Annotated in this window: 40 protein-coding genes (1 of these 40 cut by a window edge); 27 read left to right on the top strand and 13 right to left on the bottom strand. The window is 47.4% G+C overall.

What is annotated here, in order from left to right; all coding sequences use genetic code 11:
* The 5 genes in view from R3D00_08520 to nosZ are tightly spaced (at most 20 nt apart) and all read right to left on the bottom strand, a layout consistent with a single transcriptional unit that may run on beyond the window.
* Positions 1-15, bottom strand: partial view of an ABC transporter ATP-binding protein gene (locus R3D00_08520; protein MEZ4773213.1) — the 5' portion only. The gene continues 732 nt to the left of window position 1, outside the view; 15 of the gene's 747 nt are visible here — the first part of the coding sequence; its start codon is at positions 13-15; its stop codon lies beyond the left edge, outside the window.
* A gap of 20 nt (positions 16-35) precedes the next feature.
* Entirely contained in the window at positions 36-1,274 is a 1,239-nt protein-coding gene (locus R3D00_08525) for a nitrous oxide reductase family maturation protein NosD (GenBank protein MEZ4773214.1), read from the bottom strand.
* An 8-nt stretch (positions 1,275-1,282) separates the two neighbouring features.
* Complete coding sequence (locus R3D00_08530) at positions 1,283-1,714, bottom strand: nitrous oxide reductase accessory protein NosL (protein ID MEZ4773215.1); 432 nt, start codon at positions 1,712-1,714, stop codon at positions 1,283-1,285.
* Entirely contained in the window at positions 1,711-2,289 is a 579-nt protein-coding gene (locus tag R3D00_08535) for a hypothetical protein (protein MEZ4773216.1), read from the bottom strand. Before R3D00_08535 ends, R3D00_08530 begins: the two co-directional genes overlap by 4 nt.
* Positions 2,290-2,295: 6 nt before the next feature.
* The gene (nosZ, locus tag R3D00_08540; GenBank protein ID MEZ4773217.1) at positions 2,296-4,209 is read right to left on the bottom strand and encodes a Sec-dependent nitrous-oxide reductase; all 1,914 of its coding nucleotides are present in this window, start codon (positions 4,207-4,209) and stop codon (positions 2,296-2,298) included.
* Between the two features lie 358 nt (positions 4,210-4,567).
* Between nosZ and R3D00_08545 the strand changes: the two genes are divergently transcribed.
* The 6 genes from R3D00_08545 (at position 4,568) to R3D00_08570 (ending at position 8,761) form a co-directional block, all read left to right on the top strand.
* Positions 4,568-4,993: an Rrf2 family transcriptional regulator gene (locus R3D00_08545; GenBank protein MEZ4773218.1), complete on the top strand. Its 426-nt coding sequence runs from the start codon at positions 4,568-4,570 to the stop codon at positions 4,991-4,993.
* Between the two features lie 41 nt (positions 4,994-5,034).
* Positions 5,035-5,508, top strand: coding sequence for a c-type cytochrome (locus R3D00_08550; protein ID MEZ4773219.1), 474 nt, complete (start codon positions 5,035-5,037; stop codon positions 5,506-5,508).
* Between the two features lie 137 nt (positions 5,509-5,645).
* On the top strand, positions 5,646-6,617 hold the full coding sequence (locus R3D00_08555; protein ID MEZ4773220.1) for a right-handed parallel beta-helix repeat-containing protein: 972 nt from the start codon (positions 5,646-5,648) through the stop codon (positions 6,615-6,617).
* Between the two features lie 8 nt (positions 6,618-6,625).
* Positions 6,626-7,444: an endonuclease/exonuclease/phosphatase family protein gene (locus tag R3D00_08560; GenBank protein ID MEZ4773221.1), complete on the top strand. Its 819-nt coding sequence runs from the start codon at positions 6,626-6,628 to the stop codon at positions 7,442-7,444.
* Positions 7,445-7,477: 33 nt separating this feature from the next.
* A complete protein-coding gene (locus R3D00_08565) occupies positions 7,478-8,065 on the top strand; it encodes a hypothetical protein (protein MEZ4773222.1) in 588 nt (195 codons plus the stop codon).
* 225 nt (positions 8,066-8,290) lie between these two features.
* Positions 8,291-8,761, top strand: coding sequence for a hypothetical protein (locus R3D00_08570; protein ID MEZ4773223.1), 471 nt, complete (start codon positions 8,291-8,293; stop codon positions 8,759-8,761).
* Between the two features lie 52 nt (positions 8,762-8,813).
* Here R3D00_08570 and R3D00_08575 read toward each other — a convergent pair whose 3' ends face one another.
* Positions 8,814-9,629: a maleylpyruvate isomerase N-terminal domain-containing protein gene (locus R3D00_08575; GenBank protein MEZ4773224.1), complete on the bottom strand. Its 816-nt coding sequence runs from the start codon at positions 9,627-9,629 to the stop codon at positions 8,814-8,816.
* A 682-nt stretch (positions 9,630-10,311) separates the two neighbouring features.
* On the opposite strand from R3D00_08575, the gene R3D00_08580 reads away from it, so the two are divergent.
* From R3D00_08580 to R3D00_08590, 3 genes are all read left to right on the top strand, one after another.
* A complete protein-coding gene (locus R3D00_08580) occupies positions 10,312-10,533 on the top strand; it encodes a hypothetical protein (protein ID MEZ4773225.1) in 222 nt (73 codons plus the stop codon).
* Between the two features lies 1 nt (position 10,534).
* On the top strand, positions 10,535-10,750 hold the full coding sequence (locus tag R3D00_08585; GenBank protein MEZ4773226.1) for a Txe/YoeB family addiction module toxin: 216 nt from the start codon (positions 10,535-10,537) through the stop codon (positions 10,748-10,750).
* 195 nt (positions 10,751-10,945) lie between these two features.
* Positions 10,946-11,920, top strand: coding sequence for a glycosylase (locus R3D00_08590; protein MEZ4773227.1), 975 nt, complete (start codon positions 10,946-10,948; stop codon positions 11,918-11,920).
* Here the strand turns inward: R3D00_08590 and dgoD are convergent.
* From dgoD to R3D00_08605, 3 genes are all read right to left on the bottom strand, one after another.
* Positions 11,884-13,143 carry a galactonate dehydratase gene (gene dgoD, locus R3D00_08595; GenBank protein ID MEZ4773228.1) on the bottom strand — a complete coding sequence of 420 codons (1,260 nt, stop codon included), beginning with the start codon at positions 13,141-13,143 and terminating at the stop codon, positions 11,884-11,886. The genes R3D00_08590 and dgoD overlap by 37 nt on opposite strands.
* A 61-nt stretch (positions 13,144-13,204) precedes the next feature.
* Positions 13,205-14,833: a sodium:solute symporter family protein gene (locus tag R3D00_08600; GenBank protein MEZ4773229.1), complete on the bottom strand. Its 1,629-nt coding sequence runs from the start codon at positions 14,831-14,833 to the stop codon at positions 13,205-13,207.
* 9 nt (positions 14,834-14,842) lie between these two features.
* On the bottom strand, positions 14,843-17,152 hold the full coding sequence (locus R3D00_08605) for an FAD-dependent oxidoreductase (protein MEZ4773230.1): 2,310 nt from the start codon (positions 17,150-17,152) through the stop codon (positions 14,843-14,845).
* A 166-nt stretch (positions 17,153-17,318) separates the two neighbouring features.
* Between R3D00_08605 and R3D00_08610 the strand changes: the two genes are divergently transcribed.
* The 11 genes from R3D00_08610 to R3D00_08660 all read left to right on the top strand — a co-directional run bounded on the left by R3D00_08610 (position 17,319) and on the right by R3D00_08660 (position 39,624).
* On the top strand, positions 17,319-19,766 hold the full coding sequence (locus tag R3D00_08610; protein ID MEZ4773231.1) for a hypothetical protein: 2,448 nt from the start codon (positions 17,319-17,321) through the stop codon (positions 19,764-19,766).
* Positions 19,767-19,778: 12 nt separating this feature from the next.
* A complete protein-coding gene (locus tag R3D00_08615; GenBank protein ID MEZ4773232.1) occupies positions 19,779-21,377 on the top strand; it encodes an arylsulfatase in 1,599 nt (532 codons plus the stop codon).
* A 31-nt stretch (positions 21,378-21,408) separates the two neighbouring features.
* Positions 21,409-23,163 carry a sodium:solute symporter family protein gene (locus tag R3D00_08620; protein MEZ4773233.1) on the top strand — a complete coding sequence of 585 codons (1,755 nt, stop codon included), beginning with the start codon at positions 21,409-21,411 and terminating at the stop codon, positions 23,161-23,163.
* Positions 23,147-25,459, top strand: a complete 2,313-nt coding sequence (locus R3D00_08625; protein ID MEZ4773234.1) for an FAD-dependent oxidoreductase — start codon at positions 23,147-23,149, stop codon at positions 25,457-25,459. Before R3D00_08620 ends, R3D00_08625 begins: the two co-directional genes overlap by 17 nt.
* A 96-nt stretch (positions 25,460-25,555) precedes the next feature.
* On the top strand, positions 25,556-26,287 hold the full coding sequence (locus R3D00_08630; GenBank protein ID MEZ4773235.1) for a helix-turn-helix domain-containing protein: 732 nt from the start codon (positions 25,556-25,558) through the stop codon (positions 26,285-26,287).
* Between the two features lie 201 nt (positions 26,288-26,488).
* Positions 26,489-29,497: a TonB-dependent receptor gene (locus R3D00_08635; protein ID MEZ4773236.1), complete on the top strand. Its 3,009-nt coding sequence runs from the start codon at positions 26,489-26,491 to the stop codon at positions 29,495-29,497.
* Between the two features lie 11 nt (positions 29,498-29,508).
* On the top strand, positions 29,509-31,191 hold the full coding sequence (locus R3D00_08640; GenBank protein MEZ4773237.1) for a RagB/SusD family nutrient uptake outer membrane protein: 1,683 nt from the start codon (positions 29,509-29,511) through the stop codon (positions 31,189-31,191).
* A gap of 113 nt (positions 31,192-31,304) precedes the next feature.
* Positions 31,305-34,703 carry a VCBS repeat-containing protein gene (locus R3D00_08645; protein MEZ4773238.1) on the top strand — a complete coding sequence of 1,133 codons (3,399 nt, stop codon included), beginning with the start codon at positions 31,305-31,307 and terminating at the stop codon, positions 34,701-34,703.
* Positions 34,704-34,737: 34 nt separating this feature from the next.
* Positions 34,738-36,663 (top strand): hypothetical protein, encoded by a 1,926-nt coding sequence (locus R3D00_08650; protein MEZ4773239.1) that lies wholly within the window; start codon positions 34,738-34,740, stop codon positions 36,661-36,663.
* A gap of 68 nt (positions 36,664-36,731) precedes the next feature.
* Positions 36,732-38,516 carry an FAD-dependent oxidoreductase gene (locus tag R3D00_08655; protein MEZ4773240.1) on the top strand — a complete coding sequence of 595 codons (1,785 nt, stop codon included), beginning with the start codon at positions 36,732-36,734 and terminating at the stop codon, positions 38,514-38,516.
* A 10-nt stretch (positions 38,517-38,526) separates the two neighbouring features.
* Positions 38,527-39,624 (top strand): hypothetical protein, encoded by a 1,098-nt coding sequence (locus R3D00_08660; GenBank protein MEZ4773241.1) that lies wholly within the window; start codon positions 38,527-38,529, stop codon positions 39,622-39,624.
* 15 nt (positions 39,625-39,639) lie between these two features.
* On the opposite strand, the gene R3D00_08665 is transcribed toward R3D00_08660, so the two are convergent.
* Both R3D00_08665 and R3D00_08670 read right to left on the bottom strand, forming a co-directional pair.
* The gene (locus R3D00_08665) at positions 39,640-40,569 is read right to left on the bottom strand and encodes an oxidoreductase (protein ID MEZ4773242.1); all 930 of its coding nucleotides are present in this window, start codon (positions 40,567-40,569) and stop codon (positions 39,640-39,642) included.
* A gap of 86 nt (positions 40,570-40,655) precedes the next feature.
* The gene (locus tag R3D00_08670) at positions 40,656-42,077 is read right to left on the bottom strand and encodes a sulfatase-like hydrolase/transferase (protein ID MEZ4773243.1); all 1,422 of its coding nucleotides are present in this window, start codon (positions 42,075-42,077) and stop codon (positions 40,656-40,658) included.
* 88 nt (positions 42,078-42,165) lie between these two features.
* Between R3D00_08670 and R3D00_08675 the strand changes: the two genes are divergently transcribed.
* The 5 genes from R3D00_08675 (at position 42,166) to R3D00_08695 (ending at position 50,310) form a co-directional block, all read left to right on the top strand.
* A complete protein-coding gene (locus R3D00_08675) occupies positions 42,166-44,109 on the top strand; it encodes a hypothetical protein (GenBank protein ID MEZ4773244.1) in 1,944 nt (647 codons plus the stop codon).
* An 89-nt stretch (positions 44,110-44,198) separates the two neighbouring features.
* Positions 44,199-44,630 (top strand): MarR family transcriptional regulator, encoded by a 432-nt coding sequence (locus tag R3D00_08680; protein ID MEZ4773245.1) that lies wholly within the window; start codon positions 44,199-44,201, stop codon positions 44,628-44,630.
* 84 nt (positions 44,631-44,714) lie between these two features.
* Positions 44,715-46,061: a TolC family protein gene (locus R3D00_08685; protein ID MEZ4773246.1), complete on the top strand. Its 1,347-nt coding sequence runs from the start codon at positions 44,715-44,717 to the stop codon at positions 46,059-46,061.
* A 30-nt stretch (positions 46,062-46,091) separates the two neighbouring features.
* Positions 46,092-47,150 carry an efflux RND transporter periplasmic adaptor subunit gene (locus R3D00_08690; GenBank protein MEZ4773247.1) on the top strand — a complete coding sequence of 353 codons (1,059 nt, stop codon included), beginning with the start codon at positions 46,092-46,094 and terminating at the stop codon, positions 47,148-47,150.
* 31 nt (positions 47,151-47,181) lie between these two features.
* Positions 47,182-50,310 (top strand): efflux RND transporter permease subunit, encoded by a 3,129-nt coding sequence (locus tag R3D00_08695; GenBank protein MEZ4773248.1) that lies wholly within the window; start codon positions 47,182-47,184, stop codon positions 50,308-50,310.
* A 74-nt stretch (positions 50,311-50,384) separates the two neighbouring features.
* Here R3D00_08695 and R3D00_08700 read toward each other — a convergent pair whose 3' ends face one another.
* Both R3D00_08700 and R3D00_08705 read right to left on the bottom strand, forming a co-directional pair.
* On the bottom strand, positions 50,385-51,041 hold the full coding sequence (locus tag R3D00_08700) for a hypothetical protein (GenBank protein MEZ4773249.1): 657 nt from the start codon (positions 51,039-51,041) through the stop codon (positions 50,385-50,387).
* A gap of 129 nt (positions 51,042-51,170) precedes the next feature.
* Positions 51,171-51,821 carry a hypothetical protein gene (locus R3D00_08705; protein MEZ4773250.1) on the bottom strand — a complete coding sequence of 217 codons (651 nt, stop codon included), beginning with the start codon at positions 51,819-51,821 and terminating at the stop codon, positions 51,171-51,173.
* A 127-nt stretch (positions 51,822-51,948) separates the two neighbouring features.
* Between R3D00_08705 and R3D00_08710 the strand changes: the two genes are divergently transcribed.
* Together R3D00_08710 and R3D00_08715 are read left to right on the top strand one after the other, a co-directional pair.
* Complete coding sequence (locus tag R3D00_08710) at positions 51,949-56,880, top strand: amino acid permease (GenBank protein MEZ4773251.1); 4,932 nt, start codon at positions 51,949-51,951, stop codon at positions 56,878-56,880.
* 40 nt (positions 56,881-56,920) lie between these two features.
* Entirely contained in the window at positions 56,921-57,667 is a 747-nt protein-coding gene (locus R3D00_08715) for a mechanosensitive ion channel (protein MEZ4773252.1), read from the top strand.
* Positions 57,668-57,671: the final 4 nt, after the last annotated feature.

The following is a 57,671-nucleotide window of genomic DNA, read 5'->3' on the forward strand; positions in this document are numbered from 1 at the left end:
CTGTACTGAAATCATAATGTTGGGGTAAAAGCGGTTCAGGATAAAATGACAGGTGCCATGAGCGGGCGATGATCCATTACATCAGTAGGCGTAAACACGGGACTGATTTTTTCTGCAAAATTGAGAAGGTCCACAAACAGGCTTCTGAGCAAAACAATGGACTCCGGGGTTTGGTGAATAATAAAACTGAATAGTTTCACAGGCCGAAAAGGGACATCTCCTATGCCGTCGCGATCAAGATCGTAGCCATTGTATTCACTCCAGTAATTGCCGTCAAAATGGTTGTCCCTCATAGATGTCTGAATCGAAAGGTCAAAAGTATTACCCTGAAAATTGTTGGCGGTGATGTTGTTATCCAGACAGCCACCACTGACCTTCATTGCCCAGCCATTGTAGAGGAAATTATTTTCATGATAATCAAGACGGCTGGAGCCTTCAACATAAATGCCCAGTGTGTTTTCCTGAAAAGTATTGCAGGCGATCTCCGCATCGTATATTTCCTTCAGTAAAAGGCCATAAGAGGCTGCCCCCCAATTGTTTCGAAAGATATTCTCGCGCATGACGATTCTCCGGGAATACATGACAGCCACGCCTGCCCCATTTTGGGCAAATTCGTTCCCCTCATATACATCATCATTGGAAAACATAAAATGAAGGCCATATCGGAGATTTCCTTCACTGATATTGGCGCCTATTGTACTTTGGTCGACAAACTCAAGATAAATGCCATCCCGGTGCCCGCTTACCTGATTGTGAAAAACGTCCACCCGCTTACAATACCAGAGGTGAATACCATTTCCGGATGACATTTCCTCCTTTGCATTTCCGGTAATAATGTTATGGCCAATTTCGCCATCCCCGGCATGTTCCAGGTAGATGCCAAAAAAAGTATTCTCCAGCTGGTTGTTCATAATATGGAAGTTTCTGGCCTTTTGAACCCGTATTCCTGCCCGGTCTTCCACATAACTGGTCCCTACATTTCTCAGAATAAGCCCATCAATCGTGACATCATTGGCTGTGATGGTGAGAATTTCTGTTTCGTTGTTACCATCCAATACAGGCAAATTTTCTCCTCTGATTGTCAGCGGTTTGTCTATGATAATATTTCCTTCGATGTATGTTCCTGAAAGAATCAGCAGGACATCTCCTGATTGGGATGCATGAACAGCCGCTTTGATGGTTTTGTATTGACAATCAGAACAAACGCTCAGGGTTGCTCCAAAAGTCGCGCAGCCGTTGAGAAAAAATACGATATTCAGAAGTATCCGGTACATATGGAAAATCACTGGTTGGCGAGTTTTTTTTGAATTTCGGTCCAGGTGAATAATTCTCCGCTGCGTTCATCCACCAGCTTCATGGCAGCTGATCTGCTTTCAAATGCAGAAAGGTTTGCTCCCATAGGACTTGGTATATCCGGTGTAATAAGGAATGTACTGATTTCGGCTGGAATCAGGATACCGGGCTGTGTGTAGTCGGAGACGAGGGTAAATAAAAAGGTTTCGGGAGAGCTGATTTGCCGATAGTGGATCATACATTCCACCGAATCAAACACATAGGCTTTCCCTTTACTGGTCACCAACTGTGAGGCATGTTGTTTGTCAACGATGGTCATTTTACAAAAATGACAGGCGTCAGAGCCATAATTGATCTCCTGTGCCTTTGGCTGGCAGGCACAGAAAATGACAATCACCGATATAGTCAGGAAGTATTTCATTGTTTAGGTTTTTGAGGTTTCAGCCACCATGCGAGGCCTGCAAAAATCACCGATAAGCCTGCAATCCAGCCGCTGGTATGGGGATAAGACAAGGCAGTGAAATTGATGATCTTTTTAGTACCAAACAGTGGCGGCTGAAATGATGCACCGGGAATTTTGATCGGAGCGGTGGTACTCAGGCTATGACCGTAGTCGAATTCCCACAGATAAAAATCATAGATACCGGCGATGGCAAGAAGGATAAACAAAACCGCCCATGTCAAAAATGCCCATCTGCGGTTCACCGCAGCAGCAGCCAGTGCCAGCGTGATCAGTCCGGCAACCACCCATGGAAAATATTTTAGTTCCGGGATGGAGTCAGGCTCGATTTTTTTCATCCCCACATAGTGGTTCAAAATGTTGACATTCTGCAACGTTCCGGGGCTGTCTCCCCCCAGTTTGTTGATCCATATATACATGGTAATACCATCGGGATATTGCGGGGCAATAAGTGTGATCCGCCACATAGGGAAGGCAAACAGTGTCAAAAGACTGAGTGCCGCCAGGATCATGAGTATTCTCGGTAAATTTTTCATTGAATCTTAAATCTCAGCGTCTTCTCCCAGTCCCCATTTGAGCTCCGGGCTGGAACCTGCTGGTGAAATTCGAATGTATCCCTGCATTTCCTGATGGAGGGCAGAGCAAAAGTCGGAACAATAGAATGGATATACCCCTTCCTGTTTGGGTTCCCAAAGCAGGGTTTCGGTTTGTCCGGGCATAATCAGCAATTCGGCATTATTGGCTCCCATTACTGCAAACCCGTGCGGTACATCAAAATCCTGTTCGAGGTTGGTCACATGGAAAAAAACTTTATCTCCCACTTTTACGCCTTCAATATTGTCAGGAGCAAAGTGCGACCGGATCGTTGTCATATAGACGTGCACGTTGTTTCCTTCCCGTACGACTTTGGTTTGTTTTTCACTCGTGGCCCGGAAAGGATGCTGATTCTCTTCCAGCCGGTAGATTTTCCTTGATTTTGGGACAATTCTGTCCGCTGATATTCCCTGCGCGTAATGCGGCTCTCCCATGGTGGGGAAGTCGAGCAGCAGCTTGATTTTGTCTCCGGAAATATCATAAAGCTGTGCCGCCTGGCAAAGTTCGGGGCCGGTAGGCAGGTAACGATCTTTGGTAATTTTATTGAGCGCTACCATATATTTTCCCTGTGGCTTGCGTGAATCGCCCCCGGGAATCATCAGGTGGCCAACTGAATAGTAGCAGGGTGCGCGGTCGAGCACTTCCCATGTACCGACTTTCCATTTGACAATTTCTGACGAAATAAAGAAAGTCGTATAGGCATTGCCATTGTTGTCAAACTCTGTGTGAAGCGGGCCGAGTCCGGGTTCTTTTACGATTCCCCCTACGACATCCTCAAACTTCAATACGGGAATTCCATCGATTTCTTTTTCGAAAGATTTATTTTCGATAGCTGCCTGCATTTTGGTAAAAGAGTGTACCGTCAGGTCGGCGGAGAGTTTTCCATTTCCTACGATATATTCACCGGTGGGGTCAACGTCCACCCCATGCGGTGATTTGGGGGTCGGGAGAAAATAGACGAGACCCGGGCATTCGGATGGAATCAGCACTTTGACCGATTTTTCCATGACGGAGGTTGCCATGTGGGTATTTTCGTCATAGGTGTTGTGGGCGTAGTTGGCCGGAATTTCGTGCGCTTTGCCCTGGGCTACATATTCCTCTGCTTTTTTCCAGTTGATGGCGGCAATGAAGTCTTTGTCATTTTGAGAAGCAGCAACTTCCAGCAGGGTGTTTTTCTGCTCTGTATTGTAGGAGGTAAAGAATGTCCAGCCATGAGATTTTCCTTTACCGGAATGGGCAAGGTCGTAGTCAAATGCGGGAAGCAGTACCTGGAAGGCAATGTTCATTCTCCCGTCTTCCGCCACCTTGATAAAAGTGAGGGTGCCTTTGAAATTTTCGGCATAACTGTTGATCGCTACGTCTTTTTGGGGGTAAGGGACACTGAACCGGGTACCTGCGACTACGTATTCGGTGTTTTCCGTCGTGAAAGGCGAACTGTGGTTACCACCACTGTTGGGAATTTCGATGATCTCGGCAGTTTCAAATACGCTGAGATCTACCCGGGCAACTCTTGGGGTATTGTTGCCATTGATGAAAATCCACCGGCCGTCTGTCTCTCCGTTGGTTTGGGAAAGTTCGGGGTGGTGACTGTCATCCCATGGGATAAAACCATGCGAAGTATTGAGCATGGGCTTCGTTTCTTCGTTAAAGCCATAGGCCTTTTCCGCGTCAACCGAAAATACCGGAATGACTTTCAAAAGCCTGCCGGATGGCAGACCGTGAACAGATATCTGCCCGCTGAATCCCCCCGACATAAATGCGTAAAACTCGTCATACTGGCCGGGTGGTACATAAACCGCTGATGCGACATCACCGGCCAAAACGCCGGAAGGGCTCGAACCGCCCTGGTTTCCGCAGCCCATGATCAATGATATACTGACAAATGCCAGTAGCAGAGCTGCAAAATGTGAATAATCAGATTTAACTTTCATAGTAGGGATTGTTGATTGGATCGTTTTGTGAATTTGTTTACCCGTGTTATAAAGAATAAAAAACCTTTTTATCTTTTATTCAAAACAAATAGTATATATTTAAAAGGGAAATGACAAAAATCATTCTGGTAGATATTTTGTATTTTTAAGCCTTTTGGGTGATTTTATCCACTGTTTTACGAAAAGCTTCCTTGTATTTTTAAAGAATTTTTTACAAAATGCTCTTTACATAAAAGATTTTTTTGTCTTTTTATAGATTGTTTTTTTTATTGCCGGTCAAATAGAAAATATGTTTTCCAAATCCTGTAAATATGCGATTCGTGCCGTGCTCTATCTTGCAACCAAGTTGGGAGAGGGAGAGCGGATTGGGGCCAAACAATTGGGGGATACGCTAAAAGTTCCTACGCCATTTTTAGCCAAGATTTTACAAGATTTGTCGAGAAAAGGGCTTATTTCTTCTATAAAAGGCCCGGGTGGTGGCTTTTTTCTCAGTGAGGAGAACCAAAATGTGACTCTCGAACAGATTATTGAATGTGTCGATGGGGCGGATGTAATGAATGGTTGTGTGCTGGGATTTCCTACCTGTTCTGCTTCGAACCCGTGTCCACTCCACGTACAGGCTTTTGCTTACCGGGAGGGACTTCGTTATCAATTGGCGCACCAGACTATCCGTGAACTTGCGTTAAGAATTAATCGGGAAAATATCAAACTATAAACTTTTGTCAGGGAACTCATTCCCCTTTAAATATTAAATGTATGGAAAAGCTAATAGGATTATGTATCGTAGCAATAATGGCCGTCAGCTGTGGCGGAAGCAGCCAATCTTCTTCTGAAGAACAAAAACCCGACCTACTCAAAAAAACAGAAGTACCTGTCGATGACGGCCTGGGAATAGGTGAAGTCAAACATGTTGACCTCAATAATCCGCTTGATGAAGCCATGGTCAAACGCGGTGCGGCTATCTATGAGATGAAATGTTCTGCCTGCCATAAACTCACCAACCAACGGGTAGTCGGGCCAGGATGGGCAGGTGTAACCCAACGCCGCAAACCCGAATGGATCATGAACATGACGACAAACGTCGAAGTTATGCTCGAAAAAGATTCCACCGCCCGCGCTTTGTTTAAGGAAGCGCTGGTACCCATGCCCAACCAAAATATTACAATGGAAGAAGCACGAGATGTACTGGAGTTTATGTATGCAAATGATGCAGGCAACACGGGGAAATAAGCGCTTTTTTCAGTATTTGGGTTTGAAACGCTATTCATAACAACTATTGGCAATAGCCTGATTATCCTGTGCAATTTTTTTGCATATTTACGGGACGGTTCTGGCACTACCATACAGAGTCGGAAATTTACAGGCTGATGCGAAGTTTTTTAATATGTTTTATTTGTTTTTGGAGTCTTGGTCTATTTGGGCAGGTTCCTGAGAAAGAACCACAACCGGGGGAGGCCGTCATCATTCGCCCCGGTAAGTATGACAAAAAACTCGAACTCAATTATCAGGGCACACCCGAAAAATGGATCACCGTCGTCGGAGAGGATGTGGAATTGCCCGGCATGGAAATCAGTGGAGGCAGTTATCTGAAAATCATCGGGTTCACGCTTCGCAACTCCAATTCCAACGGCCTTCAGATTTATAACTATGCCCACCACATAATCATAGATGGTATGCGGGTAGATAGTGCTGATAACAATGGAATTAAAATTACAGGGTTTGCTCACGATATTGTTGTCAAAAATACGGATGTCTCTGCCTCAGGAATCGATAATATTACCTGTCACAATTCCGTATTCGGCCCTGCAGGAAGCAATATTGCCTTTATCAACTGCCGGTCTGTATATTCCCGTGGAGAGCAGGGATTTGATATCACCTCAGGTAGTGAAATTTTACTGGTGAACTGTAGTTCCCGCCATAACGGTGAAGGCCCTATTAATATCGGTCACGGTGTACAAAATGTCGTCATACGAAACTTTACTGCTGAAGATGAATGGAATGGTCCCAAGATTAAGTTTGCCGAAGGAATACGATTTGAGGGAGGATCTTTCAACCAAAAACTTCGTCTGGTCTCTCAGGCCGCAAACGAAGGGGAAGGAAAAGGAATTTCCAAAATCACAGTTGTGGGAACCCCCTTTCCTGAAATTAAAAATAAGGTGGATGCTGATATTATTCTGCTGGATACCCCTCCCCGGACTGCTCAATGGGAAAATGACCTGTTGGATCTGGCCGGTGGTACATTTACAGGTTTGCCCGATATTAAGTATTCCATTCCCCTCAAAAACCAGTTTTGGGATGCGATGATGGAGCTGTATGATTATTTTTCTGAGTTTTGGTGATAATGTTTATGAAAAAGAGTATCCTCGTTACGTACTTTTTCCTGCTTCACTGTCTGCTTTTTTCCCAGCAAGTCTCTCTCCTTACCTGGAACATCCGCGACCTGGGCCGCACCAAGGACGACACAGAAATCTCCGCCATCGTCTCTATTCTCCGCAATCACGACCTGGTAGCCATTCAGGAAGTGGTGGCCAAAGATCCCGCCGGTGCGCAGGCTGTAGCCAAAATTGCCGATCTCCTCAACCGCACCGGAGCCAAATGGGACTATAAAATCAGTGATCCCACCCGCAGCCCTTCGCCTCAGATGAGCGAGCGGTATGCTTTCCTCTGGAAAACCTCCAAAGTAACGCTCCTCAACGATCCCTTTCTCGACAAGGCACTGGAGGACTATTGCTACCGCGAGCCGTATATCGCCAAATTTCAGATCGCAAAGTCCACAAAACACTTTTTTCTTGTCAATGTCCACGCCCGCCGCTTCGATCAGAAGCCGGAGGAAGAAATTCAGTATTTCTCCCAGTACCCTTCGCGCCTCAAAACTTCCGCCGTCATCATCACCGGAGATTTCAACCTCGATGAAAAACACGCAGTGTGGAAACCCCTCTACGATCAGGGATACCAGTCTGCCCTGTCAGGAAGTCCTACGACCCTCAAACAGTCCTGCCCGGGCGATGGCAACTATCTAAGCCATTCGATCGACAATATCTATTATCCGGCAGCAGTATTTCGCCTCATCCGTGCCGGAAGAGAAGACTTCGTCACCACCTGTGACAACCTCGAAACCGCCCGCGGCATTTCAGATCACCTGCCGGTGTTTTTGGTGGTGGAGTAGGGGGATATTTAAGTTTCATTCAATCAACTCATCATGACAGAAAAACAAATCGCCCGTGTTAGGGAAAAAATCAAAAAAATCCGGGCGGCACTTGCCGCTGAAAAAAGGATGTATGGTGGCTATGACGACAGCCGGGGACTTCGATATGCACCTCCGGAATTGTATCTGAAAATCGGTGATTATTCCGGTGCGTTGACTTATTTCAGGTGGTTTCATAAAAATTTCCCCGATGATGTCTGCTATCCTGAATTTTTATTTATCTGGACAATCATTCTTTTTAAAACAGGTAAAATAAAGGATGCTGAGAAAAAAGCGATTAAAACGTATTTTGGCAATACCTATGTGTTTGATAAGTTTTTTGGCAACCCCATTGTCCCTATTGACAAATATGAGTATTCCAATCTGGATCAACCGTCGTACACAGAATATTTTCATTTATCTTCCACTCAGCCTGAACTGGCCGGGTTTTCAGAATGGCTTGCCGTTTTTATCCGGTCAGAAAGATTTCAGCAATTGAGTTCAAAATTTATAGCACTCAACATACAGCTCAAAACTGTACAAGAGTATGAGAAGCGCCGCCAACTTCTGACGGAAATTCGTATGCTGGAAAATGGGGGATGATATTCGCTGCTTTTAGGGGTTTCACTATCGTCAGTATCCAGAAATAAAATACCTCCTTCTGCCTGTTTTCAACTTCGTCCTGTATCAACTTCGCCAACCATGCTGACAAAGCAATTTGCTCTAAAATGGGAAGTGATTGAATATAGGTTTTCAACTGATCCATACCTAAATATACAAAATTTCCATAAAATCTATTTAATTGGGGAAGTTTGTATATTTCCCCGTATGAAAACGACGTTTACCTCTCTTCAATTCAAAAAGCTGATCCTCGGGTTCTGGGGATTGTATTTTATTCTGGTTTTTGCCAGTAACCTTACCGATGGCCTTCGGGCGACCGGTTTTCTCGAAAAGTCCATTTCTTTTGCCTCCGGCAACTATGACCTTGTGGCGCGGGTAACAGCTATTTACAGCACCCCTGCCTGGATGGTGGCACTTATGTTTGTAGGCTTACTCTTATGGGAATTGCTGGCCGGACTACTGTTTTTTCGTGCCTGGCACTGGTTAAAAGATCCCACCCGGGCGAGATCAGGCAGTATCACTGCTTTTACTTTCAGTATTGCCTTGTGGTGCGCATTTATTTTGGCCGATGAGTTTTTTGTCGCCTTTGAAGTCGGCAATCTCGAAAGTACCCATATGCGGATATTGGTTGCTGAAGTGGTGTGTTTGCTGGCTGTGGAGGGAGTGAGGAGTGAGTGATTTTTGGCATTCCGATTTGTGTTTATTCGTGTGATTCGTGGTTAAACCGATCTCACGCCATCACCGCCAACATGCCCGTGAAGTGTTCTCCCAATGCGGTTTCTCCGCTAATCCTAAGTTGTGCCCGTGCCGAATCTTTCGAAATACCTTTCGTCATGATCCGCCAGGCGATTTCATCGGGAATGATAACTTCACAGTCGGGTTTGATTTCTGATGTATCGGTCAGCGACCATTTTCCGCTTATCCGCACCAGATCGCAACGAAAGCTTACTCCCGGCACGACAAAACGGATCACTGTATGATTGTCGGCCTGTATTTCGCGGTAATGGTGGGGAAGTGCCTGGAAAGAGGTTTCCAGAAAAGGCAGGTAATATTCCGGCTCAAGCAATAGCTTTTCTTTTCCCACAGCCAGCCTGATCTGCTGCTGGTGATGCCATTTTTCGGTGTATTCACGGGCGATATGAAACCTGTTTGTGGAAATTTCTTCCCCTGCCCAGGCTACGGAGAAAATGGCATCTGCTTCCATGTCAAGGATTTTCAGGTGCTCATAATACATTTTTCCGGTAATCTCCAGCAAATCGGTCAGCACCTGCGGGCTGATACGGCGTGTCGCCTGCACCCAGTCTGCATTCAGGCGGTTGAGAAAGGATACCAGTTCTGCATAGGAGCCCATTTCCCCGGGCGATTCACCAAAATAGCCGTCGCGTGAGGTGGAAATTCCCCGGATATTCCCGTCAAGCAGGTGTGCGGCCACATCTTTTACCTTCCATTGGGGTGCGAGGGTTTGTTTTTCCCAGTCTTCGGGTGTGAGGGAACGAAGAAGGTCTGTGAGTAAATGGTCGATTTTGGGAAAGAGGGAAAGTGTCATTGGGAAAAATCTGGTGTCATGCATTTTTATGAACAATCCTTCTTACGCACACGTCCTTTTAGTGTTGGGGGAAATGCGTACTTCCGTGCAGGGTAAACTACCTCGGGTTTTTTAAACCACAAAGTGTGATTTCTTAATGTGACTTATGCGCTCATCTGGTATCTGAGAATGGGTTTAATTCGGTCAATTCCCTGATGGGCGCGGTGATGATAGCGTTTGATCCAGCGATCGATTCCCCGGAAGAGTTCCTGTCCGTTGGCGGCGGGTTAAGTACTCCCAATTTTTTAGACCACTTTTGGTGAGTTTAAAATGATTATTCAGGAGAATTTCCTAAATTCTGAAACACTTATCTTCTTTTTTTTTACCGGATTTGACAATTTTCACCATCCGGTTGCCCATCGGGTCGTACCGGAATGCGAGGTCGGGTTTGCCCGCTGAGGGATCAAAAGTAATTGTACGAATTTTATTCGAATGATTCCAGGTGATATTTGAGAGGCCTTACTGGGTGATTGGGTGGGACACTTTCCATTTCCGCTAATCATTGCTTATTATCTGCTTTATTGCTATTTTGCATTAGAATAATCGGAAAATCCCGAATAGCAGGAAGGTGTTTTCAATATTATAATCCCAATGGTTACCCGTAAGAAGCCAGAGAGATTTTCTATTAAAATATAGCCACTTTATGAAAACGCAGAATATACTCATTGCTTACCCCCAAACTGCTGAAGAAATAAATGCATTAAAAGCTTTTATGCAAGCGCTTGCAATCAAATTTGAGGTTTCTACGGCAGAAAACTACAACCCCGATTTTGTACAGAAAGTGGTGGAAAGCAGACAGCAAGCCCGGAATGGTAAAGTTACCCGGGTAAAAAAAGAAAACTTGAAAGAGTTTCTGGGCTTGTAAGATGAGCTACCATTTGGATTTTACCGATCGCGCGAAGGAAGATATTGCCGCACATAAAAAATCTGGTAACAAAACCACTCTCAATAAACTGCTAACACTTCTGGAAGAGTTGGCGGAGCATCCGTTTACGGGGACAGGAAAGCCTGAGGCCCTGAAGTATCGCCTGTCTGGAATGTGGTCCCGAAGAATAAATAAGGAACACCGGCTGATTTATTAGGTGGACGAAGATACCGTTTATATTCTTTCTGCGAAAGGTCATTACGACTAGTATCGGTCTCCAATGTTATGATAGGCTTGGTTTTCCTGTGTTTTAGGATGGTTGAATTTTCTGAGAGATTTTAAAATTATCAAGGATAATTTCTACTTTTAATCTGTGGCAGCCTACAGGAAGAAGATAATAACAACAGGTTTTATGGACAATCATTCTTACTTACCCCCCCTTTTTGTGTTGGGGCTGTTGCTGGCAAACTGCACACCCCAACCTTCCGCCACTACAGATACACCGGAAACCAACGAACCCTTCCCCGCCGAACTGGTAAACTTCACGCCGTATGCCGGCAATCCGGTATTTTCCGGAACAGGCACAGATACCTGGGACGAAAATATCCGCGAACGTGGCTGGATCATGCGCGAAGACGACGGCTGGCATATGTGGTACACCGGTTACCGCAATGGCCCCGATGAAAAAATGGCGCTCGGTTATGCGACATCTTCCGACGGGCTCAACTGGACGCGGTTTTCCGATTCGCCCATTTTTGATACCAACTGGACCGAAGATATGATGATTGTCAAATGGGAGGATACTTACTATATGTTTGCCGAAGGCCAGAATGACATCGCTCACCTCCTCACTTCCGCAGATAAAATCCACTGGGAAGACCACGGTTCGCTGGATGTACGTCAGACCAACGGCGAACCCATCAGCCCCGGCCCTTATGGCACGCCTACGGCTTTACGGGTGGACAGCCTCTGGTATCTCCTCTACGAGCGCGGCGATCTCGGCATCTGGCTGGCAACCTCCCCGGACCTCGTCGAATGGACCAATGTCCAGGACGAGCCCGTCATCGAAATGGGGCCCGAACCCTACGACAAATACGGCCTTGCCGTCAACCAGGTGATTGCGTACAAAGGGCGCTATTACGCTTATTTTCACGGCACTTCCAAAGAAGACTGGAGCCTTTGGTCCACCAATGTGGCTATGTCCGAAGACCTGATCCACTGGCAGAAATACCCCGGCAACCCGATTGCTGAGGACAATAAGTCCAGCGGCATTCTGGTTCACGACGGTACGCAGTACCTGCTTTACACCATGCACGAAAAAGTGCAGGTTCACTATCCGGTGGATTCGGCTTACCAGTCGGCCACAGAGCCGTCGGACTCGAGATAGGTCTCCTGGTTTTTCCACTCATGGCCGAGCTTGTCGGCCATGGCTTCCTCGTCGAGTTCGATTCCCAGTCCGGGGCCTGTGGGTAGCGGAATGTGGCCATTTTCCACCTGGAAAGGTTTTTTGATATACCCTTCGCCCAGCGTAACCTGCTCCTGGCATAAGAAGTTGGGAATACTCGCCGCCAGTTGGAGTCCGGCAGCCAATGATATCGGTCCCAGCGGATTGTGTGGCGCAACCGCGGCGTAATAGGCCTCCGCCATTCCGGCTATCAGGCGTCCTTCAAAAATACCGCCTGCATGGCAAAGATCGGGCTGAAGGATACTCGCCGCGCCTTTTTCGAGGATTTCGCGAAATCCCCATTTGGTGAAAATGCGCTCTCCTGTGGCGATGGGGATATGAGTCTCTTTTGCCAGCGCAGCCATGACATCGACGTTCTGGCAGTTGACGGGTTCTTCAATAAAAAACGGCTGGTAAGGCTCCAGCGCATGGATGAGGAGGGCCGCATTTTGCTGGCTGATGGCACCGTGAAAATCGATGCCGATATCGCCGTCTTTGCCCGCCGCTTCGCGCAATTCTGCAAAAGCCTGGGTTGCTTCTTCGACAAACTTCTGCGAGGCGATAATCCCCGACTGTGTAGCATTTTTGACACCGGTTTTGAAGGCGGTAAATCCTTTGGCTTTGGCTTCTTTGATGGTTTCAGGTGTGCGGGCATGGGCATATACGCGAATACGCTGTCGCGTGGGGCCACCCAGAAGTTCGTAGATGGGTACACCGAGCGCTTTGCCTTTGATATCCCAGAGCGCCTGTTCGACCCCGCTCAGTGCACTGGTGAGAATCGGCCCGCCGCGGTAGAAAGCATGGCGGTAAATGGCCTGCCAGTGGTGCATGACCATGCGGGGATCTTTGCCTACAAGATAGGGCGCAATTTCCTGAACAGCCGCAGCGCAGGTATCCGCACGGCCTTCGGTAATGGGCTCGCCAAGCCCGGTGATACCCTGGTCGGTATGGATTTTCAGGAAGAGGAAGCGGGGTTTTACCTTAAAGGTTTCGAGTTTGGTGATTTTGATTTCCACCTTTTTCTGGTCGTGCCAGGCCCAGGTTTCGGATGGGTCGGTATCCGCGGCGCGAAGGCCGTAAAGTCCGGCGGTGGTAGCAGCCGCAGAGGCAAAGGCTTTTTTGAAAAAGTTGCGGCGTGAGCGTGCAGAGTTTTCGTTGACAGTCATGTTCAGGGATGTTGAGTTAGTAGTAGAAAAATGTCTGGAAAGAATTTTGTAAAAAATACAGTTATTTCCGGTAAATCAATAACCCCGCCACCAGAACAATTGCTCCTACCGGTACAACTATCCATTTTCCCGACTCTGCTACCATTCCCAATATACCGATCATAAGCCCGGTAAGGATCAGGGTAATACCCATCACCCGCAGGGCAAATTGGTTTTGTTCGCCTGATGTTTCTTCTGATTGGCTTTCTTCTTCCAACCTGGGCTGAACAAATGGAACGCCAGTCTGGTTTTTTATTCTCTGATAGATTTCAAATCCTGCGAGTAACACAAGGGGGGTGATCGTCCCCACAAGCATTTCTTCTGCGCGGTTGAGCGAAAATCCCCAAAAGGCAGGGGAGAGGAATTTGAAAAATAAACCGACGGCAATACTGATAAGTGTGGTAGCAGCAATGGAAAACATCGTTTGCCTTTGCGAAAATAAAGCCCAGATGGCCGGGCCGTAAAGTGGAACTCCGGTGATTGCCCCGAAACTGATGACAACTTCGACAATTCCGCCTGCGGCAGGAACGAGTAAGGCAATGCCAATGGTAATCAGCCCAAATACAACCGTAGAGATTCTCGCCATTTGCATCAATTGACGGTTGGTGATGCCTTTTCGGAGGTTTTTGTAAATATCGTTGGTGAAAACCGCTGCGGCCATATTGAGTGTCGTATTCACAGAACTTGCAGTAGCGAAAATCATCCCGCCCAGCATCATGCCGAGCATCCCGACAGGTAGTACTTCTTTACACATGAGGAGATATGCGCCTTCATTTTCAAGACCTGACAGATCGGGATGGAGGGTGCGGTAGATCATCGGCGGAATCATCCACAAGATGGGGCTGAAAATGTATAAACCGGCAAATAGAAGCCCCGCTTTTTTTGCAGCGCGTGGGTCTTTTACGCTGGTAAACCGCTGCACGTAAGCCCAGTTGCCTCCGATATACACAGCATTGTAAAGGGTGAATGCGAAAAGAAAGCCGATAGAATATTCTTCATTAAAAAGATCAAAAAAACCTTCGGGCGTCCGGTTCACCCAGTTTTCTATTCCCCCTGCCTGCCCAAAAGCAAGCGGAACGACAATAATGATGGCTGCAAACAGTATGACAAACTGCAAAACGTCTGTTATGATGACTGCCCATAATCCTCCTGCCGCTGTATAAAGCAGAATAATGATTCCCAATACAATCACGGAAATCTCTATGGAAAAGCCGGTTGAGACATTAAACAGCTTGGCTACCGGGTATAAAAACGCTCCGGTAGTCACAAAACTCAGAACCAAAAATATGTAGCTGTAAAAGTTTTTTAGCGAAGGCCCATAACGATCTCCAATATATTGCCCTACCGTAAGCACTCCTGTTTTTCGCCATCGGGGCGCGATAAAAAAAGCAATCACAAATCCGCCCAGACTCATCATCCACTGAATGGTTACGGCTACCCATCCATATTTATAGGCAATCGAACCCCAGACTACAAAAGTTCCCGCAGAAAAAAAGCTCATAAACAAACTCAGTCCGCTCAGCCACCAGGGCACATTGCCGCCCGCTGCAAAGAAGGACTTCATATTGTTTCCTGAGCGGGAAAATGATAACCCTGCAATCAGAATCATCAGCGAAAACACGAGGATGACGAGGTAGTCCGTAGTTGACATATCAAAAATTTATTCCGGCCCGTAACAACGCAGCCCAAATACCGCTACCGGTACATCTGGGCCAGGTCTTTTAAACCGGATGTTTAGCGTGCGGGTTTTGACCGGCTGGTCAAACCGGATGCGATTCAGTGTTTGATGGTTTGACTCGCAGGTGTACAACAACTGATGATTTTCATCAAAAATGCGGTATTCCTGAACGGTAAAGGGCATAATTCGCTCCGGGTGTCCCCATATTGCCGATTCCATCGGATGGTCAAAGTCTGTGTCAAAAGCGAAATCTACCTGTTGTATGGTCTGGGTTTCTGGCCAGGAGAGGGTAAGTTCCGGTTCCGGATCATCAGGGGAGGCGACCCAGGCGTTGGGCCCAAGGAATGGACGGTTTACACCATTGGTGATATTTTCTGCACCAAAACCAGACAGGCCGGGGGTAATTTTCATGGCAAAATTGGCGCCATCGGGTCTGCGGCCCGGAACCCAGAATTCGAATGATTCGAAGCCAATGGCAGGATCTGGTTCCTGCTTTCCAAAGTTTGACACTGCCCGGTTGTGTTTGTTGAATACGCTGAGAATACCCGTGATCCGCGCCTGGCTCGTGCGAATGGATACATCTTTATTTTCGTGGAAACAGACAAAGCCGTAATCATTTCGGGGAAATTCGGCTTCAAAGTCTATGATAAGTTCGTGCCTGCCGGGGGAAAGATCAAAATCACGGGTTGCCAGCACAATATCGGGGGTGAAATTGCCCGCTTTGCTGCTGATTCGCAGCGATACGGTAAGTGTTGTTGAGCTTTCTGATTGCACTTCTGTTTCAAAACGGGGGGCTGCTCCTTGTGTCAACGGGAGCATTTGTGCGGAGCCGTAAATCAGCGTATGCCACTCTCCGTTGAAGGGAATTTCATGGAGAGTAAGTGTACTTCCTGGATTTTCGTGCAGGCTGTGTTTTGTCCGGAGCTGAGCTTTGGATGCCAGATCCTTTTCGTCTTTGAGGGAGAGGAACGGAATATGTTGCCCGGATTTTAGCAGTGCCTGTTGCAGTTGTTGCATTCTCTGGGTCTCAAGCAGGTCTGCGGGAAGCCAATTGTTTTGGGTAGCAAGCGCCGCCGCCATTCCCACAGCCTGTGCATTGTGTGCGCAGGTGGCCATCACACGCGACGAACCCATCGCCACATGGCTGGCGCTGATAATTCTGCCGGCAAGGAAAAGATTGTCAATATTTCGGCTGTACATGGTGCGGTAGGGGATCGAATAAACCCCTTTGCTGTGGTACTGATTGCAGCCGGGTTTTTCGGAGAATACGCCGTCGGCGGGGTGAAGGTCAACCGCCCATCCGCCAAATGACACGGCATCTTCAAAGGGTTGCTGTTGCACAAAGTCGGATTGTTTCAGGATATAGGGTCCTTCAAACCGGCGGCTTTCGCGTTTTCCAGGGATATGCCCTACCCATTCGAGGGTCATGGTTTCGGCCTCGGGGAAAGTGCCGGAGTTTTTCATATAGTCCCATACGCCATAAACCACTTTCCACAATTCCCATTTGATCAGCTCTGTGTCGTGTACGGTGTCCAGCCTGCCGCCATATTCAATCCACCAAAAATGCGCGCCCTGGTCTTTGATGCTGAATTTACGGTAGCGGGGAATTTTCGTGATGTCTTTCAGTGCATAGTCAGGTGCAACGTATTTGACGGGTTTACCCACGTCTTTGGTCATAAAGTAAATAGAATGGCCAAGGAGATTGCCATATTCTTCCGAAGGGGCAAACGGCTCGTCAAACTCGTCGGCAGACTCCGCGCCCATCCGGAAGGCAGCCCCTGACAAAAATCCCAGAATGCCGTCACCCGATGCGTCACAAAACAGTGGTGCCGTCAATTCGTAACGGGTAGAGTTCTGACTGCAAAACCCGATCGCTTTGCTGATCAGGTTATCAGAAGATTTTTCGGCTTCATATACAGCCGTGTTGAGCAAAAGCCTGATATTAGGCTCTGCGAGTACTTTTTCCAGCAGTATGGTGTCGTAGATAATTCCGTTTCCTTCCGGATTGCGGTAGGTGTTTTCTACCAGAATTTCATCCACCACTCCGCCTTCTCTGGCCCAGCGGTTGTTGTTGCCCATATGAGAGGTTGCGCCCAATACCCAAAGGCGCACTTCACTGGAAGAATTGCCCCCCAGTACCGGGCGGTCCTGTGCAAGTACCACCCTGATACCTGCCCGGGCTGCCGTAATCGCACAACAAGTTCCTGCCAGACCACCGCCAACGATGACAAGATCGGACTGGATAATTTCTGTTTTGGGGGCGCGCAAGTGCGCTGCGGATGCTTTTAACATCGTGGATTTTTTTTAAAGATAATTACCGGAAAAACTTTGTGTGGGCAATTTAGCTACTTAATGGTGGATGGATGAGAAGAATATTTGCACTTGATGCCGAAATTATTTCAGGATCATTCCAAATCTAAGATAATATTGCTATTATAGCAACATTATTTATTGAGCTATGCAAAAACTACAGACACTACTCGTTTCAATTATCGTGCTTCTGCTCGTTTCGGGATGTAAAATCTCCTCCGAAGACCATCATTCTCCGGGCATAAGCTATCTGAACATCAGTGGTATCTATCCTCATCTGGCTGCTTTTAATCAGCCGGAGGATACCGCCCTGCGCAAAAATCACGTCGAAGGCGGTATTGGGGTAGTCGTACCCTGGGCGGGCAAACTTTGGTATCTCACGTATCCGCCGCATCAGCGTACCGGCTCCAACGACAAATTGTATATGGTCGATGAAGAGATGAACCTCACCATCCGGCCTGAAAGCAATGGCGGTACGCATGCCAATCGTCTCATTCACCGGGAAAGTAACCAACTGTTGATGGGTTATTATGCCATTGATTATGAGGGAAATGTGCGTACCATTGATCCTCACCAGCTCGAAGGGCGAATGACCGCAACCACCCGTCACCTGACCGATCCTGCAAACAAAGTCTATTACTACGATATGGAGGGAATGGTCTATGAAATGGACGTCCATACGCTCGCTGTCAATCGACTGTTTGAAAAACCTGTACCCGGCTGGCACGGAAAAGGTGCATACGTAGGGCAGGGGCGTCTGATCGTGGCAAACAATGGCGAACATCAGGGGCACTCGATGGCTTATTCAAAATTGCTGGTGGGGGGAGAAGCCCAAACACAGGAAGAAGCCGGTGTACTGGCAGAGTGGGATGGAAAAGAATGGCGGATCATCGAGCGGAAGCAGTTTACGGATGTAACAGGCCCGGGAGGAATATACGGCAATAATGCTGATACCGACCCAGTCTGGAGTATGGGCTGGGACAAAAGATCGGTGATTCTCAAATTGCTGGACAATGGCGAATGGTACACCTACCGTCTGCCCAAGGCCAGCCATACGTTTGACCCGCGCCACGGCTGGTTTACGGAGTGGCCACGTATCCGCGAAATTGCCCCCGACCAGTTGATGATGGTTATGCACGGTACCATGTTTCATTTTCCGAAGACCTTTTCCCGGGCAAACAGTAGCGGTATCTTTCCCATCACCACACATTTGCGGTATATTCCCGATTTCTGTCACTGGAACGGAAAGGTGATCCTCTCTGCAGATGACGCTTCAAGCATGCAAAATCCCATTGTGGGACAGGCGCAGTCGAATCTTTGGTGGGGAACTGTCGATGAATTGAATACATTTGGACCTAAATCTGGCTGGGGGGGAATATGGGTAAAGGATCAGGTAAAAGCCGGGGTGCCTTCAGACCCTTATCTGGCAGGTGGTTATACGCAACGAGCGCTTCACCTTACGCACAATGCTTCAAAAGCAGTCAGTTTTCTCCTAGAAACAGACGAAAAAGGCGATGGAAACTGGAAGTTATATCGCACCATCGAAGTCCCTGCAATGGGGTATGTTTTCGAATCGCTACCCGAAGAACTTTCTGCTGCCTGGCTGCGCATTACTGCGGAGGCGGATTGTGAGGCAACAGCCTACTTTCACTACTTTACCCCCCGGATTTTCACCAATGAGGAGAAACAAATATTCGCTGGTTTGGCAGATGTCGGAGAACCTGGACCATCAATTTTGATTCGCCCGGCAGGGCATAACCGCAGTTTGCAGGTGCTGACGGGCGGCGAAGCTGGAAAATATATTGAATTGGCTTTGAATGAAAGCGGAACGGATCTCGTATTTGAGGAGCCGGCAGAAAACCGTTCTGCTGAAGTATTACGACTGGCTGCAAAAACGAAAACCGCTTTCGCAACAGATGCCGCATCTGTGATTGTCACCGATGATAGCGGAAATAAATACCGCCTTCCCAAAGGGCCGGAAGTGTTTGACCTTCTTGGGGCGACGGGCTATTTGCGGGCTATCCGCGAAGTGCAGTCAGAGCGTTACCTGGCCAATATTCACGGTATGTTTTATGAAGTACCGCGTGCCGAAGGTGCGGGCAATCATACGCCCGATTACCAAAAGATAAAACCCGTAAGCCGGCACGACAAAATGATTCCGGACTACTGCTCGTGGCGGGGGTTGCTGGTGCTTGCGGGGGTAAAATCCGATGCCCCGAAAGACGGGCATACATTTACCGGTGCCGGAACGGGATTGTGGTTTGGGGCAGTGGACGACCTGTGGAAATTGGGAAAACCTACAGGCGTGGGAGGGCCGTGGAAAGACACTGAGGTAGTAAAAGGCAAAGCTTCAGATCCGTATCTGATGACGGGATTTGACAGGAAGCGCGTATCACTTTCGCACAATTTGGATCAGACCGTTCATATGACACTGGAAGTAGCGATTACCCCTGAAACATGGCAGGTGTATAAAGTACTGGATGTGCCGGCTGGTTCTGCGCTGAATTATACCTTTCCGGAAGGATTCCACGCATACTGGGTAAGGGTGAGGTCAGACCATAACTGTAGGGCTTCGGCGATATTTACTTACGAATAATCGGATGGTTATATGCGAAAACTACTACTGGCCCTGTCACTATTTACCGGCATAATATGGTTGCCCTGGCTGACATCCTGTAACCGGGAGCCTTCCCGGGCAAAACCTACCCGTCCGGATATTATCCTGATTATGGCTGATGATATGGGGTTTTCTGATTTGGGCTGTTTTGGAGGTGAAATTCATACGCCGAATATTGATAACCTGGCCCGAAACGGCCTTTCGTTCACACAATTTTATAACACAGGCCGTTGCTGTCCTTCCCGTGCCAGCCTGATGACAGGCATGTATCCTCACACGGTGGATATGGGGTGGATGAATAGCGCGAATCTGGGGCGTGCCGGTTACCTCGGGCGGCTGAGCGATGCCGCGGTAACCCTTCCCGAAGCCCTGAAAACGGGAGGATACCGCACCTATATGGTCGGCAAATGGCACCTTACTCCTACCGATTCTATCAAGGCACAGCGCGGTACAAGCTGGCCTACTGATCGCGGATTTGACGAATTCTATGGTACGATGGAAGGGGCTAAAGATTACTTTAAGCCCACCTGGCTGTTTCGCAATAAAGCGCCTGTGACCGTAGATGATCCGCATTATTTTTATACAGATGCAATCACCGATACAGCAGTGGCCTTTATCGGGAGAAACCCCTCAGAATCGCCGATGTTTCTTTACCTCGCTTTTTATGCGCCACATTTTCCGCTGCATGCCCCTGATTCCACTGTTGCCAGATACCGCAATAGTTATCGCTCGGGTTGGAAAAATATCAGGGCCAATCGATTTGAGCGGCAGCACCAGTTGGGGCTCATTCCTGTGGGAGTCAGACTCTCCGACCCGGAGGCAGACATTCCCGGCTGGACTGATCTTGGCATGGAAAAACGCGATGAAATGGACTTAAGAATGGCGATTTACGCCGCACAGGTGGAGGAGATGGACCGAGGGGTAGGCAAGGTCATTGCAGCTTTGAAAGCCAGGGGACGACTGGATAATGCGATCATTGTTTTTCTTTCAGACAATGGTGCTTTGGCTACGCAGCCTTTGGGGCGGGGCAACCGCGAACAACTCAACGCCTCCGGACCATATACAGACTATGGTGCCGCCTGGAGTCATGTGTCCAATACGCCTTATCGCCTGTATAAGGGTTTTAATCATGAAGGCGGGATCATTGCGCCGCTCATTATACAATGGTTGAAACCGGTAGCCGCACGTGGCGAATTTTGCCGGCAACCCATTCACATCATGGATTTGATGCCCACCCTTGCCAGCCTCGCAGGGGTAGAAGTGCCTCCGGTACGACAGGGCCTGGCCGCACTAAAGCCCGAAGGCCGCAGTTTTCGCAATCTGCTGCTCGATCCGGAGATGGAAATGGAATCCCGCCCCTTATTCTGGGAACACGAAGGAAAACGTGCCGTGCGGCAGGGCGGCTGGAAACTGGTTTCGCCTGGTCTGAAGAAAGCGTGGGAACTCTACTCCCTGACCGACGACCCTACCGAAACCCGCGACCTTGCCAGCCAGAATCCGGATCGCGTACGTGAACTGACCCAATTGTGGGATACATGGGCCAGGGAACATCATGTGTTGCCTTTGGATGGACAAGGATGGGATGACTGATAGCCTGAATGACGCTTCACAAAATCACGTTATGAGCTTACTGGATTTCTGGATATTTGGACTCTATGTGGCAGGTACACTTGCGATCAGTGTGGTATTGTCGCGAACGATAAAAAATGCTGATGATTATTTTGCGGCAGGACGTCAATCCAACTGGTGGCTTTCCGGCCTTTCGGGATTTATGACCATGTTTTCTGCGGGTACTTTTGTGGTCTGGGGAGGAATTGCTTTTAAGTGGGGAATGGTAGCCGTAAGTATTGCCATGTGTCTGGGAATCAGTGCACTGCTGGTGGGCTACCAACTGGCCGGCTTATGGCGACGAAGTGGTGTGTCAACGGCCGCCGAATTTATCCACCTGCGGTTTGGTCTGAAGGCTTTGAAGTTTTACACCTGGTTTAATATCGTTTACCGCCTGCTGGGAATGGCCGTCGCATTGTACTCACTGGCAATTATGCTGGCTGCGCTTTTGCCTCAGGGCCTGCGTGGAATCAGCATCAGCGAGATAATTATTTTTTGCGGGGTCGTCGTCGTCGTTTACACGTTGATCGGAGGGTTGTGGGCCGTTTTGCTTACGGATGTTCTCCAGTTTATCGTCCTGCTGGTGGCTGTGAGCATCGTTATTCCTCTTGCACTTGGCAAAATGGGAGGTGTTGAGGTTTTTATTTCTGAAACCCCGGAGGGTTTTTTTCGTCCGGTTTCCGGCGAGTTTAGCTGGCTTTTTTTGGTAGGATGGGTAGTAATTCATTATTTCAAAATTGGCGGTGAGTGGGCGTTTGTTCAGCGGTATATCTGTGTGCCTAAAGCTTCGGATGCAAGAAAAGCCGCATGGCTTTTTGGGCTGATGTATCTCATCAGCCCGATCATCTGGATGTTGCCACCTATGATGTATCGGGTAATTGATCCTTCCGCCAATCCGGAGCAGGCCTATATTCTCACCTGTCAGTACGCATTGCCCGAAGGATTAATGGGACTGCTCATCGCGTCTATGTTTGCCGCAACCGGTAGTATGATCGATTCAGAATTGAATGTATTTTCAGGCGTTCTTACCCGCGATTTTTACAAACGTATATTTCCTGACAGCACAGAAAAACGCCAGATTCTGGTCGGCCAGCTGTTAACACTTGCCCTTGGGGTGTTGGTAATTATCCTTGCCATACTCGTTCCGCTCATGGGAGGGGCGCAGGAGATTATTCTATCTATCACCGCACTGCTTGCAGGTCCTATGGTGTTGCCGGTGATCTGGGGTTTGTATTCTGAAAAGATAAATGAGCAAAGTGTATTTATCACAATTTTTGTCAGTGGATTTGCCGCGTTGGTACTTAAATTTGGCTGGTTGAATCAGTCGGGCTGGTTTGTGTCGGATTCCCCCGCTGGCTGGGAGCTTTGGCTACAGCAGCACGCCAGAACACTGGAAACGGTTTTGGGAACCCTTGTTCCATTTTTTGTTCTTTTTTTGATTGAAAATACCCAAAGACACACCGCCGGATGGAACCGTACTCTCTACAATACGGATGAGAATTCTGAAAATATAGTCCCGCCAGCAGCATCACTGTTTCCGGGTAAGGTTGTGGCTATCGTGTTGGCTGCGCTGGCTACCTTGTTTTGTTTTCTGGCATTTAGCGGTGACTCCCACCAGGTACTGTTGACAGCCTATAGTGTTGTTTTGGGTGGAATGGCTGGTTTAATATTTTACTTTATCAGGATGGCAGAGCGAAAAGCAGCTTTCGGCGTTGTTTCTGAAAAAACGTTGGTTGAGAAAAATAAGGATCATGAAGCAAGTAAGTGAGCAATATGACATTGTGGTTTGCGGGGGCGGACTGGCTGGCTTTTGCGCAGCGGTTGCGGCTGCCCGCCAGGGAAGGAAAACGTGTATTATCCAAAACCGTCCGGTTTTTGGTGGAAACTCCTCTTCGGAGATTGGCGTTACCCCGCACGGTGCGGCGGCTTTTCACGCGTATGCGCGGGAAACAGGGATTCTCTCCGAATTACTGATTGAAGAGCGTGCCGCCAACCATGCCGAAATTTACGAAAATGGCTGGACCAACAGCGTCTGGGATATGGTTTTGTACGATATGGCTGTTCGCACAGAAAACCTGAATTTCTATTTGAATACAGATTTCAAAGCGGTAAGGATGAAAGACAATCGGCATATTCAGGCCATTGTCGCGCATGTGCAAAATGCCGAACTGGAGCTCACCCTTGAAGCAGAATTATTTATCGACTGTACCGGCGATGGCCTGGTCGCTCATGAGGCCGGCTGCGAATGGCGCATGGGTTCTGAGTCCAGAAGTGAATTTAATGAGCCGCATGCCCCAGAGGTCGCCAGTGGCGATGTAATGGGGAGTTCTATTCATTTTAAAGCCCAGGATATGGGGCGTCCGGTGCCCTTCTCCGCACCTGAATGGGCCATTCGTTATGATGACGCAAGCTATTTTTACGATCAGGGGCGTTTGCCTAAAGAGGAAAGAGGGGGATTCTGGTGGCTCGAAATCGGCGTTCCCTATCACACCATTCACGACAATGAAACCATTCGCCACGAACTTACCCGTCATGCCTTAGGGGTATGGCACTGGATGAAAAACCAGGATCCGGTAATGAAAGAAAGAACCCGCAACTATGCACTTGATTGGATTGGACAGGTGCCGGGAAAAAGAGAAAGCCGGCGGATCATGGGCGAGTATTTTATCACAGAGCATGATATCCAGAACAAAACTGTATTCGAAGATGAAATCGCCTTTGGCGGATGGTTTATTGATTTGCATACCCCCGGAGGCCTGCTTGCTGCTATGAGCGAACCCACCAATGCAGACAATTACAATACCTTCAATGAGTACTCGGTAAAATCGTACTGCGGGCCTTATGGCGTACCTCTCCGTTCGTTGATTGCCCGTGATGTGGACAATCTCATGATGGCCGGCAGGAATATCAGTACAACTCATGCGGCTTTGGGTACGCTTAGAGTTATGGCAACAACCGCACTGATGGGGCAGGCTGCCGGTACAGCAGCGGCTATTGCTCAAAATAATCAGCTTGCCATCAAGGAGACACCGGAGAAAGTAGTACATCTTATCAAACAAAAACTCCTGCGTGATGGCTGTTTTCTGATCAACAACCGAAATGAAGACCCGGCTGACCTTGCCCGCTTTGCTTCTGTTACAGCCAGTAGTGAGTCTGGTCTTACTGGAGCCGGACCAGATACCGAGGGTTTTCATGAAGGACTGAGTATCTGGCGCGACCAGCCCCAATATGATCAGGAGCGGCTGGATGTAAAAAAAGGCCAGATGATCGCGCTGGGAAACGAGGGAATAACAACGCTTTCTGTTTTCTTGAAAAACCTCACAGCAGATGACCAAAACGTCTCCGCTGCGCTTTTTTCTGTTTCAGATATATGGGATTACCGTACGAACCCGGGTACGCCCCTGAAAACTGCCAGCCTTCGGGTACCTGCCAACTACGAGGGCTGGGTTGAGTGGCCGGTGAATTTTGAGCCGGGAGGGGAGCTAAAGCCCTATTCTTATGTAAGAATTGACCTTGAGGCAAATGCTTCGATTGCCTGGAAAGTAGCGGGATGTGTTTTGCCCGGGCAATTGGCCGTATATCAAATCGGTAAGGATAAAATGCGGCGGTTTTCCAATGGCGCTACCCTAAGCTTTCGAATAGAACCGGCACAATACTGTTTTCCTCCTGAAAATGTAATCAATGGGGTTACACGCCCTCACCGGTATACCAACCTGTGGCGCTCAGATGAAGCGGAAGTGAATGCATCGTGGATACAACTCTCCTGGGATCAGGTACATTCAATCGGACAGGTTGAGATCACCTTTCCCGGGCATTTACTTCGGGAGTATCATGCTTATGCCCCTTTTTATCGCGACCAGCAATGTGCCAAAGACTATCGCATAGAGATATCCACAGATGGCAGATGGGAAGAAGTAATGGCAATCAGAGACAATTACCAGCGGCACAGAATTCACCGGCTAAAAATGCCCGTTGAGACGAATGCGATTCGTATCGTGATTGATTCAACACATGGTGACCCTTGTGCAGGCATATATGAAGTAAGGTGTTACAGAGATATATAGAGATATATAGAGATATATTCATCAGAGCTTTGAAAAATATTTACCAAATGTTGCTATTATAGCAATCATTAATTATCTTTCGTTAAATTAGTTAATATGGGACTACCCTCGCAACCACTGAGTGGACTAATTGATGGCCTGGCTGTTTTGCAGCATCTCGCTTCCTCACATGGCGAGAAGGCGAGTATTGATATCTCCCGGGAATTGGGAATGGAAAAGACGCGGATAAACCGTATTCTGAAAACGCTGGCATTTTTGGGACTGGTTTATCAGACGCCGAGGCGAAAGTATATTTTGGGCCCGGGCATCCATGTTCTTTCTGCACAGATGATGTATGGGTCAGGTTTGATCAATCATTCACTGAAACATCTGATAAAGTTGACAGAGCTCGATCTGGTAGTTGCTTTGGGGGTATTGTGGCGGGATAAAGTATCTTATCTCTACCATTGGGAACCGGGACTTCCACCTACCGACGGGTTAGGGCGAATCGATCTGTTTCCTGCAACTCAGTCGAGTATCGGTTTGGCCTTATTGTCTCAGAAAACCGAAGAAGAGGTGAATCAGATAATTCCGGAGAAAGATATCCCCGGGTATTCGTCACGGGAAAAGCTATTTGAGGATTTGGCTCTGTTTCGCCAGCAAAACTACGTAACAGCCATTTATGATGGCCGGAAAAGTATTGCAGTCAGGCTGGGTAGCCCTTCCTATGCTGCGATTGCTCTGGCCTGGATCGATAAAAATGCACCAGATGAGCCGTATGTTATGTATTTACGGGAAACGGCTCAGCAAATTGAAAAATTCCAAACGCAATTAACTACTCATTCTTAACCCTAAAAGCAAACTACTATTTCTATCAGAGATAATTTCATAACCACAAACTGACGCTTACATAAAGTTTACGCTTTTACTTATAGTCTCCCTGATATACCTCAGCCGGAGATAGGGATTCTATTTCATCTGGTTTTACCACTTTTTTGCATAAATGCTTGATTGTCAATTTTTTAAACTACTAACTAAAACTTACAATTTATGAATCAATTAGTACGACATGTATTTGTGTTGTTAGTCGCTATGACGCCTTTGTGGATGTGGGCACAGCAGACCGTAAAGGGGGTTGTGAATGCCAGTGAAACAGGGGAGCCATTAGTGGGCGCAACCGTACTGGTCCAGGGTACACAAAATGGTGTACTTACGGACAACGCAGGCGCATTTTCTATCGCCGTACCAGATGCTAATTCTACACTGATTGTCAGCTATCTGGGATATGCAAGGCAGGAAATTGTACTCAATGGCCAGTCCAATATTACCATTTCCATGGTATCAGACCAGTCTACCCTTGACGAGGTCGTTGTGGTTGGTTATGCAACCCAAAAGAAGGTAAATCTGACTGGCGCAGTATCCGTCGTAAATGGCGGCGAAATTTCGAAGCGGCCGGTGCTTCAAACCTCCAATGCACTCCAGGGCATGTCTCCCGGTGTTACGGTGCGTACCTTTGGCGGCGGCCCGGGCGATGATGGTGGTGAAGTAAGGATTCGTGGTTTGGGTACGCTCAACAACAATGATCCGCTGGTATTGATCGATGGGGTAGTGGGTAGTTTTACAGATGTTGATCCTTCCAATATCGAATCGATTTCTATTTTGAAAGACGCCGCCTCCGCAGCTATTTATGGCTCCCGCGCCTCGGGCGGGGTAGTGCTGATCACCACCAAACGCGGTTCTGACGGTTTTAGCGTAACCTACAATGGCTACGCCGGCATTCAGGTGCCAGTAGATCAGCCTGAATATCTGGGGCCGGTAGAATTTTTGCGTCTGTTCAACAAAGCAAGTATCAATTCCACAGGTGCACCCGCATACGAAGACGCCTTTATCAATAGCTACCTCGCCAATAATGCTGCTGACCCTGATCATTTTCCCATTACTGACTGGCAGAAGCTCGCCATGCGGGAAAACCCTCTTCAGCAGCAACATAGTGTAAGCTTTAATGCTGGTTCTGACCGCTCCAAAATCCTGGGAACACTGCTGTATATGAATCAGCAAGGATTGCTGGAAAATTCAGAGTTTCAGCGCTATGGATTTCGCCTGAATTCAGATGTGAAAGCTACTGATCAAATCAGCTTTTTTGCAGATCTCAACCTGAAGTTTTCCGATGATTATGAACCCAACGGCGGAGAAGGGTCGCTGTTTCAATCAATTGCCCGTATCTATCCTACCGCTCCCTCGATCTACTCTGATGGAAGCTGGGGACAGGGGTGGAATGGCGATAATCCTGTTGCCCGTGCCAGAGACGGCGGGGTGAATAATACCAAAACCAACCTGGCCATTATCAACCTTGGGGTGAATATTGAACCTGTCAAAGGGTTGGTATTTACCGGTTCGTTTGCTCCGCGTATGCAGACTGACTTTCAGAAAAACTTCCGTCAAAGAATCGCTTTTCTGGATGTGGATTCCAAAGATCTGATCACCGCTGCTCCGGCAACTTCTTATATGTACGAAGCCTATAACCGCGCTTTAGACATTTACCTCAAAGGACTCGTTTCTTATGAAAATCATATTGGCGGGCTCAATTATCAGGCCATGCTGGGGTATGACCAAACCTTGCTCCGCACCGATAATTTCTTTGCTTCCAGAGACGGGTTTGATTTTCCCGATTTTCAGGAACTCAATGCAGGTAGTGAAGAACTTCGCGACAATGGCGGTTCTGCCGGCGAATTGGCTCTCCGCTCATACTTTGGTCGTGTCAACTTCAACCTGAAAGAACGTTACCTCCTGGAGGCCAACTTCCGCTATGACGGTACCTCCCGGTTTATAGGTGAAAACCAATGGGGCTTTTTCCCCTCACTGTCTGCCGGCTGGCGCATATCAGAAGAAAGTTTCCTGAAATCAGTAACCTGGGTAAATAACCTGAAACTCAGAGCTTCCTGGGGACAATTGGGCAACCAGAATACCAGCAGCCGTTACCCGACTGTTTCTTCGATTAACCTCAACCAGAATGTCGTCCTGGCCAATAATGCTTTCTTCGGGGCAGCTTCAATTGCTGCATTATCCAACCCAAATCTTCGTTGGGAAACCACTACTCAAACAGATATTGGCATTGACATCGGGCTGTTTAACTCAAAACTGGATATCGTATTTGACTATTATATCCGCGATACGAGAGACATTCTGATTGACCTCCCCGTACCCGAAACTTCAGGCTTTAGCTCGGTCGTCGAAAACGCTGCAAGGGTTGAGAATAAAGGCTGGGACTTTGGTATCATATACAACAATAAGATCGGAGACTTCCGCTATTCGATCGGGGGTAATATTTCAGACGTGAGAAACCGCGTGCTTGACCTTTTTAACACCGGCCCTTATATCAACGGATTACAGATCATACAGGAAGGGGAAGAGATGAATTCCATCTTTGGGTATGAAGCCGCAGGATTTTTCCAGACCGCTGAAGAAATTACCAATCACGCTACCCAGTTTGGCGCGCTTGTCCCGGGTGATATAAAGTATGTGGATCAGAATTCCGACGGTATTATCAATGCCGCAGACCGTGTCATCATCGGAAGCCGTATTCCCCGATATACTTACAGCAGTACGATTGAACTGGGTTACAAGGGGTTTGATCTTTCTATTTTCCTTCAGGGAATCGGTAAATACAATGGGTACCAAAACAGCCACGCTGCCTGGCCATTTCAAAACTCAGGAAGTGCCAAAGCGCAGGTTCGCCATACCGATACCTGGAGCCCCGACAATCCAGATGCCCGTTACCCAAACTGGTATCTCAACACCACCACCAACAATTATAACACTTCCAGCTTCTGGATGACGGATGCTTCTTACCTGAAAGTCAAAAACGTTGTATTGGGATACAACTTCCCGCAGGCCATGCTGGAAAACACTCCCATCAATCGCGCCAGAATCTATATGAGCGGACAGAATGTGTTTAGTTTCGATAAAATGGAGGGCTTTGATCCTGAGTCTCCGCTGGGAGACGCTAATTTTTACCCACAAGTTGCTGTGTATGCGGTAGGTGTAAATCTCACTTTCTAGTTAACCAAAAAATGAAAAACAGATTAATACTCTCTATGTTTGCCCTCCTGTTTATATGGGGGTGTAGTGATGAGTTTCTGGACAGAAATCCACTCGATTCGCCAAGTTCATCCACCTTTTATTCTTCAGAAGCAGATCTCATACTGGCCGTCAATTCTGCCTACCGGGAGCTCAACCGTGATTTGGGCACAGGTGGGGGTACCAATATTTTTATGCAGTATGAAATTGCTTCTGATAATGTCTGGAGCCGTTGTGAAGGCTCTTTGCGTCCATTTGCAAATGGTACAGCTGACCCTTCCAACAGCGAAGCGTTAAACAACTGGCGGGTATATTACCGGGGAATCGCCAAATGTAATACGCTCCTGGAAAATATGCCCAACGCTGAGGCCAAAACCAACCCTGATGTTTTTAAGCGGGTGGAGGGCGAAGCGCGTTTTCTTCGCGCTTATTTCTACGGACTCCTGATTGAGCTGTATGGCGATGTGCCTTTACTCACACAAACGCTTTCCCGGGAAGAATCATTTGTCACCAGAAACCCCAAAGCAGAAGTTCTCAGTTTTGTATTGGAAGAACTGGATGCCGCCGCTGTAATGCTTCCCGAAGCATACAGTGGAAATGACAGAGGAAGAGCCACCAAAGGTGCTGCACTTGCTTACAAAGCCCGTATCGCACTGTACAACGGTCAGTTTGCAGAAGCTGCTGCCGCTGCAAAAGAGGTCATGGATATGGGGGTTTATGAGCTGTACCCCAACTTTCGAGACCTGTTTACCTACGCAGGGGAGGGCAGTAAAGAGACGATTCTCGCTGTGGGGTACGCTAAATCTGTTGCCGCTACACATGGATCTGTTCAGCACAATAGTACGCGCCTCGGCAGTGGGTGGTCATGTGTTGTTCCCGCCCGCGAACTGGTAGATGCTTTCTACTGCGAAGATGGACTCCCTATCGACGAATCTCCGCTATTTGATCCTGCCAATCCTTATGAAAATCGCGACCCAAGGATGAAACAAAGTATCGTCTCAAATGGTGATGTTCACTTTGGCTGGCCTTATTATGTGCATCCTGATTCCGCCCAAATTACCAATCCGACAACAGGCGTAAAAAGGCAAAACCTTGAGAACTCGCTTTATACAGGCGCTGGTTCACCTGCCTCCAATACCGGCCACGTGATGATCAAATATGTAGATCAGGCAGACGCAGCCAACCCACAACAGGTCGAACTGGATTTTATGCTCATTCGTTATGCGGAAGTTTTGCTTACTTATGCCGAAGCCAAAATAGAGTTGGGGCAAACCGACCAGACTGTACTGGATGCCATTAACGCGGTGCGTGGAAGAGCTGGTATGCCGGCAGTATCTTCTACAGATCAGACCGCGCTTCGCAAGCTGGTCCGTTATGAAAGGCGCATTGAACTGTTTGGCGAAGGTTTCCGCATGTTTGATATCAAACGATGGGACATTGGCAACAAAGCTTTTAACCGTACCATGCTGGCCCGACCCAAACTGGCCTGGTGGAATGAGCGCGAATATCCACAGATCGATGACGAAGGGTTTCCTGATTATTCGGCGATAAATATCAGTGCCAAATATGATATTATGGAAATCCGCACGCATAGGCCTGACCGCAATTATCTGTGGCCTATTCCCCAAAGTGAGATTGACGTGAATCCCAATCTCTCTCAGAATACTGGATATTAATGTTCGATCTGATTATCTCGCAATGACGAATTTCTAATAGTAGTATATAAGAAGTGTGATAATGTTTTGGCAACAGTCAGAGCTTATCACACTCTTTTTTTAATCCCTTTTGTATGCCTGTGCGCCTGGCTTTTGCTCTATGTTGTTTTTGTTGCCTGATCGCATGTTCCGGTCCGGGCGATCAGAATATGGCACCGGAGAAACCTTTATTTACCCTGGTTTCTTCGGCTGTTTCTGGGCTTACTTTTCGAAATGACCTGAAAGATGGGCTGTATGAAAATGCCTTGTTTTTTGACTACTTCTACAACGGGGGCGGAGTTGCAGCCGGAGATGTGAATGGCGACAATTTACCCGATATATACCTCGTCGCCAATCAGCAGGCAAATCACTTGTACCTCAACAGAGGAAAACTCTCTTTTGAAGATGTTACAAATACTGCAGGTGTGGCCGGAACTCCCGGGTTTTCTACCGGTGTTACGATGGTCGATATCAACCACGACGGGCTGCTGGATATCTATGTATGTAAGGCGGGAATGAAGAACCTTCCTCCGGAACAAAGACAAAATGAACTCTTTATCAACCTTGGAACAGACGCATCCGGTGTACCTCGATTTGAGAATCAGGCTGAAAAATACGGACTGAACCTCTCTCTGTTTTCCACGCAGGCAGCCTTTTTTGATTATGATCGTGACGGCGACCTTGATTGTTTTCTGGTGAATTATGGCCCAGAATCCTATAGCGACGAGCTGGTCGGCGAACTGAAAGAACAGAAAGTCTCCGAATGGGCCGAAAGGCTGTACCGAAACGACGATGGAAAATTTCATGATGTATCAGAAGAAGCCGGGCTGATCAATACTTTTCTTGGTTTTGGGCTGGGCGTAGCCGTAAGTGATCTCAACCGCGATGGCTGGCCGGATGTGTATGTAGCCAATGATTTTTCCGGCAGAGACCATCTGTATTTCAATCAGCAGAATGGAAGCTTTCGGGAAGCCGGCCTCCAGACCACCAATCACACCTCCAATTTTGCTATGGGATGTGATATCGCAGATTACAACAACGATGCCTGGGCAGATATTGTGGTGCTTGATATGACCGCGGAGGACAATTATAACATCAAAGCGAGTATGAGCGGAATGAATCCCGATCGTTTTCAAAGACATGTGGATGCAGGCCTGCATCATCAGTATATGTACAATACCCTTCAAATTAACCGGGGGATTGATATACAGGCTGGTTTGCCTATGTTCTCTGAAGTTGCACAGTTTGCCGGAATAGCCAGCACAGACTGGAGCTGGGCACCGCTTTTTTTCGATATGGACAATGATGGCTGGCAGGACCTTTTTGTCAGCAACGGGATTGAGAAAAACTACCGCAACAATGATTATGTCAATGAGGTGAAAAAAGTTCAGGAGAAATTATTTGCCACAGGAAAAAAGCTGAGCAATGAAATGGAACTGATGGCTTATGTAGGCGATCTGTTGTCCAAAATGCCCGATCATAAGAAGGAGAATTATTTTTTTCACAATCGTGGTGATCTCCAGTTTGAAAAAATGAATGCTAAATGGATTCCTGATCAACCCGCTTCCGCCTCTCAGGGCGCGGTCTATGCCGATTTGGATAGGGATGGAGACCTCGACCTGGTAGTTAATAATACCAACGCTGAAGCTTTTCTTTATGAAAACCATGCTTCCCAACAATCCCAAAACCACTATCTTCAAATAAAGCTGAAAGGCGGGGCCCACAATACTCAGGGAATCGGAACAAAAGTAACGATCATATGTAGCGAATCCCGACAAATAAGAGAACTCTATCCTGCCCGTGGCTTTCAATCTTCGGTAGAGTCGGTTTTGCATTTCGGGCTGGGGCAAAACGCGCAAGTCGATTCGATGAAAATCATATGGCCTGATGGCAGAATACAGGTACTGGCCAATGTTCGCGCAGACCAGCAACTAACCCTGAGTTATGAGGACGCAATGCCCGATCGGTCTGCCCAGGCGAAAGAGAAACCACTGTTTCGGGATATTGCGGCTGAATCAGGCCTCGATTTTCTTCACCATGAAAATACCTTTGACGACTATGTCCGAGAACCGCTTCTTCCCCATCGGTACAGCCAGAGTGGTCCGGCGCTTGCCGTCGCAGACTGGAACGGCGACGGACTTGACGATGTGTTTGTCGGAGGAGCCAAAGGGTACCCGGGTACAATTTTTTTTCAATTGGAAAACGAACATTTTATTCAGGGGACAAAACAACCCTGGTATCAGGACCGGGAATATGAAGATGTTGTAGCTGTTGCATTTGATGCCGACAATGACGGAGATATAGATTTGTACGTCGGTAGCGGTGGCAATGAAGAAATGCCTGGGCACAGCCTGTATCAGGACAGACTTTATTTTAATGATGGAAAAGGAAACTTTACCCAAAGACCCGGTTCATTGCCGGTTTTGCGCACGAGTACCGGTGCGATTCACCCGTGGGATTTTGACAACGATGGCGATGAAGACTTATTGGTTGGCGGAAAGGTGATTCCCGGTCGTTATCCACATGCGCCGCAAAGTTTTTTTCTCGAAAATCAGGAAGGGATTTTTACAGATGCCACCGAAACCATTGCTCCCCAACTTAGCCATATAGGCATGGTCAGTGCTGCGGTTGACCTCGACTATGATGGTGATGGCGATAAAGATCTCCTGGTTGCGGGAGAATGGATGGCCTTATCCCTGTTGGAAAATAAAGGCGGAAAACTGGCACTTGTTGACCTGCCGGTTACTTCCTCCGATCTTCCTGCTCTCACAAGCCTTTCCCAGACTACCGGCTGGTGGTATAGTCTGAGCACCGCCGATATGGATGGCGATGGAGATCAGGATATTGTTGCCGGTAATCTGGGCCTCAATTATAAATACAAAGCCACGCCTGAAGCGCCCTTTGAGGTTTACAGCGCCGACCTTGACCAAAATGGTCAATCAGATATTGTGCTTGGCTATCATCAGCAAGCACAGCTTTTTCCGCTTCGCGGCCGTCAGTGTTCCTCTCAGCAGATTCCGGAGGTAAAATCGCGGTTTCCAACTTATGATGCTTTTGCCCGGGCAACACTTGCCGAAGTGTATGGGCCCATGGGGCTCGATTCGGCACTCCACCTGAAAGCGGCGACCTTCGCCTCGTGTTACCTCGAAAATAAAGGTGGAGCCGGCTTTGCCCTTCATCTGCTTCCCGCCGTTGCGCAGCTTGCACCTGTCAATGTTTCCCTCATACAAGATATAGATGGCGATGGTGTTACCGATATTCTGCTCGCGGGCAATCTCTATCAGGCAGAAGTTGAAACGCCGCGCGGAGACGCAGGATATGGGGTCTTTTTAAAAGGAGATGGTCAGGGAAACTGGTCATTCATTCCCAATGCCCAAACCGGCTTATTTCTCGGTGGAGATATCAAACAAGGGGCATGTGTTTCTTTGGGCGCAGGGAAACACGCATGGGTTTTTGCCAAAAATCAAAGTGCGGTACAGTTGATTGTAAAATAAAAAATTCGACTATTTACTCCCAAAATTAGCTGTTATGGAGAAAATTCATCTGAAATACATATGGTTTTTGTTTGTACTCATCGTGGCAGGCAGACAGAATGTACAATCGCAAACGGGCACAGATGGTATCGTTACAATCCATCCTGACAAATATAAGCAAACCATGTGGGGGATCGGCTTTGAGATCCAAAGCGATGCCATTGGATCTGGAAATACAGGGCTTCCGGAAAACAAACATTCTGTGCCGCATGACCTGACCCCCGCAGAAAGGAAACGACTCTCCAAAGAGATGTTGAAAGGATTTCGCTATTGCCGCCTGGCAGGAGGATTGTACTGGCGCGGCACCGATCCAGAGGGAAAATATCTCAAACCCCGATGGCCGGAGCAACTGGAAGAAATTCGCCAAATGATAGAATGGGCGGGTGTTGAAGGGGTTTCGCTCGAATACTGGTCTCCTCCGCCTTACTGGAAAGCAAATAACAACTATATCGGAAAAGGCCGTGATGATCTCTACAATACGCTCCGTTGTTTTGGCCCTGATTTTACCAATGACCCGGTGTACCACGGGGATACTACCCGTTTTTTAGAAGACTACGCGGAAGCCTGTGCCAGAGACATCAGGACTTTACAGCAGGCGGGTATCAAAACCGTTCAATGGGGAATGAGCAATGAGCCGTTTGTCAGCAATGCCAGCTATTCCACCTGTAAATTTTTTAGCGAAGAGGACTATGTCTCTGCTTACACTTTTGCCGCGGAAGCTGTTCGCAAAACTGACCCTTCAATTCTTCTGATCAGCGATACTGAAGCCGGATTTCCTCACAAAATCGCAAAGGGAATCCATCGGCCGGAAGTAGCGGCATTGGTAGATGCTTATGTCGTTCACACAATCGGCTGGGACTCCGAAAGTGTGAATAAAGTTCATAAAGACATCACAGAAAAACTCCCCAAACGGCCCTGGTTTCAAAATGAATACGAATATCTGAAAGGTGGTGCTACGCCTGAACGTTGTCTCAATACAGCGCAGCATATTATGAACTCTTTCCAACTGGGTGAAAATCCTGCCTGGTACTGGATTCATGCCTTGAAACCATTTAAAAATGCAGAAGCCAGCGGATATTCTCTCGGTTTCTGGAAATCCCTCGAAGATACGGCATCTTTTCATCCTTCTGTGTTTTACGAGCGATGGGTCAGCGGACCGGAAATCACCCTGATGCCTGAAGCTTTCTCTGCAATGGAGTTCATAACGGCACTTCGGCCTTCGCATTCTGAGCCGGGAAGGAGTTTTAGCTTTGAACTGAATCAGTCAGCCACGGTATACCTGGTTGTGGAGGAAAAAGGAAACTATGTGCCGGAAGGATGGGAAAAAACAGAGTTAGTCATCAAGAGGGAAATGGGAACAGATGTCGTGTATAAAAAAGAGTTTCCTGCCGGTACGCACAATTTCCCCTCGCATACGGGACAGTCGGAGGGCGAATACGGTGCCCCGCATGCCTGTTTTATCGCTGGAAGTAACCCTGCATCATTGAAAATCCAGGTAGGCGTCAACAGTCCGATTAAAATTCTGTCAGAATCAGTGAAGCTGGAAAAACTGGCGGAAGAAGTAGCGCCCGGACATTGGTTTTTTAATGACTACAACTGGAATGCTGTAGGGAGTTTTGTGCGCCATATGCCCTGGGATTGTAAGGTGCTGGAGATTACGGAAGAATCGTATAACAAAGATGCCCGTGTATTTGCATTTGAAAAACCCAATGGAAAACGCACGATTGTCGTCTCAAACCGCAGCGGAAAAGATTATACATTCCAGCTGAAAACAGGTGTCAACAGTACCTGGCAGTCATACCGCTATACGCCATGGGAAAGAGGCGAAAATACGATGGGCGTGAAGGGCCACAAACAAAAAGGAATCGAAATCACAACTACTTTACCCCATTTGTCCTGGGAGTTTTGGGAAGAAAAATAGTTTTTCGGAATTTTTGGCAAGTTATTGACCCTTTACCTGATAATACTAACTAACTGAACGATAAGATCATGAATAAACAAATCCTCCTCCTCTCAATTCTATTTCTGACCATTTTCAAATTCACCTTTGCCCAACACGATGCACTCCTTGAAGCAGAGCAATTTCCCGACAAGGGCGGATGGGTGGTTGACCCCCAGTTTGTCGAGCAAATCGGCTCCAGTTACCTTATGGCTCACGGGATGGGCGTGCCAGTGGCAAATGCAGCGACAGATATCAAACTGGCTGCAAAAGGTACCTGGCATGTATGGGCAAGAACAAAAAACTGGGTTCCCGGCCCATGGACTGCGCCCGGTCAGTTTCGCATAAAAATCAACGGAGAACCACTAAAAAATACCCTCGGCCTGACACCCGGATGGAACTGGGAGTATGCCGGAGAAATAAAAATTCTTTCCCGGAAAGTACATCTGGAGTTGGTTGACCTTACCGGTTTTAACGGGCGGTGTGATGCGATTTACCTGAGCCAGGTCAACCAACCCCCGCCTTCGGCTACGGAGGCGCTTTCCGCCTGGCGGAAAGAAAAACTGATGGAACCGCTGGCTCCTGAACACACCAAAACCTATGACCTCGTTGTCATTGGCGGTGGGATTGCGGGCTGTGCTGCGGCCATTGCAGCCGCTGAACAGGGACTTCAGGTGGCCCTGATTCACGACCGACCTCTGCTCGGCGGAAATGCAAGTAGTGAAATTCGCGTACATACCCTGGGCATTTATGGCAAATTTGAAAGAATTCTGCGATTGATCGATACCGAACATTACCCCAACGGTTCGCCCGAAGCGCTCGTGGATCAGGAAAAACGAGACCGCAACGTGCAGCAATACGACAATATCGATATTCACTACAATTGGCGTGCGTATGATGCCTTGGCCAAAGATCATACGATCCTCCATGTAGATGCCCGGCAGGTTTTTACCGGCGAACGCATTCGCTTTAAAGCGCCGCTTTTTATCGACTCCTCTGGTGATGGATGGATCGGGTACTGGGCCGGGGCCGAATATTCCTATGGCCGGGAAAGTGTACATACCTATGGAGAAGCCTGGGATGAGTGGGGCGAATTGTGGAGCCCCGAAGAACCTGACAATTTTGTGATGGGGTCTTCCATTTTGTGGCAAACAGACATGGCCATGGTACCGCAGCAGTTTCCTGAAGTGCCCTGGGCTTTGGAGGTTGCCGCTGAGCATGAAGCGACTGCAGGAGAGTGGTATTGGGAGTTTTCGAGAAATGACCTTCACCAGATCGAAGATGGCGAAGAAATCAGAGATCATATGTTGCGGGCGATTTTTGGCTCATTTTATAATGCCAAACGAAAAGATGAAAATGAAAATTACCGCCTGCAATGGGTGTCGTATCTGCTGGGAAAACGCGAGTCGAGGCGATTGGTGGGCGATCATATCTTCACCTTCAAAGATGTGATCAACCATACCCCTTTTCCCGATTCCGTAGTAGTCGAAGAAAGAGCCATTGATGTGCATTATCAGCAAAATCTTCAGGACGAGACCAAACCCGATTTTCTGTCGGAAGCTTTATTTTACAGAACGGAGAAGTATTATATCCCCTACCGCAGCTTGTATTCCCGTAACATCAGCAACCTGTTTATGGCTGGGCGCTGTTTTAGTTGTTCGCACGTCGGACTGGGAGGACCCCGCGTCATGCGCACAACCGGGCAAATGGGGGCAGCAGTGGGATTTGCCGCTTCTCTATGTAAGAAATATAATGTGGGCCCGCGGGCGATTTACGAAAATTATCTGGAGGAATACATGCAATTAATCCAGACACAACAGGCACAGAGACCCTAATCATTTCGACATGCCCAATTATCTGATGATTATTTTGCTATTGGGAATGGGGATATTAGGAATCCGATACAGCGGCGAAAATCCCCCTATGTTTTTTGATATGCGCGAAGAGTACCGGCAGGCTGTCCATAGTCAGGAGATTTTTACCTGGCCTGGCGCAGACAGCCTGCTGGAACATCGGCTCGAACTGCTTTCCAATGAAAAAGGTGAGCCATTATTGTTTTATTCAAATATCTATACACCTGTTTGCGTCGATGGCGCCTGCAAGCCGATGTATATAGAGATCTACTGGAATTTAATTGGTTCTTATGTTGGCTATGGCACAATTGAGCAGGAGCCGCTGACCAAGTTTGATCACGAATTATTTGCAGAAGCTGACTATGTGCGATTGCATCATTTGCTGCAGGACAAAAACTCCATTCTCAAGCGAAAACAATTGTCAGACCTGTTTGATCCCAATGCCAGCCCTGGCGAAAAGATTACGATTCAGGGAGTAAAAGTGGATGCAGTTTCGGGCGCTACCAAAAGAGAGATCAAAGAATCGGTGGTGGAAGGTGCGCTCTATTCTTGTTTTACCATCTGGCATCTGGTGCATGGAGTTGTGCGTGAGGAAATGTCCCGGTATATTGATTCGGTTTACAATCCGGATATAGCCCGGTATTTTCTCCATTCAGACTATGAAGAATATCAATTTTACGCCATCAAACATATGGACAGTCTGGCGCTGGAACAATCGTTACCAAGAGTCCTGGAAATATATCAGCTAAGCAAGCCGCTTACCCGTACGTTTATTCTTAAAAAGCTATCCAGGGAAATGTGGAAACGCCCCTGGGTTGGCGAGCAACTTTATCAGTCTTTTTCCAATGTGGACATCAGTTCGCAGACGATGCTAGTCAATCGGCTGCCCGATGCTGATCCCGGAGTTGTGCCTGTACTGGCGACACAGGGGCGTGTTATGACCCAAAATCAGCTAAAAGCATATCTTCAATATTTGGGAGAAAACCCCGAAAGCATAACCCCGACCCTCAAGACTGCATTGGTAAGCGTTGCAGCGGATCCAAATTATGCCTACGGGTATCTGATAAAGGCCTTTTTACAAGACCATTAGCCTGGTCGTCCGTATTCAGGAAAACTTATACTCCACCCCTGTTAATTTCTCCGAAACGGCCCATAGCTTTGCTGCGTCTGCCTGGTTGTGGGAAGCTTCGTTGGAGGGGACAATCACCGGCAATCCGCGCATTTCATTAAATCCGCCCGGCCCATAATATTCTCCTCCCTTTACATTCGGGTCAACAGAAGCGCGGATTTGGGGTAAAGCACCCTGTTCCTGACTTTGCATAACCAATTGAAAAACCGAAAGTAGCAATTTATACCCCCAGTTTTTTTCCAGATGGTTGACCAGATTGGTTTTGGAAACGCCTGGGTGGGCCGCAACTGCGATATTGTCAGACTTGCTGGCTTCAAACTTTCGCTGTAATTCGTAGGTAAACAGCAGATTGGCCAATTTGGAACGGCTGTACGCACTAAGCGGTGAGTAGTCTTGGCCTTTTTCAAACAGCAGATTATCAAAATCCATTTTCCCGGACTTGTGCAGGCCACTGCTGACATTGACAACTCTGGCATTTGGCGTGCCCGTAATCCGGTCAAAAAGTAACCCCGTAAGGAGAAAATGGCCAAAATGATTGGTGCCCATTTGCGATTCAAGCCCATCTTTTGTGAGCGAGTAAGGCGTATTCATAATACCTGCATTGTTGAGCAACACATCCAGGCGGTCAAACTTCGCTTTAAAGTCGGAGGCAAATTTACGGATAGAGGCAAAGTCCATCAGATCAAGTGCCATCACCACAATGTCGCCATTTGGCGTACTTTTTCTGATTTCCGTTTTTGCTACTTGCGCTTTCTCTGCAGAACGGCTGGCCATGACAACCTGAGCGCCTTTTTCCGCAAAAGCTTTTACCGATTCGTACCCGATTCCGCTATTCCCTCCTGTTACAATTATCACTTTCCCGGTCAGGTTGGGAATATTATCTGTTGTCCATTTTTCTTTACTCATTTGTGTTTTTTTACAAAAGCATTTTTAAAAGAAAGATTTCACTTGTCTAATTACGCAAAATCCAGATACTTCTTTTTATTCCTTGTCTATTTCAGTCCTAAAATATTTTGTCTGTGAGTCTGAATATGCTGCTCAAGATTGCGGATGATTGTTGAAAATTCTTCTTCTTTAGCCAGGTTTTTCATTTCAGCTTTGTCGGCAACCTGGTCGTATAGTTCTTCATATTCAACCTGAGTGAGTGTGGAGTCGGAATAGGTTCTGATATACCGGTATGTTCCGTCAAAAACGGATAAATTGGGCAGTGCACCGCCGTAATTTCCCAAACCTTCATAGACAAATGATTCGCGCCAGGGCGCTTTAGGATTTTCAAGTAAAGGTTTCAGGCTTTTGCCATGTATGTTTGCTGGTACCGGTACGCCTGCCCATTCGAGCAGGGTGGGGGCGAGGTCAATATTCAGGACGATTTGTGTATCGTCACCGCTTTTTAGCCCCGGGCCGAGTACAAACATCGGCACACGCGCCGAAGGTGCGTAGGGCAGTACCTTACTTGTAAACCCATGCTCGCCGAGCATCCAGCCATTGTCACTCATAAAGATGATGTATGTGTTTTCGCGGAGCCTCAGGTCTTCGATTTTTTGAAAGAGCCTGCCAAGATAGTCATCCATTTCCGTGATCACCGCATAGTATTCCAGTGTATGCTGCTTAATTGCGAGGGAATCGGGATAACCGTATTCTGCAGATTGTATGCGATTGCGCACGGTTTTTAGATATTCGGGTTTGTCGCTTAGATCATCCAGACGACTGGTGGCGACCGGCATATCGGCGACTGAATAGCGGGCTTTGGTCTCTGTTTTTGCATCCCAGACCAACTTTCCGTTCATGTGTGGAAGTTGGGTACAATGGAAAAGAAAAAAAGGCTGATCGCTATTAGCTGCTTTTTCTAAAAATTCTATTGACTTTTCTACGCAATAGCCATCACAATGCTTTTCTGGCGTTATGACCGAATCACCATCGAAGATTTTTCTGCCGTAATAGGTCCCATTGGAAAGGAAATATGCCGATTCGTCAAACCCCAGTTCCTGTGGTTTTTGTTTTAGATGCCATTTGCCCATCATGGCCGTGTAATACCCCGACTCCTGAAGGTATTGGGCTACGGTCTTTTCCCCTGTATTCAGGCCACTGCCAAGGTGAAGGACGCCATTTGCACTGCCATAACGGCCTGTGAGCGCTGCCGCCCGGCTTGGGCTGCAAAGCGAAAAAACTACATGTGCATTGGGAAATCGCACCGCCTGTTTTGCGATTTTGTCAAGATAGGGTGTTTGGATTACTTCATTTCCACATGCACCGAGAGCATCCTGCCGTTGGTCGTCGGTGTAGATAAAGATCAGATTGGGGCGTGAGACAGGCTGTGATTGTTTTTTTGCACACGAAAAAGCAAACATTAAACCCAGCATGCCTATTAGCAAAGTACCTTTACCTGTTTGAAAGTAGTATGTCTTTTTTCTCATGATTGACAAATATTTTGACTGAGCAATTGCCAATTTAAAAATATTATTGCTATTATAGCAATAATATTACCTCAAAATCGCTACTACTATGAAAAAATCCTTCCGTATAATTTTTACCAGTCTGTGTGGTCTGTTGCTGATGTTTGGCTATAACATTTATGCGCAGCAGCCAGAAAATCCTGTTAAGAGCCGTCCCATTGTCAATCAGGCAGGGTACAATCTGAATGAAGCCAAACGTTTTGTTTGTTATGGTGCCAAAGACGGAACCGCTTTTCAGATTGTCGGGGCAAAAGATACGGCTGATAAAAAAGCAAAGGTTTTATTTAGCGGTACAATCCGGAACTTTTCGGGAGATTTTACTGCTTTCAACCCACAGCAATCCGCAGGGGAATATGCCATACGTGTAGCGGGTCATGGCCATTCTCATCCTTTCTGGATCGCAGACCACCTGATGGAAAATATATCCAGCCAGCTTGCCTACCAGTTTTTTATCGATGTAAGAGGTAGTGAAAATCCTATATTTTCCGATGAAATCAAGGTAGCAGGTGGAGGCCCTTCCCGCGATGGTGGGGCATATACGCTGGAGGCAGTTTTTGAGACCTTGCTGTATGCCTCCAACCCGGCTTTATTTGATCACTTTCACGAAGATTTTGGCGATGAACAAGTGCCTGACCTGATTAAACTTATCCTCTGGCACGGAGAATTTGCCTGGCATCATCGCGACTATAACGGCCCTACGGCACACAGGCCCTATATGCTCGGTCATCCCGGAGATCTATTACAAACCTATGACTACCAGAATACCCTCGACCAGTTGGCAGCGGTTTGCGCAGGCTATCATAGCTTTTTAAAGCCCTATATGGACGAAGCCGTTTACCGCCGTTATCGCGCCACATGCCTCGACAATTGGGAAGCCTATGAGCGGGATCGGGTGGTGCGGTACTTTGTAAAAAGCGATAAGTGGATTGATGTCGGCTGGCAGGAATTTAATGAAATGGGTAATGTATATGGGCAGGCCGTTTTCCGGAATCTGTTTATGTATCTGGCTGAAAAAAATGAAAAAGACGGACAGCCGGAAAAATTTCTCGCCTACGCCCGTGCCGCTGCTATGGATATGATCGCGCATTGGGACTTTGACAATCCCCGGCATATGTGGTGGATCAGAAATGGCGAACATATTACGCCGCAGGCGCTGGCATTTTTCCTGATGGTTGCCCCCGAATCTGCACCTTATGGCACCGCCGAAAAACTTGCCCAATGGACCGCTCATATGAAGCAGAAAACCGATAACTTCTGGCACTACCGCAAACACTCCGACACCGAATGGGCACACCCCAAAACCAAAGAATTGGGCAATACCGGATTGGGCGGCTCTATGTTTGCCGTCGCTTATGTCCTGGGCGACCCTGCCCTCCGAAATATCGGCTGGTCACAGGTCAATCAGGTATTTGGACTCAATCCCGCTCAGGCGCACTACAGCAATAAAAGTCAGGACCGGCTCGACATCAACGGATATTGGCCGGGGATCGAAACCGGCTGGCCCGATGCGCACCCCAATGGAGCTGGAAAACTCGGTAAAGTCAGGGGGACACTGGATGGCACACCCCTCGACAATATGTTTCCCTACAATCCTACGCCCAATAAAGAAGGCGTACTTTCCTATTATGCCACCGAAGGATGGGCCGTTACCAACCGCGCATGGATGAGCAGTGTGATATTTTCCACATTAGGTTCGCACAGCCTCCGCATTCTGAACGCCGGTTCGGAGGAAGTTGCGACAGCCAAACCCGGAGAAACCCTTACCATTTCCCTTCATGCAGCCCTCGATCATGACTGGGAAAAACCCGATACCGGATGGGTAATCTTTCAGGTGAACAGTGCCGAACCCCAAAAAATGACCGTGACAGAAACCGGCAATCACACCGGCTTATTCACTGCCCAATGGGTTGTCAACCAGTCTGCCGGCACGAAGATTAAGTTTTCCTATGGTTATCTTGGCTTTGAGAAAATCGCAGAGATTGTCGTGGAGTAAAAAAAATTATTTCCACGTAGTGATATCATAATTTTTTCTTCTCAACTTGCAACCTTATACATCAACAATCGTTGATAAGGTCAACTATTATGATTGTATCACAACTTTCTATCGGCTATCTTCTGGCAAATGCTGTCAAAGCTCTCGTTCGCCGAACTTCAGATCGGTTTGAGCGTGAAGAAGTACCCATTACCATCCATCATCATTATCTGATGAATGTCCTTTCGTCTCGCGAAGAGATGATTCAGTCTGAATTGGCCAGTCTGATGGAGCGCGATAAATCAGCGGTGTTGCGGCATATTGACCAACTGGAGCAAATGCAATTGATTACACGCGAACCCAATACCATTGACAGGCGCAAAAAACATCTGGTGCTTACACCCAAAGGCCAGCAGCTTTTGGAGCATACCCGTCGCCTGATTCACGAAACCCTCGATGAAATGCTGACCGGAGTCCCCAAAGAAGATGTGGAAAAATTTCGCGAAGTGCTGATTCATTTACAGGGGAACGATCTCTGCTAATATTTTTTTACATAATTAATTGATCCCATCAATTATATATCTCATCTACTTTTGATTTAAACAATGATTTATTTCACCACCAAAATGTTATCACCTCTAAAAGTAAAACAAGGATTTGTGCAGGCATGCTTTGGGGTACTGATGATCGGAAGCACCTTGGCCCAGCCATCGCTGGATCTCCATGCCTGTGTAGATTATACCCTTACCCATCATGAAAGCAACCGTGTGTATCAAAACCAGGCGGCCATTTCACAACAGCAGGCAAAGGAAGCCCTGGCTGGTTATTTACCGCAGATTAATGGTGTCGCAGCGCTCGATGACAATCTAAAGCGTCAGACAACGATTATTCCCGCTGGAGTATTTGGCTCAGAAGACATCAGGGTTCAGTTTGGCAATCAGTATTCGACTACGGCGACGGTTCAACTCGATCAGACGATATATGACCAGTCATTGATATACGGCCTTCGCGCCAACGTTCCCAATATGGAAATTGCCCGGCTGAAGAAAGAAAAAAATGACGAAGAGCTGATTATACAGACGGCAAAAGCTTTTTATCAGGTACTGGCGACACGGCAAAAACTGGCACTGCTTGCAGAAAATGAACAGAAGTTTCAGGAGCAACTGGAGGTAGTAAAACTACAATACGAAAAAGGCGTAGCAAAAAAAATTGACTATGACCGGATGAGAGTCAGTCTCAACAATGTGCGCTCCCAAAAACAGGTATTACAGACCAACGAGGAACTCGCGCTCAACCGCCTCCGGCTGGCAATGGGGCTGCCTCAGGAGGCAGAACTGAATCTCGCTGAGATTTCTCTTTTGGATATGGACATTGAAGTGCCTGTTTCCGGAGAATTTGACCCCCAGCATAATATCGATCTTCAGTTGCAGAGCCAGAGTATTGCGTTGCAGGAAATTGATCTGAAGCGGAAATCTGCCTCCCGCCTTCCTACGGTTTCTGCCTATGGGCGTTATGGCGCCCAGGCGCTGGGCAATGAACTCGGGGCATCTTACAACAATTGGTTTGATTTTTCTTCTATTGGCCTTAAGGTGAATGTCCCCATATTCGGAGGCCTGCGCCGCTACAGCCAGATTACACAATCCAGCCTGAACCTGGAAAATGCAAAAATCAACTATAAACTTGCCGCGGAAAACCTGGACATGCAGCTTCAAAATGTATCTACCATCTTAAACAGTGCGCGAATCAATGTGGCAAATAATCGCGAAAATCTCGCACTCGCAAAAGATGTATTTGACAACAGTACCCTTCAATATGAGAAAGGCGTTGCACCTTTTTCAGATTTTGTCAATGCAGATTTTGCTTACAAGGAAGCACAAAACAACTATATCAATTCAGTACTAGATTATTTGACCGCGCGACTCGATTACGAGCGGGCCAGCGGTTCACTGTCTGAATATATCCAACAACTTTAGTTTCTATCCTCCACTTTAGTATTTCCAAAAATGAGAAATCGAATTATTGTCATATCCGTCGTAATTCTTTTGTTATTAGCTATGGCTGTTACCCTGGTTTCCAACAAGAAAGTCATCGACGCAAAAAAACAAGTAGTTGACCGCTCCGGATTCGCAATCGGCGTTTCCACCGTTCATGTAGAACAGAAAGAAATCTCCGGTGTACTGCTTCTCCCTGCAAACCTGGAGCCAAACAAAGATGCCAACATCACCGCTTATACACAGGGCCGTATTGAATCTTTACAGCTAGAACCCGGAACCCGCGTTTCCAAAGGTCAGGTCGTAGGCCATGTTGATACCCGCCTGCGTGAGCTCAGCCTTAAAACTGCCCAGCTTGCGATTGACAAGCTGGAGCAGGATACACAACGGTACAAAGACCTTTATGAAGGCAAGGCCATCTCAGAAGTGAATTATCTGGATGTAAAGTATAATTATGAAAACTCCCGTCTTCAGGCAGAGCAGGCGCAAAAGCAGATTGAAGATGGGAAAATTATCGCGCCAATCAGTGGAATCGTAACTGTCAAAAACCTGGAACCCGGTGAATACGCCAATCCGGGCGCCGTTTTGGCGACTGTCGTGGACATCTCACGGTTGAAAGCGATTGTCATGGTCGATGAGCAGGTCGTTTACCAGCTCAGTGAAGGGCAGAAGGCCGAAATTCAAACCGAGCTTTTCCCCGGGAAAATATTTGCAGGAACCATCACCTTTATCAATCCTAAAGCAGATATTAACCACAATTACCGGGTAGAGGTAACCATTGCCAACAACCAGGGGGTAACGCTGAAGGCTGGTAGTTTTGTCATGGTTGATTTTAAACTCAATCAGGATAGCAAAGCCCTGATGATTCCCAAAGCCGCGTTGGTAGAAGGGGTTAAAAATCCGGGTGTATTTGTCGTTAAAGACGGCACCACACATTATCGCAAGATTGTTCTGGGACGTGAAAGCGGAGAGAAAATAGAAGTGGTCTCAGGTCTTAGCCTGGGAGAAGAAATCGTGGTTTCCGGTCAGATCAATCTTATCGACGGCTCACCCGTGGAAGTAATCGAGTAAGTAATTTTTACCCAAGAATTTCAATCGACACATGTCTCTTACAGAAATATCCATTAAACGCCCGTTGCTGATCACAGTGGTATTTGTGGTGCTGGTTTTGTTTGGTTTTATCAGTTACAGCAATCTGAACTACAACCTGCTCCCAAAGTTTGAAGCTAATGTGCTTTCAATCAGTACCATTTATCCGGGCGCGTCTCCCCGCGAGGTCGAGACCAATATTACCAAGCCGGTAGAAGATGCCGTCTCCGCCATCGAAGGTATAGATAAAATTACCTCTACTTCTCAGGAGGGCTTTTCGCTTGTACTGATTACCCTAAAACCCGGAATCAGTACAATTACGGCTCAGCGCGATGCTGAAAGAAAAATCGGGCAAATCACTTCGCTTTTGCCTCAAGACATCGACGACCCGGTGGTCAATCGCTTTAACACAGAGGAGCTTCCGGTATTGCGAATCAGTGCTACAGCTAATCTGTCCCCGACAGAACTCTATAACCTGCTCGACAACCAGATCAAACCGATTCTTTCCAATGTAAAAGGCGTGGGCACGGTACGGTTGATCGGAGGAACGGAACGCGAAATTCAGGTCAGTCTTGACAATGATAAGCTCCACGCCTATAATTTTTCCCCTGCACAGGTCAGTCAGCTCATCGGTCAGGCAAACAGTTCTTATCCCGCCGGAAATGTTCAGACCAGTGGTACACGACTTTCGATTCAGTTTGACGCGAGGCTTTCCCGGGTGGAGGAGTTGCGAAACCTCATTCTCCGGGAGAATGCAGACGGGAGTAAGGTATTTCTCCGCGATGTGGCTTCCATTTCAGACGGCCAGCAGGAAATCACGGCCCTTAACCGGATCAATGGAAAAGCCGGGGTTGGGGTAGAGATTGTGAAACAGGCGGATGCCAATGCGGTGGAGGTCAGCCAGAAAGTAAAAGCGACGCTGGCCGATCTGAAAACGCAGTTTGCCGCTCAGGGGCTGAACTATGAGATTGCCATGGACCAGTCCACCTATACCCTTCAGTCTGCCAATGGCGTACTGGAGGATCTGACGCTTGCGGTGTTTATTGTGGCAGCGGTCATGCTCATGTTTTTGCATAGTCTGCGAAGCTCCACTTTTGTTCTTGTCGCATTGCCATCAGCGATGATCCCGACATTTATTCTGATGAATGTCTTTGGATTTTCGCTCAACCTGATGACCCTTATGGCGCTTTCGCTGGTTGTGGGGATTCTTGTGGATGACAGTATTGTGGTATTGGAAAATATCTACCGCCATCTGGAAATGGGCAAAGATAAACAAACGGCTGCATTGGAAGGGCGAAACGAAATTGGCTTTACCGCCGTAGCGATTACCCTGGTTGACGTTGTGGTTTTTGTTCCTTTGGCGTTGAGCACCGGTCTTATTGGAAATATTCTTCGGGAGTTTGCACTTGTCGTAGTTTTTTCCACCCTGATGAGTTTGTTGGTTGCATTTACGCTTACCCCGATGCTTGCCTCTCGCTGGGGACGGGTAGAACATCTTCGGCAAGATTCTCTCTGGGGGAAAATTAGTCTGGGATTCGAAAGATTGCTGGATACGATCAAAGAAGAGTATGGCAAAATTCTGCGTTGGAGCCTGGGGCATAAACGGTATATCCTGTTGGGAATCACGCTTCTGTTTATCGGAACATTTGCCCTCTTACCTGCCGGTTTTATCGGTACAGCCTTTGTAAGCAACAGTGATCGGGGGGAATTTAACATTCAACTGGAAGTGGCACCTCAGAGCAGCCTGTATGAAACCAACCAGGCTACCCTTCAGATCGAAAAAATACTGCTTGCACATCCTGAAGTAACTACTGTTTTTACAAGTGTAGGTACGCAGAGTGGGGTTATGGGCGGAAGTTCTTCTTCTGCCAACCTCGCAGAAATTTCTGTAAAAATGGTGGATAAGGAGACCCGGAAAATTTCGCAGGACGACTTTTCTGTCGTAGTTCGCGATGAAATCCTGAAAGTTCCCGGTGTGAAGGCGACCATTATCCCAACGAGTATTACGGGTTCCAGCCAGTCTCCGATCCAGATTGCTGTGAAAAGCGCGGATACAGACCAGCTTTGGCCCATCGCTCAGAAGGTAGCTGAAGCTGTCAGAAGTACTGCCGGTACAGATTATATTCAGTTTAGTACCAAAAGCCCCAGACCGCAGATTGAAATTCAGCTGGATCGCGAAAAAGTCGCCCGTCATGGCTTGAGTGTGCCCGAAGTGGGGGCGGCAGTACAGCTGGCTTTCCGGGGCAATGACCGTTCAAAGTTTCGGGAAGAAGGGGAGGAATATGCGATCAATATCGAACTGGATCCCAGCGATAAACAAGATATTGCCAGCGTGAGAAGCCTGGTTTTGCGAAATCAGCAGGGGGTTGTGGTTCGGCTGGATGAAATTGCCAATGTATATGAAACCGTGGGACAATCTGTGCTGGAGCGAACCGATCGCCTCAATTCGATCAAAATCACGGCCTCCGCTACGGGAAGACCTATGGGCGATATCAACAGTGAAATACAGGCTAAAATTGATCAGATCAACATGCCTGCAGGGGTTGGGGTCGAAATGCTGGGACAGGCTCAGCAGCAGAGCGATGCGTTTGGCAGTCTGGGTTTTGCCCTGTTATTGGCATTGGTGCTGGTATATCTGGTCATGGTCGCGTTGTATGAAAGTATGGTTTATCCATTTGTCGTGATGTTTTCCATTCCTGTTGCATTGATCGGAGCCTTGTTGGCGCTGGCTTTGTCGATGCAGGAGCTGACGATTTTTGCCATTATCGGACTGATTATGCTGATGGGGTTGGTGGCGAAAAATGGTATCCTGATTGTGGACTTTACCAATCACCTGAAAGCGCAGGGACTTTCCCTGGTAGAAGCGCTCGTTGAAGCGGGAAAAGAACGGTTGCGCCCGATTCTGATGACAACTTTTGCCATGATTGCGGGCATGTTGCCCATTGCCCTCGCCAATGGTGCGGGCGCGGAAGTGAAAAATGGTATGGCATGGGTAGTCATTGGCGGGCTTACCAGTTCGCTGCTGTTGACCTTGCTGTTGGTTCCGACTATGTATTATCTCATCGAAAAACTTCGCATCCGGGTCAACCGTTGGTTTGCGCCCCGGGAGAAAAAACAAACCCCCGAACTGGCAGAGGTTTAATTAAATAAAATGCCGATATCAGAATAAAACTGAGCCATCCCGAAATAAGGGGTGGCTCAGTTTTATTTATTATTTTACCAAAAGAATTCTTCCACCAGCTTTTCTCGAACCTTAGGTGACAAATCGGAAATCGCGGCAGTACTAAGCGTATACCGGTGTTTCCCGAGATTAAATTCGGATACTCTTCCCGACACCATCACAACTCCGGAAATGGTCATACCTATACCTAAGAGCATAAGTAATCCAATTGAAAATGTATCCTCTTCACCAGAGATAATTAAACTTATAACGTTATAAAAAGACACAAAAAGTCCTAGCCACATCCCATATACCATAAGGGATATCCCCGCAAGAATTAGCAGTGAACCGAGGATTTTTTGTGAATTCCTTTCGGGCGAATCAATTACCTTGATCTTGGCAATAGAGGTAATTGGCACATGGTTTCCCGCTACAACGATATAACCTTTCCCTATCGCCTCAATCTGGGCATTCGTGATTTCCTGTCCATCTTCCAGCGTTAAATTGACCCTGGCACCAGCTGATATATAGCTGAACCTGGTTGTCGTTTGCCAGCTGTTTTTTTTAACCGGCTTGAGATGGTTAATCGCCAGCACATAAGCAGTATCTGGTTCATATAGTTGTGATGCAAGGGAAAGGCCCGGTGCAGACAGCAGGGAGAAAATCACCCATGTGTGCAAGGCAATGTAAGTTTTTTTTGTTGTATTTTCCATAACTAACAAGTGTTAGTTAGGAAGGTACAAATGAAAAACTATGCAGGAAATGACTTTTGTCGGGTTGGGTTTCTATGTATAAAAAACGGGTGACTGAGGCTCCCGAAGCCACCATTAGATGCAGACTCATTATTCCAGAAAAGACTTTTTCTCCAGCTTTTTCCGAACCTTAGGTGACAAATCGGAAATCGCGGCAGTACCCAGCGTAAACCGGGGTTTCCGGAAATCAAACCGGGAGGTTTTCCAAAAGGGGGATATCCCGAATAGAAAAATGGCTAAGGGAATCAAGATTACTGCACCAAATAGTGCATCCGGTTCACTGCCTCCCTCGAAAAATAAATAAAACCCGACCCACACGATTCCCAGGATAATACCCAATAAAGCAACTATACCCCGGAACATTTTTGTGATTACTCGTCGTGGACTGTCTTTGACTTTAATAATTACAATTGATGCGATGGGAATAGATTCTCCTCCTGCTACAATAAATTCTTTTTCGATCTTAGTAATCCGGGCATTGGGGAATTTATCACCATTTTCCAATTCCATATTTACGGTTTCACCTGTTTTGATGTAGGTGGGTTCATTGGTTTTTATCCATGCTTTATTTTTTTCTTCTGTAGTAGCATTTACCATAACCTTATAATGGTCAATGATCAGCACATAAGCAGTATCCGGTTCATATAGTTGTGATGCAAGGGAAAGACCCGGTGCAGACAGCAGGGAGAAAATCATCCATGTGTGCAAGGCAATGTGAGTTTTTTTTGTTGTATTTTCCATAACTAACAACTGCTAGTTAGTAATGTAATAAATAAATATAGTGATGTAAATGACTCACTGATAAATTTGACCCGCTAACTCATAATGTATACTTTAGTCGGATTGCAGTAAAGCGGAATACATCAATATGCCCAAAACTCGGAAATTCGGAACATTTGGCGGCGTATTTACCCCATCGGTCCTCACCATACTCGGCGTGATCATGTATATGCGCATGGGGTGGGTTGTGGGTAATGCCGGACTCATCGGTTCCATTCTTATCATCGTGGTCGCACACGTCATTTCGGTGACTACCGGCTTGAGTATTTCTTCCATCGCAACCGACAGAAAAGTGGGTGCTGGGGGTGTTTACTATGTACTGTCCCGCAGTCTGGGCTTACCTATCGGCGGAGCCATTGGCATTACGCTCTGGATGGCTACTTCACTGAGTATCGCCCTGTATCTGGTCGGCTTTGCCGAAAGCATCAACGCATATTTTGGATTTACTACCTCCATCAACGGGCTTCGGATATCGGGAAGTATTGCGCTGGCGATTCTGGCTACAATTGCGATCATCAGTACCGCTGTGGCAATCAAGACGCAATATTTCATTATGGCGGCCATCGGGATCTCTCTGGCCTCTATTTTTGCCGGAACCAGGGAGTTTGCACCGGTGGATATCCCCAACTTTGGTCCCCCGGAAGGCATATCGATGATGGCGATTTTTGCCATTTTTTTTCCGGCAGTAACAGGCTTTACCGCGGGTATTGCCATGTCTGGAGACCTCAAAGATCCGAAGAAGTCAATACCCACAGGTACGATATTAGCCATTGCCGTAGGCTTTCTTATCTATATTTCACTCGCCGTATTCATGGCTTACACCATCGAGCCGGAGATACTCAGAAGTGATTATAATATCTTGATGAAGATGGCATTCTTTGCGCCCGCTGTGGTGGCTGGTATCTGGGGGGCAACGCTTTCTTCTGCCCTCGGCGGCATACTTGGTGGCCCCCGTATCCTTCAGGCCATGTCCATTGATCGCATTACCCCCAAAGTTTTCAGTAAGGGTGTAGGCAAAGACAACGAACCCCGCAATGCGCTGCTGGTAACGCTGGTAATTGCAGAATGTGGGGTACTGATCGGAGAGCTGGACATGATTGCGGAGGTATGCTCCATGTTTTATCTGGCTGCATATGGATTTATCAACCTTTCTTTCTTTCTGGAGAATTGGGCAAGTGCCGATTTTTCTCCTGGTTTTAAGGTAAAAGGCTGGATCGGACTGCTGGGCTTTGTTGCCACCTTCGGCGTGATGTTCCAATTGAATCCAGGCGCAATGTTTGCGGCAGTCATTGTGATCGGAGGCATTTACGCATACTTGCAGCGAAAACACCTGGCACTGAGCTCCGGGGATGTATGGACAAGTGTGTGGTCATCATTGGTGATGAAAGGATTGCAGAAAATGGATCAGTCGGTGGACACTTCCCGCAATTGGAAACCGAATATTCTGCTTTTTTCAGGTGGCACAGATGACCGGCCTCACCTGATTCAGATTGCCAAAGCCATTGCAGGCAAAGTCGGCATGGTCTCCAATTTCGATTTGGTGGAGAACCCCGAAGCTGAAGTTCTTTTTCCCAAACATAAACAATCGGTACACGACCCCATCCTTCATGAGTACGGAATCTTTGGCCGCAAGCAGGAAGTCCAGAATGTGTACAAAGGAATCGAAACGATCGCCAGCACCTACGGATTTTCAGGGGTAGAACCCAATACCGTGCTGCTCGGCTGGGCCAGAAACACCACCGATCAGGTCTGGTTTGCAGAGATGACAAAAAAACTGATTGCCCTCGATTACAATGTACTCTATCTTGATTACGACAGGAACCGGAAATTTGGAAAATATCAGCGCATCGATGTCTGGTGGCACAACCTGAAGAATAATGCTGAACTTACCCTCAATCTGGTGAAATTTATCTCGCGATCTCCCGACTGGTACAAAGCTGCCATTAGGGTAATATTGATCAATGATACCAGTAAAGAAGGTTTTGAGCGGAGAATTCATAAGATGCTCGATACGTATCGGATCGAAGCTACAGTAAAGGTGATCAACAATCACCTGATGCAAAAACCTTCTTATGAATTAATGAAGGTCGAAAGCAAAGACGCTGACCTGATTCTTGCAGGAATTCCGGATATACCCGAAGGGCAGGAGCGCGATTTTGTAGAGAAAACAACCGAGATGTTCAAATCCATCGGCACCACGCTCCTCGTGAAAACCAGTTCGACCCTCGGCGAAGATGTCGGTTTTCACAAAGTAGATACTACCGGAGAAATCGACTTCACAAACGAGCTGATCGCCGGCAGCATCATTTCTATTCCAACTTTTTCCGACCAGAAAACACAATCCACGTTTTCCGCTCTTACAGATGAGATGGAACGAATGACCACAGAAATACTGGATGATGAACTGGCTTCATTTGAAAATGTGTACCTCGGATTTGTGAAAGACTGTCGGAAAATGGCCTTTTATCAAATCGATAAGAAGGAAAATCAGGAAGGGGAAACGGTGGCGCCGGTTAAATTGCTGGAAGAATATGAGGCCCGCTCGGATGTCTTTATTCAGGATGATATTCCTTATCTGCAGGAACGGATGAGTTCTTTACGGGACAAGTTGCTCGACTTGTCAGAGCAAATTCCCCTGCAAATAAATAAGCGAATCAGGGTTGAAGGCAGAAAACGCCCATTTAAAAAGATTGTTCGTAAGTTTTTCAGACAACAATATCTGGATGCAGTGAAGCAGATTCAATTGCAAATCGGACTTACTACGGTTATCCTGAATGAAAAGCTGAAAGATGGACTGATCGAAAGCGAACGCGCATTCTCCGGAGATTTTCAGGACAAAAACCAACATTTTGAATTAGTAAGGCAAACCTTTGATGATCTTTCCATGGCGATCCAACAGAATTGCCATACACTGAGAAGCTCAATTAAAAACATTGGAAGAGAATTGATGTCGGAAGTTTCGCTGATTCTGGAAGATAAAGTATCCAATTCAAAAACGGTCAGGCCCTATTCGAAGGCAGAGCTAAAAATCTTGCTGGATGAGATCGTGGATTATCCGCAGCACTGGCATCGCAATAGCGATCTGTTGACAGCTAAACTCGCGACTGATATTAAGCTACACCGCATTCAACTCATTATCGAACAGATCGGAAAACAGCTGGAAGAGGAGGTGAACACTTCGATGTTTGCGGTGACCCGGCAAAGATTGCTTGAGGTGGAAGTCTGGCTTGGGCGTCTTGAACTTACTACCTCCTTTGATCCGACAACTGTGCCCGAAGTCGATCATAGTCTCACGCATGACAATATCCGTGTTCAGGGGCTTTTGTCATGGGCCGAAGTAGCGGGACAGGAGTTGCCCGAGCAACTGGAACTTATGCACCCCGAGAGTTTAAACAACTTTGCCTTCCATCAGGGAGAAGAAGTAGAGTCGATCACTATTGATTCGCTCACCAGCTATGGCCATCTGCTCACCGATGTATTGGCTCGACCGGTGCAAAAACACCTTTCTGCCGCTTATCAGCGGAGCATGGAAGTGCTCAGCAAGGTGCAGTATGATGTGAACCAGATCACCCAGAAAATGACCCTGCAGAAAGATGCGCCAGAACCTGCCCAGATCAGAAGCATGTCGGTCAGGGCCCGTGAAAATCTGGTTTTACTGCGCGCATCGTATCAATCGCAGGAAATTCAATTAAGGCAAATGCTCGACGATCTGATCCACACGGCAACCAGTGCTATGAATACTTCTTCCCTGCTTGACCATGCCGTAAGGGTGATTCCTATGTCCGGAATAAATGGCTCCAAAAAAGGCGTAAAAAACTGGATTAGCAGTACTTCAGAAAAAGCAAGTTCACTCATCGATCGCTATGCAGGTCTGCTATCTGGTGCAGAGGAGAATCATCCCTTAACCGGAATAAAATCAGCCCATCAAAAAGAACTGACGGATGTCCATCAGGAACTTCGGCAATACACGGATGAACTTCGCATCTCCAGCGAAGTCAGCGATCGAATTCCATTCTATTACAAACAATTATTTATCGGCCGGAGGGCTCCCAGTATTGACAGCATCCGACACCGTGAACGTGAGTTGGCGCTTGCCTTGCGGATATTGGAGCCGGGCAGTGGCGAAAGATCTTGTCTGGTTGTTCTCGGCGCCCCGTTGTCCGGGAAGAGTTTTTTTGCAGAATCAGTGGCCAAAGAAGTCAGTACTGCAAAAGTGATCAGGGTTCAGGCTCCGGTTGGTGGCAGTACTTCAATCGATGATTTGAAACGAACCCTCCAAAAGCAGACGGGTATGACCCTTGGAGAAGGTGCTGTCATTCATGAAGCAACAGAAGGCGTCGTTTTTTTATTCGAAGATATTGAGCTTTGGTGGGATAGGGCAGATCCCCATAATCTGGCACTGAAACACATCATTAACCTGGTCAATGATGAGCATGCGACAGGAAAATTTATTCTGACCTGCAACCATTACGCTTTCCATATTATGGAAGGTCAGGGGCTTTTGGTTGACCTGATGGCTCCACGCGTCTCCATGCACAACTTTGACCGGAACGCGTTGAAAGACATTCTGCTTGAAAGACATACGGCCGGTGGATTGCAACTCGTGCTCAATGGAAAAGAAGAAAAGGAGTTCTCTAAGAAAGAGATGCGGAAGCTTGCAGATCGATATCACAAAAGTTCCCACGGAGTAATTGGCGTGGCTTTGCATCAGTGGCTCAACAATATTAAAGCCTGTACCGAGGAATATGTAGAAATCGCGCTTCCCGCGATCTCTGGCCTGCCGGATTTCCCTGATAAAGAGTGGTTGGTGGTCATTTCGCAGTTCATTATTCACAAACATCTCGATGCTCAGCGAATCCAAAAATTGTTTGGCTATCAGGAAAAAGAAAGGGCTGATCGTTTTATTCGCCAATTGCTGGCTGATGGCGTGCTGGAAGATGTGATGGGAAGTACCTACCGGCTAAACCCATTGGTGCAAACCGATTTCATAGAACAAGCGGAGCAGTTTGGATTAATTTGAAAGAGAAACTGATGCAGAAAAATGGTAAAAACAGAAAGAAATGGATGAACTTTTAAACCAAGAGATTTCCGGCACGGGCAATGTGATATGGACGCTGTTAGCAGGGTTGCTGATCGCATTTGTGTACACCCTTGTGAAGAAGATTGTCATGCCCTCGATGGGAAAAGGAACCAGCGGAAAACGGTGGCTGGACCGGCTGGCGCTGACCGAAAGAATCTACTGGCCAACGCTTGCCCTGGTGGTTTTGATGAGCCTGTTGGCGAGTCGCCCACTTGCGGGAACGGTTGTCTCCATTGTCCTCTTTGCAGTTTTGTTTTATCCCTTCCGCAATTTCATCCTCGGGCTTATTTACTGGTTTGGGAATACCTATTCCATCGGACAGCGTATCACCTATGAATCAAAACCAGGGTCAATCCGTTCATTTAATACACTGAGTCTGGAACTCGAACTGGAGGACGGTTCGATGTTGGATATTCCCTATGTACGGTTTGCCGAAGCCACCATCGTACGCAGCAGTCCGCGGTCAGGCGTGCTCAGGCATGGGATCGATCTCAGAATACAGAAACCCTGTGACATTGAACTGGAAAAACAGAATATACGTAGCCATTTGCTGGCGATGCCGTATGTCTTACCTGACGAGAAGATCGTATTTGAGCAACTGACTGATGAAACCGATCATTACTCAGTGAAAGTGATGGTCAAGGGAATAGATAAGATTCAGTTATTTATTGTGGAAAGTCGGTTAAAGGCGCTTTACGCAGATGAGAACTTGAGCAGGAAAATATAGAAAT

The sequence above is a fragment of the Bacteroidia bacterium genome (genome assembly GCA_041391665.1).
Taxonomy (GTDB): domain Bacteria; phylum Bacteroidota; class Bacteroidia; order J057; family J057; genus JAGQVA01.

Coding starts and splice junctions, on each gene's coding strand:
- R3D00_08525 (MEZ4773214.1), bottom strand. CDS start 1,274: ATGTACCGGATACTTCTGAATATCGTATTTTTTCTCAACGGCTGCGCG.
- R3D00_08530 (MEZ4773215.1), bottom strand. CDS start 1,714: ATGAAATACTTCCTGACTATATCGGTGATTGTCATTTTCTGTGCCTGC.
- R3D00_08535 (MEZ4773216.1), bottom strand. CDS start 2,289: ATGAAAAATTTACCGAGAATACTCATGATCCTGGCGGCACTCAGTCTT.
- nosZ (MEZ4773217.1), bottom strand. CDS start 4,209: ATGGGCTGCGGAAACCAGGGCGGTTCGAGCCCTTCCGGCGTTTTGGCC.
- R3D00_08545 (MEZ4773218.1), top strand. CDS start 4,568: ATGTTTTCCAAATCCTGTAAATATGCGATTCGTGCCGTGCTCTATCTT.
- R3D00_08550 (MEZ4773219.1), top strand. CDS start 5,035: ATGGAAAAGCTAATAGGATTATGTATCGTAGCAATAATGGCCGTCAGC.
- R3D00_08555 (MEZ4773220.1), top strand. CDS start 5,646: ATGCGAAGTTTTTTAATATGTTTTATTTGTTTTTGGAGTCTTGGTCTA.
- R3D00_08560 (MEZ4773221.1), top strand. CDS start 6,626: ATGAAAAAGAGTATCCTCGTTACGTACTTTTTCCTGCTTCACTGTCTG.
- R3D00_08565 (MEZ4773222.1), top strand. CDS start 7,478: ATGACAGAAAAACAAATCGCCCGTGTTAGGGAAAAAATCAAAAAAATC.
- R3D00_08570 (MEZ4773223.1), top strand. CDS start 8,291: ATGAAAACGACGTTTACCTCTCTTCAATTCAAAAAGCTGATCCTCGGG.
- R3D00_08575 (MEZ4773224.1), bottom strand. CDS start 9,629: ATGACACTTTCCCTCTTTCCCAAAATCGACCATTTACTCACAGACCTT.
- R3D00_08580 (MEZ4773225.1), top strand. CDS start 10,312: ATGAAAACGCAGAATATACTCATTGCTTACCCCCAAACTGCTGAAGAA.
- R3D00_08585 (MEZ4773226.1), top strand. CDS start 10,535: ATGAGCTACCATTTGGATTTTACCGATCGCGCGAAGGAAGATATTGCC.
- R3D00_08590 (MEZ4773227.1), top strand. CDS start 10,946: ATGGACAATCATTCTTACTTACCCCCCCTTTTTGTGTTGGGGCTGTTG.
- dgoD (MEZ4773228.1), bottom strand. CDS start 13,143: ATGACTGTCAACGAAAACTCTGCACGCTCACGCCGCAACTTTTTCAAA.
- R3D00_08600 (MEZ4773229.1), bottom strand. CDS start 14,833: ATGTCAACTACGGACTACCTCGTCATCCTCGTGTTTTCGCTGATGATT.
- R3D00_08605 (MEZ4773230.1), bottom strand. CDS start 17,152: ATGTTAAAAGCATCCGCAGCGCACTTGCGCGCCCCCAAAACAGAAATT.
- R3D00_08610 (MEZ4773231.1), top strand. CDS start 17,319: ATGCAAAAACTACAGACACTACTCGTTTCAATTATCGTGCTTCTGCTC.
- R3D00_08615 (MEZ4773232.1), top strand. CDS start 19,779: ATGCGAAAACTACTACTGGCCCTGTCACTATTTACCGGCATAATATGG.
- R3D00_08620 (MEZ4773233.1), top strand. CDS start 21,409: ATGAGCTTACTGGATTTCTGGATATTTGGACTCTATGTGGCAGGTACA.
- R3D00_08625 (MEZ4773234.1), top strand. CDS start 23,147: ATGAAGCAAGTAAGTGAGCAATATGACATTGTGGTTTGCGGGGGCGGA.
- R3D00_08630 (MEZ4773235.1), top strand. CDS start 25,556: ATGGGACTACCCTCGCAACCACTGAGTGGACTAATTGATGGCCTGGCT.
- R3D00_08635 (MEZ4773236.1), top strand. CDS start 26,489: ATGAATCAATTAGTACGACATGTATTTGTGTTGTTAGTCGCTATGACG.
- R3D00_08640 (MEZ4773237.1), top strand. CDS start 29,509: ATGAAAAACAGATTAATACTCTCTATGTTTGCCCTCCTGTTTATATGG.
- R3D00_08645 (MEZ4773238.1), top strand. CDS start 31,305: ATGCCTGTGCGCCTGGCTTTTGCTCTATGTTGTTTTTGTTGCCTGATC.
- R3D00_08650 (MEZ4773239.1), top strand. CDS start 34,738: ATGGAGAAAATTCATCTGAAATACATATGGTTTTTGTTTGTACTCATC.
- R3D00_08655 (MEZ4773240.1), top strand. CDS start 36,732: ATGAATAAACAAATCCTCCTCCTCTCAATTCTATTTCTGACCATTTTC.
- R3D00_08660 (MEZ4773241.1), top strand. CDS start 38,527: ATGCCCAATTATCTGATGATTATTTTGCTATTGGGAATGGGGATATTA.
- R3D00_08665 (MEZ4773242.1), bottom strand. CDS start 40,569: ATGAGTAAAGAAAAATGGACAACAGATAATATTCCCAACCTGACCGGG.
- R3D00_08670 (MEZ4773243.1), bottom strand. CDS start 42,077: ATGAGAAAAAAGACATACTACTTTCAAACAGGTAAAGGTACTTTGCTA.
- R3D00_08675 (MEZ4773244.1), top strand. CDS start 42,166: ATGAAAAAATCCTTCCGTATAATTTTTACCAGTCTGTGTGGTCTGTTG.
- R3D00_08680 (MEZ4773245.1), top strand. CDS start 44,199: ATGATTGTATCACAACTTTCTATCGGCTATCTTCTGGCAAATGCTGTC.
- R3D00_08685 (MEZ4773246.1), top strand. CDS start 44,715: ATGTTATCACCTCTAAAAGTAAAACAAGGATTTGTGCAGGCATGCTTT.
- R3D00_08690 (MEZ4773247.1), top strand. CDS start 46,092: ATGAGAAATCGAATTATTGTCATATCCGTCGTAATTCTTTTGTTATTA.
- R3D00_08695 (MEZ4773248.1), top strand. CDS start 47,182: ATGTCTCTTACAGAAATATCCATTAAACGCCCGTTGCTGATCACAGTG.
- R3D00_08700 (MEZ4773249.1), bottom strand. CDS start 51,041: ATGGAAAATACAACAAAAAAAACTTACATTGCCTTGCACACATGGGTG.
- R3D00_08705 (MEZ4773250.1), bottom strand. CDS start 51,821: ATGGAAAATACAACAAAAAAAACTCACATTGCCTTGCACACATGGATG.
- R3D00_08710 (MEZ4773251.1), top strand. CDS start 51,949: ATGCCCAAAACTCGGAAATTCGGAACATTTGGCGGCGTATTTACCCCA.
- R3D00_08715 (MEZ4773252.1), top strand. CDS start 56,921: ATGGATGAACTTTTAAACCAAGAGATTTCCGGCACGGGCAATGTGATA.